Here is a 56418-nt window from a genome sequence, read left to right on the forward strand (position 1 = left end):
GCCGTCGAGCACAACACGGCGTCGACCTTCCCGGGGTTGGCCCTGATCCAGTCACCGGCCAGGGCGGCCTCCCTGATGCCCCGCGGAGCGAGTGGACGCTCGTGGTCGGCGACCCCGTCGGGGTAGTCGGACTTCGCGTGCCGGAGCAGCACCAGAGTGCGTACGGGTGTCGTCATCGACATCACGTTACCCACATGCCGACCGAGGTCCGCTCAGTTGTCGGAGGGCGGACCTACACTCGCCATGCCCGTCAAAACGACGGCCCACGAGTAGAGAGCTGAGGAGTCCGGATGCGCTTCCTGCACACCGCCGACTGGCAGCTCGGGATGACCCGCCACTTCCTGAACGGCGAGGCGCAGCCACGATATTCGGCCGCGCGCCGTGACGCCGTCGCCAGCCTCGGTGAGGTGGCGAAGGAGACGGGCGCGGAGTTCGTCGTCGTGGCCGGTGACGTCTTCGAGCACAACCAGCTGGCGCCGCGTGACGTCAGCCAGTCGTTGGAGGCCATGCGCGCCATCGGCGTCCCGGTGTATCTGCTTCCCGGCAACCATGATCCGCTCGACGCGTCGTCGGTCTACACCAGTGCGCTGTTCGCCGCGGAGCGGCCGGACAACGTCGTGGTGCTGGATCACGCCGGAACGTTCGAGGTGCGTCCCGGTCTCGAGATCGTCGCGGCGCCATGGCGTTCCAAGAAGCCGACGACCGACCTTCTCGGTGAGGTTCTCGAGGGGCTCACCCCCGACGGGGTGACCCGCATCGTCGTCGGGCACGGCGGCATGGATCTGTTCGAGCCGGACCGCGACAAGCCGGCCTTGATCCGGCTGGCCACCGTCGAGTCGGCACTGGAACGGGGAGCCGTGCACTACGTCGCCCTCGGCGACAAGCATTCCCGTACTCAGGTCGGGTCGACGGGCCGGATCTGGTACTCGGGTTCCCAAGAGGTCACCAACTACGACCACATCGAACCCGATCCCGGACACGTCCTGGTGGTCGACGTCGACGAGCAGGACCCGGCCCACCCGGTGAAGGTCGACAGCCGCCGGGTCGGCCGGTGGAAGTTCGTCACCTTGCGCCATTCCGTCGACACCGCAAGGGAAGTCGTCGACGTGGACATCAATCTCGACCAGCTGCCCGACAAGGAACGCACGGTCGTGCAGATCGCGTTGACGGGCACGTTGACGGTGACCGACAAGGCGGCGCTCGACGCCTGCCTGGACAAGTACGCCCGGTTGTTCGCCGCACTCGCGACCTGGGACAAGGAAACCGACCTCGCCGTCATGCCCGCCGACGGAGAGTTCGACGACCTTGGCATCGGTGGCTTCGCCGCAGCTGCGGTCGACGAGTTGGTGGCGACCGCACGCACCGACGGTGCGCAGGCCGACCACGCCAGGGCGGCGCTTGCGCTGCTGCTGCGCCTCACCGATCGGGGGAACGCGGCATGAAGTTGCACCGCCTCGTCCTGCGCAACTATCGCGGTGTCGCCCAACGCGACATCGAATTCCCCGACCGCGGTGTCGTCGTCGTGTCCGGCGCCAACGAGATCGGCAAGTCCTCGATGATCGAGGCGCTCGACCTGCTGCTGGAGGCCAAGGACCGCTCGACCAAGAAGGAAGTCAAGCAGGTCAAGCCCACGCACGCCGACGAGGGCGCCGAGATCACGGCCGTCATCTCCACGGGCCCCTACCGCTTCGAGTACTTCAAGCGGTTCCATAAGAAGCCGGAGACCCGGCTGACCGTGTCGGCCCCACAGCGTGAGCAGCTCACCGGCGACGAGGCGCACGAGCGCGTGCTCGCGATCCTCGCCGAGACCGTCGACACCGAGCTGTGGCAGGCGCAGCGCGTTCTGCAATCGGGATCGACTGCATCGGTTGACCTTTCGGGGTGCGACGCGTTGGCTCGCGCCCTCGACGCCGCGGCCGGCCAAGCGGTCACGCTGTCGGGGTCCGAGCCGTTGCTCGTCGACCGGATCGACGCGGAGTTCCGGCAGTACTTCACCACCACGGGCCGGGCGACGGGTCCGCTGGCGGCTGCGGTCACCCGACTGCGCGACGCCCGCCAGGCCGTCGAGCAGTGTCACGCCGCGGTCGGCGAGGTGGACGAGGCCGTAGTCAGGCACGCCAAGCTGTCCGAGGAACGGGATCGGGTCGCTCGCGATCGCGTGCAGTCCGATGCGCGGCTACAGGTCGCCAGGGCCGCGGGGGCTGCGGTCAAGCAACTCGAGGAGCGGCTGACCCACGCACGTGCACTTGCCGAACCCGCCGAGATGGCGCGGGCGGCATCGGACGCCGCACTCGGCGAGAGGCGCCGCCTCCGTGCCGAGTTGACGGAGCGGACCGCCACCATCACCGCTCTCGAGGCGGCGGTGACGACCGCCGCCGAGGACGAGGTGGCCGCCAATGACACCGCCGTCGCAGCCGCCGCAGCTGCCGAGGCCGCGCGCGTCCACGCCGCGGAACGCTTGGCCCGCGTGGAGGCCGTGCGTCGCACCGCCGAGCGGGTCGCTCGCCGCAGCGAGGCGGCGAGGCTCGATGGCAAGCTCGGCAAGATTGACGCCGTCGCCAGGGAGTTGGCTGGCGTCGAGGCGGAGCTGGCTCAGATCACCCTGACCGACGACGTGATGCGGGACGTCGAGATGGCCGCATTGGCCACCGAACGCGCCGCCTTCCAGGCCGAATTGGCTTCGGCGCGTGTCGAACTCGACGCGGCGGTCGACATCCAGGTCATGGTCGACGGTCAACCGGTAGAGCTGTCGCCGGGCGTCGCCTGGACCCAGAACGTGACGACGTCGGCCGCGGTCGAACTGCCGGGCGTGGTGACGGTCCGGCTGATTCCCGGTGCGCCCGCGGCAGATTCGCAGGGCCGGCTGGACAAGGCACGGGAAATGCTGGCCGCACTGCTGGACGAGGCCGGCGTTGCCGACGTCGCGGCGGCGCGGGTGCTCGACGCCAGGAGGCGCGAGCTGCTGGGACGGGTGGACCGGTTGTCGGCCACCGGCGACGCGCTGGTCGGTGAGGACTCGGTTGCCGACCTGCGTGCGCGACTGGTTGCGCTGACCGAGGCGCTGGGGGAACATCCCGATGCCGACCCGAGCGCCGACGACGTGCGCGCCGAGCTCGAGACGGCGACCGAGGCGTACCGGTCGGCGCGCGCCGGCGAGGAAGCGCTCCGGGAGATCGCGACGACGGCAGCCTCGCAGGCGATGCGCGTCGCGGGGGCGGCGACGGTGCTTCGATCGAAGTTGGACACCGCCCGCGACGAGGTGGCCGCCGCGACGGAACGCCTTGCCCGGCAGCGCGACTCGCAGTCCGACGACCAGCTGGTGATCCAGGCCGAGGCTGACGCCGAGCGGGCGCGGGGGGTGGCGGCTGGAGTGCTGGCGATCGAGGCCGAACTCGCCGAAGTGGGCCCGGCCGCGGTGGCGGCAGAACTCGCCGACGCGGAGCGGAGCGCGAGCGCACTCGAGGAGCGGCATGCCGAAGTGACCGGCGACCTTCGCGAGGTGGCGGCACAGCTGCGGGTGTACGGGTCCGAAGGCCGCAAGGGTCGACTGGACGAGGCGGAAACCGAGTGCGAGCACGCGGCGGCCGAGCACGACCGAATCCAGCGCCGGGCGGGCGCAGCTCAACTGCTGCAGTCGGTGATGTCGCGTCACCGCGACGAGTCGCGGCAGCGCTACGTCGACCCGTTCCGGACTGAGGTCGAGCGGCTGGGCCGCATCGTGTTCGGCTCGGACTTCGAAGTCGAGATCGACGCCGAACTGCGCATCCTCAGCCGCACCCTCGGCGGTTGCACGGTGCCGTTCGACTCACTGTCCGGCGGAGCCAAGGAGCAGCTGGGTATCGTCGCCCGCTTGGCCAGCGCCGCGCTGGTCGCCAAGGAAGACGGCGTCCCGGTGGTCATCGACGACGCGCTTGGCTTCAGCGACCCGAACCGACTGGCAAGGATGGCCGAGGTGTTCGACTCCGTCGGCGGCGACGGCCAGGTCATCGTCCTGACGTGCAGCCCCGAGCGGTACGCCGGGATCGTCGACGCCCGCCACCTCGAGCTGAGCGCCTAGCTCGCCACCGAGACGTTCCGCCGGCGCGGTGACTCGAACGTCGCCGCGGGAAGCCCGAGGTGGTCGCGCAGGGTGTCTCCGGTGTACTGCTCGCGAAACAGCTTGCGTCGCTGCAGTTCCGGCACCACTGAGTCGACGAAGTCGTTGAAGGTTCCTGGCGACTGGGCCGCCGAGACCATGAAGCCGTCGGCTTCGCCCGCGGTGAACGACTCCTCGATCTGGTCGGCGACCTGATTGGCCGTGCCGACGAACTGAGGTAGCAGCACGCCTTGGGCGTACCACTTGCCGATGTCGCGCAGCGTGAGGTTGTCCCGGTTGGCGACCCGACGAGCGGTGTCGAAGAGGCCCTGGGTGCCGCTGACGGCGATGTCCTCCACGGGCGCGTCGAGGTCGTACCGCGAGAAGTCGTGGTCGGTGTGCACCGACAGGGTGATCAGCCCTGAAATCGGGTCGGCGAGTTCGTTGTGGAAGGCCTGCTTCTCCCGGGCGATGGACTCCGTCTCCCCGATGAACGGGATGAACGCCGGGAAGATCAACACGCCGTCGGGGTCGCGGCCGTAGTCGGAGGCGCGACTCTTGATGTCGTCGTAGTAGGCCTTTCGACCCTCGGGGGTGGGGTCGATCTCGAAGATCGCCTCGGCCCACCGCGCGGCGAAGTCGCGTCCGGTGGGCGACGATCCCGCCTGGATCAGTACCGGCCGGCCCTGCGGTGAGCGGGGCACGTTCAGCGGGCCGCGGGTGCGGAAGTACTCACCGTCGTGATCCACGCGCCGGACCTTGTCCGGGTCGGCGAACACCCCGGCCTCCTTGTCGAGCACCAGCGCGTCGGCGTCCCAGCTCGACCACAGTTCGAGCGCGGTGCGGACGAATTCCTCGGCGCGTTCGTAACGGTAGTCGTGGCCGAGGTGCTCGTCGTAGCCGAAGTTCTGGGCCTCGCTCTGCGTCAGCGACGTGACGATGTTCCACGCCACCCTGCCGCTGCTGACGTGGTCGAGGCTTGCGAAGATACGCGCCAGCTCGTACGGGTGAAAGTAGGTGGCGGACTTGGTGATTGCGATGCCCAGCTTCGAGGTCACGGCCGCGATGCTGGCGGCCACGATCGACGGGTCCAGCGTCGCGGTGGCCTGCGTTCCCCGCCGCAGCGGCTCGGTGACGTCGTCACCGAAGCGGGCCGGCGCGGCGAGCAGGTCGGCGAAGAAGACGAAGTCGAACTTGCCGCGTTCCAGGATTCGCCCGATGCGGTGGTAGTACTCGGGCGTGGTGAACGCGGTGTCGCTGCCGGGGTGCCGCCACGCGGCGTGGGAGTGCGTGACCTGAGAGGCGATCTGGAATCCGCCCAGGTGGAGTTGACGTGTCATGGTTCTCGTTTCCCGCGTCTTCGGCGTGCTCAGTCGCGATGGCCGCGACCGATCACGCCGAAATCGCGTATTAGAAGTAGGCGTTGGCGGGCAGCGGGGTGTCGTGCAGCAGGTTCGCTCCGATCGCGACGGCCTTGTAGGCCACCGGGTTGTGCAGCGTGATGGTGCGGATGTTGCGCCAGTGCCGGTCCAGCCCCTTCTGCCGGCTCGCCGCACTGGCCCCGCCGAGCTCCAACAGCCGTGTCGCGGCCTCCGGGGCGATGGCGTCGAGGTGGACCTTCACCTGCGCGACCTTGATCTGGGCGTCCTGGGCCAACTGGGCGTCGGGGTTGCCGTCGGGGGTCGTCGCGGCGGAGGTGGTCGCCACGGCGATGGCCTCGGCGGCGTCGAGAACCGCGGCCTTCGCGACGTACGCCGTGCTGGCCAGCTCGCCCAGCAGCCGTTGCAGCAGCGGGTCGTCGGTGGGCCGGTCGGTGGGGGCGTGGCTGAAGCTGCGGTCGCGTGAACGCAGCAGCGTGACCCCGTCGTCCACGACGCCGGCGAGGATGCCTGCCACCACCGCGTGGATGAAGAGCTGCAGCGAGGCGTACTGAACCGACGGCACCGCGTCGGCGTCGTACGGCGAATCGGCGAGGATCTCGTCGGTGGTGACCGCCACGTTCTTGAAGACGGTGGTCCCGGTGCCGGTCCGCCGCTGGCCGAAGCCGTCCCAGTCGTCGATCAACTTGACGCCGGTGCGGTCGGCGGGCACCACGACGGTGGCCACGGAGTCGTGGTCGGTGGTGGCGGTGACGGTCAAGTAGTCCGAGAACAGGGTGCCGGTGCTGTAGAACTTCTCGCCTTCGAGGCGGTAGCCACCCGCCGGATCGGGCAGCAGCCGCGTGTTGAAGACCAGGCTGCCGACGGCGTTGGACCCCTTCTCGCTGAACGCGTTGCCGAAGAGCTGGCCGTCGGCCACCTTGCGCAGCCATTGCAGCGACGCGGGATCGCCTGGGCCGAATCCCCGGTCGCTGCGCTCCTGCCCTCCGAGCGTGCGCAGCCGTTCCTCCGTAAACCAGAAGTGTGTGCGGAAGATGTGTGCCACAACGGGATCGGCGCGCGCGACGTCGATCACCGCGGAGAACAATTGGGGCACAGTGAGTCCCGCGCCGCCCAGCTCGTGCGGCAGTCGCAGGGTGCCGAAGCCGGCCCGCTTGAGTGCGGCAACTTGGTCAAAGGGGTTCTCGTCGTTCAGGTCTCGGTCCTTGGCCCCTGCCGCGATGCGGCCGAGAAGCTCGTCCCATTGGGGTGAGCCGGGGAGGATGCGGGGATTGTTCTCGACGGTGGTCATGACAACGTTTCTACGGAACCCGGCACCGCGCGACACTGCTTTGGCTCACCCCGAACCTAAGAGTCGCCCGCCAGGGGCACAATGGTGATCGATGACCATGAATGCCGGGCGCCGGCGAGTCCACGACAGGCTGGCCGCTCTGCCGGGGGTGACCTCGGTGCGCAGGCCCGTCCTCGACGGCGGGCCTGACGAGTTCGACCTGTTCTACGTGCGGGTGGGGGAGCGGTCGGATCACCCGCTGCTGTTCATTCCCGGCGGACCGGGTGCGGCGTCGATCGCGCTGTACCGCAGCCTGCGCAAACACGCGGTCGCCGACGGCCTCGACGTGATCATGGTCGAGCATCGCGGCGTCGGGATGTCTCGGCACGACGACTCGGGCGCGGACCTACCGCTCGAGGCGTTGACGATCGAGGCGGTCGTAGGCGACCTCGCCGCCGTCCTCGACCATGCCGAGGTCGGCAAGGCCGTGGTCTACGGAACCTCGTATGGCACGTACCTGGCGGCTGGGCTCGGTGTCCGGCACCCCGACCGAATCCACGCGATGATCCTCGACTCCCCGTTGTTGGCGGCCGACGACGTCGACGAAGTCCGCACGGCCGTCCGTCAGGTCCTGTGGGACGGCGTGAACGAGGAGACCGCCGAGCTCGCCGACAAGGTGCACCAGCTGGTCGCCGACGACGTGTTGACACCGGCCGCCACGCAGCTCGCCGCCGACATGTACGGGCTCGGTGGCCCCGAGCTGCTTGGTCGCCAGCTCGACCTGCTGCTGAAGGGTCACGACTGGGTATGGGGTGCCGTCGGGCTCGGTACGCGCCTGATCGTCGAACGCAAGACGCCGTTCCACAACGAGCCGGACCTGGTCGGCAGAATCGGTTACCGCGAGCTCAACTACGGGGCAGTGCCCGACGGCAAACCCCTCGACCCGGCCGTGGCCCTGCGCGAAATAGCCACCGGCGAAGTCGATTTCGTCGAGGAGCCCTACGATCTGATCTCCGCGATGCCGGGCTTCACCTGGCCGACGGTGGTCATCTCGGGCGGTCGGGACTTGACAACGCCGCGGGTGGTGGCGTGCCGGATAGCCGACTTGATTCCCGACTCCGTGCTGGTCGAGATGCCCACCACGGGCCACAGCATCATCGACACCAAGGAGCGCTCTGCGCTCGACATCGTGGCGGCCGTCTACGCCGGGGAGATCGCCGAACTACCAAGCCGGTCAGCTGAACTGGACGACGTACCGAGCCTGCTCAGCGTTCGGCTGCTCAAGCGGCTGATCACCGCGGCCTCGGTCGCGGAGTCGGTGGTGCCGTCCGCGGTACCGCGTGCGGTCCGCAACGTCACGACTTCATGAAGCCGATCGCGGTGTAGTCGACGTCGGCCAGCCCGGCCGCGCCGAAGTTGGCCAGATTGCTGCGCACCGCAACGTTTCCGGCGGATTGGAACAGCGGGAGGCTGGCGCCCTCGGCCCAGACCAGTTCGTCGACCTCGTTGGCCAACGCGCGTGCCTTGTCGGGGTCGAGTTCCGACAGCGTCTGTTCGATCTTGGCGTCGATCTCCGGGCTGCCGATCTTGCCGAAGTTGCTGTCGCCCTTCGACGCATAGATCTGTGGGAGACCGGACAGCGGGAACGCGTCGGCCACCCAGCTGAATTGGGCGATGTCGAAGTTGCCGACCGTGACGTAGTTGGTGAAGAAGCCGCTGCCACCCTTGGCCTGCAGGTCGAGCTTCACCCCGATCTGAGCCAGGCTGTTCTGGGCGATCTGCGCCACCTGGCGCGTGCTCTGCGCGTCGTAGAACATGTCGCGGATGACGAGCTGCTTGCCGTCCTTCTCGCGGAACTGGCCGTTCATCCGCCACCCGAGGTCGTCGAGCTCCTTCTTCGCCGCCTCTTGGTCGAAGGCCACGACGCCGCTGTTGTCCTGGTAGCCCTTCTGGCCCGCCACGTAGACGTGGTTGTTGAGCGGTGCCGGGTTGTCGGCCAGTCCGCGTTGGGCCACGTTCGCAATGGTCTGACGGTCGATGCCCTTGGAAATGGCATTCCGCAGCGCCTTGTCGGCCAGGATGGACCCCGGAGCGCCGTTGAAGGTGAAGTGATACCAGCTTGTACTCGGTGCCCGCCGGATCGCGACGCCGGTGGTGCGCTTGGCGATCGTCACGTCGTCGAGTGAGGCGAGCCCCGTGGCGTCGATGGCGTTGTTTTGCAGCGCGGGCAAACGGGCCGCATCGTCGAGGACGAGGAACGTGATCGTGTCGAGGCGTGGTGGCGTTCCCCACCACTTCGGGTTGCGACTCAGGGTGATTCGCTGCGCCGTGCGGTCGAGCGCGGTCACGATGAACGGTCCCGCCGACGGTCCGGGGCCATTCAGCTGAGCGGTGTTGAAGGCCTCCGGGGTCGCGGTCACGCTCTTGGGTGAGAGGACGGTGTTGCCGGCGAGCATGCCCTTCCACTCGGCATACGGCTTGGCGAACGTCATGATCGCCTGCCGGTCGTCGACGCCCCGTGTCACCGACGCGACCCGGTCGCTGCCGTTGGGTGCCGAAATCGCGAAGTCCTTGTTCTTGCCGCTGGTCGCATCGACCTGGGACTTGATGTCTTCCCAGGTAATTGGCGCGCCGTCGCTCCATACGGCCTTGGGGTTGATCGTGTACGTCACGACCTGTGGGTTGGTGCCGGTCAGCTCGACATTGGTGAAGTAGTCGGTGTTCACCGACGCGGTGCCGTCGGCGGCGATGCGGAACGCCCGGGGCATGGTCGCCCGAGAGATCGCGGCCGCGTCGGCGGTGGGCCCGTTGATGTGCATCGTGTTGAAGTTGTCCGGGAAGTTCGTCAACGGGATGCGCAGGTTGCCACCCTCCTGCAACGAGGCGGGGTCTTGCGGATTCATGTCGTTGGTCGAGCCGATCTCGGCCTTGCCGCCCGCGGACGGCGCCTCTTGGCTGCCGCCGGAGCACCCGGTGAGCAAAAGTCCGGCGGCGAGAAGTGCGCTGGCGAGGCGTCGGATCTGCATGGGACAGACTCTAACCGCTTACGGCTGCGGGACGGCGGCCAGCAACTTCTCCGTGTATTCGTGCTGCGGGTTCGCGAAGATCTCGGCGGCGTCGCCGGACTCGACGATCGAGCCGTTGAACATCACCACCAGCCGGTCGGCGAGGTGCTTGACCACCGACAGGTCGTGTGACACGAAGAGATACGACAATCCGAACCGCTCCTGCAGATCGAGCAGCAGGTTGACGATGCCCGCCTGGATCGAAACGTCCAGTGCCGACACCGGTTCGTCGAGCGCCAGGATCTTCGGTTGCAGCGCCAACGCGCGGGCGATGCCGATGCGCTGCTTCTGGCCGCCGGAGAATTCGGCGGGGTACCTGCCGGCGTCCTCGCGGCGTAGTCCGACGGTGCTCAACAGCTCGGCGACGCGTTCGTCGACGTGCTTCTTGTCGAAGCCGTTGGCGGTCAACGGTTCTGCCAGCGCATCGAAGACGGGCAGCCGTGGATCGAGGGAGGCGACGGGATCCTGGAACACCACCTGCAGATCGCTCCGCAGGGCCCGCCGGGAGTGGCGGTCCAGCGTGGCGACGTCCTGGCCGAGGACTTCGATGGAACCACCCTGTGGCGCAGTGAGTTCCAGAACCTGGTGCAGCGTGGTCGACTTCCCGGACCCGGATTCACCGACGATGCCAAGGGTTTGGCCCTCGCGCAGTTCGAAGCTGATGCCGTCGACGGCCCGCACCTCGCCGATCCGGCGGCGGAACACCGAGCCCTTGGTGAGGGTGAACGTCTTGACGAGGTTCTCGACGCGGAGCACGACGGGCGCGTCGGGGTCGGCCGCCGCGTCGACCGGAGCCGTCGAGACGCCGTAGACGTCGGCGGCCGAGCGGCCCGCGACGTCCTCGGTGCGGATGCATGCCGCGGTGTGGTCGGGGGCGACGGAGACGAGCTCGGGTTCGGCGGAGAGGCAGTCGTCGACGACCATCGGACACCGCGGCGCGAACGGGCAGCCCGGGGGGAGCGCCGCCATCGACGGTGGCGCACCGGGAATCGGCACCAGCCGCGACCCTTGGGCGGCGTCGAGGCGGGGCACCGAACCGAGCAGTCCGACGGTGTACGGCATGACCCGGCTGCGGGCCAGGTCGGCCACCGGCGCGGTCTCGACGGCCCTGCCCGCGTACATCACCAGTGCGCGGTCGGCGAATTCCGACACCACGCCGAGGTCGTGGGTGATGATCAGCACGCCTGCGCCCGTGACGTCGCGGGCGGTGCGCAGCACGTCGAGGATCTGCGCCTGCACCGTCACGTCGAGTGCGGTGGTCGGCTCGTCGCAAATGATGAGGTCCGGGTCGTTGGCGATCGCAATCGCGATCACCACGCGTTGCCGCTCACCGCCGGACAACTCGTGGGGGAAGGACTTGGCGCGGCGTTCGGGCTGCGATATCCCGACTAGCTCGAGCAGCTCGACGGCCCGGGTCGCGGCGGCCGCGCGGCCAATGCCGCGCTGGTGCACGCGAAGTGCTTCGGCGATCTGCTGTCCGACGGGGTAGACGGGGGTCAGCGCCGACATCGGATCCTGGAAGACGGTGCCGACGACCCGGCCCCGAATTCGAGACATCCGTTGGTCGTCGAGTCCGATGAGTTCGTCACCCTGCAGACGCACCGATCCGGACACCTGCGCGTATTCCGGGAGCAGTCCGACGACCGCCATCGCCGTCGCCGACTTGCCAGCGCCTGACTCGCCGACGAGCGCGACGACCTCGCGGGGTTTGACGTCGAACGACATGCCGCGCACTGCCGCGACGTCTTCGGCGTCGGTGGTGAAGCCGACGCGCAGGTCCTTCACCTGGAGTAATTCGGTCACTTGCGCCGCCGCCGACGGGGTTTCGCACTCGGGTCGATCGCGTCGCGCAGCCCGTCGCCGATGACGTTGGCGCACAACACGATCAGCACCAGGATTCCTGCCGGAAACAGGAACACCCACGGAAACGTCGTCACCGAGGGGGTGCCGTCGGCGATCAGCGTGCCCAGCGAGACGTCGGGCGGTTGGATGCCGAAACCGAGGAACGAGAGGCCGGTCTCGGCGAGGATCGCGACGCCGACGTTGAGCGTGGTGTCGATGATGAGGATGGATGCGACGTTCGGCAGCACGTGGCGCACGATGATCCGCCAGTTCGACACGCCCATGTACCTTGCCGCGGTGACGAATTCGCGTTCACGCAGGCTCATCGTCATCCCGCGCACGATGCGCGCGCTGATCATCCAGCTGAACGCAGCCAGCAGCAGGATCAGCGAGATGATCCGGCCCGACTGTCCGAGGCGTGGGGTGACGATGGCGATGAGGATGAAGCTCGGGACCACCAGCAGGAGGTCGACGACCCACATCGCCGTGCGGTCTCGCCATCCGCCGAAGTAGCCGGCGACTGCGCCGACGGTGGCCGCGATGATCGTCGAGAGGAACGCGACGCAGACACCGATCAGCAGTGACTTCTGCATGCCGCGCAGCGTCTGCGCCAGCAGGTCCTGGCCGAGGCCGTTGGTGCCGAACCAGTGGCTGGGACTCGGCGGTTGTTGTAGTGCGAGGAAGTCCAGATCGGTGTAGCTCCACGGCAGAAACGGCGGAAGTGCGTAACACCCGACGAACATCACCGTCAGCACGGCCAGGGCCGCCACTGCGAGGCGATTGCGGAGGAAGCGGTGCGTGGTCAGTGTGCGTCGTGAGGCGAATGTGCCTGCGTCCATCCCCGATTGGGCGGTCGACGACGCTTCGGTCGTGGCTGGTTCGGTCATCTCAGGCCACCCTCACCCTCGGGTCCAGCGCCGCGTAGATGACGTCGGACAGCAGGCCGGCCAGCAGAATGGTGGCTCCGGTGAAGACCGTGATCGCGGCGACGATGTTGGTGTCCTGAGTGGCGATGCCCTGAACCACCCACTCGCCCATGCCATGCCAGCCGAAGATCTTCTCGACGAACACGGCGCCGGTCACCAATCCGCCGACGCCGTAGGCGAACAGAGTGGCCATTGGTATCAGGGCGGTGCGCAGGCCGTGTTTGAACAACGCTTGCCGGCGAGTCAGCCCCTTGGCGCGGGCAGTCCGGATGAAGTCCTGGCCCAACACGTCGAGCATGGCGTTGCGTTGATAGCGGCTGAAGCCGGCAATCGAGAACAACGCGAGCGTGGCCGTCGGGAGGACGAGGTGCTGGAGGCGGTCGACGAACTGACCCCACGCGCCGCCGGCGGTCGTGCCGGAGGTCTCGCCGGTGTACTCGAACAGGTTGAAGCCCAACGCGGTGTTGGTGCGCAGCGCCCCCAGGATCAACAGGTTCGCGACGACGAACGTCGGCATGCTGATCAACAACAGGGACAGCACCGTGATCACGCGGTCGGACACGCGATATTGCCGAACGGCGCCCCACGCCCCGACCACCACCCCGATCAGGGTGCCGAGCACCGAGCCGAGGAACACGAGCCGCAGGCTGACGCCGATGCGCCGCCCCAATTCGTCCGACACCGGTTGTCCCGCGACGGTGGTGCCAAAGTCGCCCTGCACCGCCTCGGACACCCAGTGGACGTAACGCAGGGGGATCGGCTTGTCGAGGGAGAGTTCGGCGGCCTTGGCGTCGATGACGGACTGGGGCGGTCGGGGGTTGCGGCCTTCGAGGCTGTCGAGCGGCTTGAACGACCAGGACGCCAGCGCGAAGGTCAGGAATGACGCCAGGGTGAGGAGCACGACGTAGTTCAGTGCCCGGCGGGCGAGGAAGCGCGTCATGACGCGCCCGTCGGAAACTGCATGGCCACAGGGTAGGAGATGAACGCCGGATTGCCCGCGGGCGGCCCACGGAAGTCTTGACTGGGAATGCGCTTCGTGTTTGATGCGCGTCTGCTGCGGTTATCCGACGTACAGCGGGGGCCGGCCGGGCCCTCGGGTAAGCCCGAACAGCCCCGAATGGGAGGGACCACCATGAACGTCAAGGCAATGAAGGTGATGGCCGCAAGCGTCGGTGCTGGCGCGCTGATTGCGGGTGGCGCGTTGACCGTGGCCACGTCGAGTTCGGCGGAGCCGGCGACCCCGGGCCCCGTGCCCACCGAGGAAGCCACGACAGGCGAGACCACGACGGAGACGACGGCTCCCGAGACGCCGACGACGTCGTCCGCGGTTCCCGAGATCGAAGGACCCGCTGAGCTGCCGCCTGAGCAGGAGGATGCGCTCTAAGCGCTCAGTTACCTGGCGAAAGGGGAGGCCCCATGGTGGAAACCGTGGCGGTCTCCCCTTTTCGCGTGGCCGTGATGACGACGGGGTCGCCGACGGCGAACGGCGGTGCGCTGGCACCCTCGACTTCGTGGATGGCGTAGGTCTGCGTGAAGCCGTCGGTGCTGCGGGCCGTCACCGACGTCGGTGAGATCGCGGTGATCTTGCCGGTTTGGGTGAGCCGGGTTTCGTAGCCGGCGCCGTCGGCGACGACGTATTCGCCGTGCAGCGAGGCGGGTTCTGGGTTGCCGCCATGTCGCGCTCCTGGCGGTGAGCCCGGAGGTCCCTCGAACCCGCCAAAGCCGGCGAAGTCCCCGAAACTGCCGTGGGCAGCGGTGTCGGTGGCCGCAGCGATGGCCGCTCCTCCGACGCCTGCCACGGCGGCCGCCACCGCGACGGCGCCGATCGTCTTGCGCATGCCCCAGGTGTTCACGGGAGCCACTCTGCCGGTTTGAGCTATGCGCCAGCTGTGAAGCCGGATTTCACAGCTCGCGCATAGGGTTGGCACAGGACGTGCCCATCGCACCGGCCCACAATGAGGACGATGACCACCATGAACGGCGCCGACCGCGAACATGCCGATCCCGCGCGGCTCGTCATGCGCCGGTCCGACGGCAAGCCGATCAACGTACTGGTGGTCGACGACGAGCCGGTGCTTGCCGAACTCGTGTCGATGGCCCTGCGCTACGAGGGCTGGGACATCTCGACGGCGGGCGACGGAGAGACAGCGATCGCCCTGGCCCGCGAGAACCCGCCCGACGTCGTCGTGCTGGACGTGATGCTGCCCGACATGAGCGGGCTCGACGTGCTGCACGAGCTGCGCGCTCAGATTCCCGGCCTTCCGCTGCTGCTGTTGACGGCGAAGGACTCCGTCGAGGACCGCATCGCCGGTTTGACGGCCGGCGGAGACGACTACGTCACCAAACCCTTCAGCCTCGAAGAGGTCGTGCTGCGGCTGCGCGCTCTGCTGCGGCGCACCGGGGTGGCCGACGAGACGGGCGGCGCCCAGATCGTGGTCGGCGACCTGGTGCTCGACGAGGACAGCCACGAGGTCACCCGCGCTGGGGAGCCGATTACGTTGACGGCCACCGAATTCGAGCTGTTGCGGTTCATGATGCGCAACGCCAAGCGGGTCCTGAGCAAGGCCCAGATCCTCGACAGGGTGTGGAGCTACGACTTCGGCGGCCGCTCCAACATCGTCGAGTTGTACGTGTCCTACCTTCGCAAGAAGATCGACAGCGGCCGTGAGCCGATGATCCACACGTTGCGCGGCGCCGGGTACGTACTCAAGCCACCGCGATGAGTCGGGACGCTGGCGACGCGGCGTCGCACAGTCGGATCCTGTCGCCGCGCACCTGGTCGCTCCGCATGCGACTGCTGCTCACCCAGGTGGTGCTGCTCGCGGCGGTGTGCGCGAGCATCGGCCTCGCGACCGAGTTTGCGCTGCAACGCTTTCTGGTGCGCCAGCTCGACGACCAAGTGGTCGAGGCTGGGAAGCGCTCGGCGGCCATCTTCGAGCTCCCCCCGCCGATGTTTCGCCCGCCACCCGACTCGCCGGAGGATTCGGGCCGCGAGCGTGACGCCTTTCCGTCCCGTTACCGCTTCTTCGACCCCGAGGTGGGCCCCGGCCCCGGCTTCCTGAACGCGCCGGGGCAGGCGACGCGGACCGTGGGAGCCGTCGTGTCCCCGTCGGGGGCGGTCGACGCCGGTGTCATCAACACCGACGGCGGCCGGGCGCAGATCAGCGCCGCCGCGGCCGCGGCGCTGGCGAAGGTGCCGCCGACCCGTACGCCGGTGACGATCGAACTCGACGGCTTGGGTCGGTATCGGGTGATCGCGTTGCACGCCCGCCACGGTGACGAAACGATCGTGACGGGGTTGCCGACCGCCGTCGTCGACGACACCCTGCTGTGGGTCGTCGGGATGTTCTGCGTCCTCGCGGTGATCGCACTGATCGGCGCGGCCACCGCCGGTCTGCTCGTCATCCGGAGGCAACTGGCGCCGCTGTCGAGGGTCACCTCCGCCGCCCGTGACGTCGCGACCCTCGAACTCGACAAGGGTGAGGTCAACCTGCCCAGTCGCATCGTCGAGGTCGACCCGAAGGGCGTCAACACGGAGGTGGGTCAGCTCGGGACGGCGCTGAACACGATGCTCGACCGCGTCGCAGGGGCGTTGTCCGCGCGCCACGCCAGCGAGACGCGCGTGCGTCAGTTCGTCGCCGACGCGAGCCACGAGCTGCGTACTCCGCTCGCCGCGATCCGCGGGTATACCGAACTGGCGCAACGAAAGAGCCATGAGCTGCCCGCCGACGTCGCCCATGCGATGAACCGGGTGGAGTCCGAGACCGGGCGTATGACGCACCTCGTCGAGGACCTGCTGCTGCTCGCCCGACTCGACTCGGGACGGGCACTGGTGCGGGAACCCGTCGACGTGTCGATGCTCGTCGTCGACGCGGTGAGTGACGCCCACATTGCGGGTCTCGACCATGACTGGGCGCTCGATCTTCCCGAGGAGCCGGTCGTCGTGGTAGGCGACGAGGCGCGACTGCAGCAGGTGCTGGTGAACCTGTTGGCAAACGCCAGGATTCACACGCCCGCGGGAACCGCGGTCACCACGTCACTGTCCAAGGAGGGTGACACGGCGGTGCTGACCGTGGCCGACGACGGCCCCGGCATCGCCGCGGACCTGCTGCCGGAGATCTTCGAGAGGTTCGCGAGGGGCGACTCGTCCCGATCGCGGCGCACGGGTGCCCCCGCGGCGAGCGGCAGCACCGGTCTGGGCCTTGCCATCGTCGCCGCGGTGGTCAAGGCGCACGACGGGACGATCGAGGTCCGAAGCGAGCCCGGCCGGACGGAATTCGTCGTCCGCCTTCCCGCCCCCACCGAAAGTTCACAGTCGACGCACAGGCCGAGCCAATCGCCCGCATAGCCGACTCACCGAAGATCGTTTGCGTGACCGCCGTTCTCACGCGCCCTGCGCACGCAGACGACGGCGCCACCGAACCCGACGACCTGCGCCGTCAGCGCCTCACGGTCGGTGAGCGGGTGGCGCTCGGAGTCCTGTTGGTGACCACGGCGGTGCTGTACCTGTGGAACCTGTCAGTCAACGAGTGGGCCAACGGCTTCTACTCCGCAGCCGTGCAGGCGGGCGCGGAGAACTGGACGGCGATGCTGTTCGGCTCCAGTGACGCGGGAAACGCGATCACCGTCGACAAGACGCCCGCCGCGCTGTGGGTGATGGACGTCTCGGTCCGGCTCTTCGGGCTCAACTCGTGGAGCGTGTTGGTGCCGCAGGCGCTGGAGGGGGTGGCTGCGGTCGCGCTGCTCTACGCTGCGGTCCGCCGCGCGGCCGGTCCGTCGGCCGCGTTGCTCGCCGGTGCGGTGTTCGCGCTGACACCCGTCGCGGCGCTGATGTTCCGGTTCAACAACCCCGATTCCCTGCTGGTGCTCGCCCTGGTGGCCGCCGCGTACTGCGTGCAACGGGCCTGCGAGCGGGATGCCAACCGCTGGTGGATGATTGGTGCTGGAGCCGCGGTCGGAGTCGGATTCCTGGCCAAGATGATGCAGGCCTTCCTGGTGCTACCCGCGTTCGGTGTGGCGTATGTGATCGCGGCGGCCGTGCCGCTGCGCACGCGGCTGCTCCGGTCGGCCGGCGCCGTGGCGGCAATGGTGGTCAGCGGCGGCTGGTACCTGCTGCTCGTCGAGCTGTGGCCGGCGTCCTCACGCCCGTACATCGGTGGCTCGCAGGACGACAGCATCGTCGAACTGGCCCTGGGCTACAACGGAATAGGCAGGCTCACCGGCGAGGAGACCGGCGGCCTCGGCAACATGAACTTCGACGTCGGCTGGGGCAGGTTGTTCGGCACCTCGATGGGCACCTACAGCGCCTGGCTGATCCCCGCCGCGGTCATCTGTCTCGCCGCCGGGGTGATCATCACGCGCCGTGCTCCCCGGACCGATCCGGCACGGGTGGGTCTGATCATCTGGGGCGGCTGGCTGGTGGTCACCGCCGTGGTCTTCAGCTACGCCAACGGCATCCTGCACCAGTACTACACGGTCGCCCTCGCGCCCGCGATCGGCGGGACCATCGGAATCGGTGCAGTTCTGTTGTGGCGCAAGAGAACCGACGTGCGGACCGCTGTCGCGATGTCGGGCGCCGTGCTGGTGACGGTCGTCCTCGCCGCGGTTCTGCTTGCCCGTCGCCACGACTGGTTGCCCTGGCTCGGCACGGCCGTCGCCGTCGCAGGCGTCGCCGCCGCGGTACTGCTTCTGGTCATAGGTCGGCTCCCGCGTCGGGTCGCCAGCGGCGTCGCCGCAATCGCCGTGCTGGCCTGCCTGGCCGCACCGACCGCCTACGCGCTTGCCACGGCCGCCACCCCGCACTCCGGGGCGATCCCGTCGGTCGGGCCGGCGCGAGCCCACGGTTCGTTCGGCGGTCCAGGGGGTCCCGGCGCTGGCTTCCTCGACATTCCCAAGCCAGGACCGGGGCTGACGGCTCTGCTGTCCGACGGCGCCGACGGTTTCCGGTGGACGGCCGCCGTCGTGGGGTCGAGCAACGCAGCGGGCTACCAGCTGACCGCCGATGCTCCGGTCATGGCCGTCGGAGGGTTCAACGGCACCGATCCCGCCCCGACGCTCGGCGAGTTCCAGGACGATGTCGCCGACGGTCGAATTCATTACTTCATCAAGGCGCACTCGATGTTCGGCATGCCGGTGGGACGCGGCACGACCGGCAGCCGCGAGGCCGCCGACATTGGCGAATGGGTCGAGGCGCACTACTCACCGATGACTGTCGACGGCGTCGTCCTCTACGACCTGACCGAGGTGCCCAATCACTCATAGCCGACGCATAGCTTGCGCAAACAGTCACCACGAGCAGCCGAACGACGATGGAGACATGACGGACATTCAGGAAGCCGACCTCACGGAGGTCGCGATGGTTCCCAGGGCCACGGCGTTCGGATCGCGGCCGAATGCCGCGCAGGAGGCGCGCAGGCTCGGCGTTCCGGTGCTCGACGTGGTGATCCCGGTCTACAACGAGGAAGTCGCGCTCGCCGACTCGGTGCGCAGGCTGCACCGCTACCTGAGCGAGAGCTTTCCGTACCAGGTGCGGATCACCATCGCCGACAACGCCAGCGTCGACCAGACCCCCCGCATCGCCGCGGAGTTGGCCGAGGAGCTCGACGGCGTCCGCGCGGTGCGGTTGGAGGAGAAGGGCCGTGGCCGCGCACTGCACCAGGTGTGGTCGGAATCCGACGCCATGGTGCTGGCCTACATGGACGTCGACCTGTCGACGGACCTGGCCGCGGTCAGCCCGCTCGTCGCGCCGCTCATCTCCGGGCACTCGGATCTGTCCATCGGCACCCGGCTCGGCCGCGGGTCACGCGTCGTGCGCGGCCCCAAGCGCGAGTTCATCTCCCGCTGCTACAACCTGATCCTGAGGTCGACGCTGCACGCCCGGTTCTCCGACGCCCAGTGCGGCTTCAAGGCGATTCGCGCCGACGTCGCGCACCGGTTGCTGCCCCACGTCGCCGACACCGGCTGGTTCTTCGACACCGAGCTGCTGGTGCTGGCCGAACGCAGCGGCTTGCGGATCCACGAGGTTCCGGTCGACTGGGTCGACGATCCCGACAGCCGGGTGGACATCGTCGCGACGGCCACCGCCGACCTCAAGGGCGTCGGCCGGCTGCTGCGCGGCTTCGCCAGTGGCTCGATCCCGGTGAATGCCATTGCGGCGCAACTGGCTCCGTCGCAGTCGTCGGCAGCCGCACCGAACTCGCTGTTCCGCCAGGTGGTGCGGTTCGGTGCCGTCGGCGTGCTGTCGACCGTGGCCTACCTTCTGTTGTTCATGGTGCTGCATCCGTTGATCGGCGCCCAGGTGGCGAACTTCGTGGCACTGCTGGTGACGGCAATCGCCAACACCGCGGCCAACCGCAAGTTCACGTTCGGCGTGACAAGCAGCGCGACGAAGGCGGCCAGACACCACGTCGAGGGGCTCATCGTCTTCGGCATCGCCCTGGCGATCACCAGCGGTGCGTTGGCAGGCCTGCACGCCTTCGTCGACCAACCGCACCGCATGCTCGAACTCTCCGTGCTGGTGCTGGCCAATTTGTTGGCCACCGCCGTCCGCTTCGTCCTGTTGCGCGGCTGGGTGTTTCACCCCCGCCGATCGCACTGACCCCTACCGACAACGAGGATTTCACCGTGACACTCACTGCCGAAGACGTCCAACCGGACGCCGTCGTCGACGAACCGGCCCCCGCCGATCCGCGCTGGACGCGTCCCGCGTTCTGGGCGCTGCTGGTGGGCACCGGCGTGCTCTACCTCTGGGGCCTTGGCTCGTCGGGCTGGGCCAACAGTTACTACGCCGCCGCCGCCCAAGCCGGCACCCAGGACTGGAAGGCGTTGCTGTTCGGCTCGATGGACGCCGGCAATTCGATAACCGTGGACAAGCCACCCGCCGCGATGTGGGTAATGGGCTTGTCCGGCAGGCTGTTCGGCTTCAACGAGTTCACCATGCTGCTGCCAGAGGCGTTGATGGGCGTCGGCGCCGTGGCGATGCTGTACCTCACCGTGAAGCGCACCAGCGGGCCGTCCGCAGGCCTGATCGCCGGTCTGGTGCTGGCGCTGACACCGGTGGCGACGCTGATGTTCCGCTACAACAATCCCGACGCGCTGCTGGTGCTGCTGCTGATCGTCGCGGCGTACTGCACGGTGCGCGCCGTCGAGGCGGACACCGCACGCCGGATGACGATGTGGATGGCGTGGACGGGGTGCGCGGTCGGCTTCGCGTTCCTGACGAAGATGCTGCAGGCCTTCCTCGTCGTGCCGGGCCTGGCGGTGGCCGTGCTGGTCGCGGCGCCGTTCGGGGTGTGGAAGCGGCTGGGCGCGTTGCTCGTCGGCGGTGCAACGATGATCGTGTCGGCCGGCTGGTACATCGCGATGGTCAGCGTGTGGCCCGCCGAATCGCGGCCGTACATTGCCGGGTCGACCGACAACAGCCTGCTGCAGTTGGCCTTTGGCTACAACGGCATCGAACGCATCGCAGGCAACGAGGGTGGCGGTCCCGGCGGGGGAGGCCCCGGACCGGGTCACGACTTCGGTGGCGGCGGCATGAACTTGTTCTTCGGCGGCGACCCCGGCATCGGCCGACTGTTCGGCGCTTCGATGGGTGTGGAGGCGTCGTGGCTGTTGCCCGCTGCGCTCATCGGATTGGTCGCGGGACTCTGGCTCACCCTGCGGACGCCGCGGACTGACCGGGCCCGGGCCGGCCTGTTGCTCTGGGGCGGTTGGCTTCTGGTGACCGGTGTCGTGTTCAGCTTCATGGCGGGCACCGTGCATCCGTACTACAACGTCGCGCTCGCACCCGCGGTCGCCGCGTTGGTGGGCATCGCCGTCGCGCAGTTGGTGGCCCGTCGTGAATCGTGGCTTCCCCGCGGCGTTCTCGCGGTGATGCTGCTGGCTACCGGCGTGTGGTCCTTCGTGCTGCTGAACCGGAGTCCCGAATGGTGGCCGGCAATCCGCTGGGCCGTGCTCGTCGGTTCGGTGGTGTTGGCGCTGCTGCTCGTCGTCCGGGCACACCGTCTCGGCAAGGCCACCGTGGCGGTCGTCGCGGCGACGGTCGTCGTCGGCCTCGGTGGTCCTGCGGCGTTCTCGATCTACAACGCGGCCAGCGCGCACAACGGTCCCGGCACGATGTCGGGCCCGCAGAAGGCCGGTGGCTTCGGCTTCGGCGGCCCCGGCAAGGGCGGCCCCGGCATGCCGGGACGCGCCGACGGCCCGCAGTTGGAGGCGCTGCTCAAGAGTGCGGACAATCGTTGGGCGGCAGCGGGTATCGGTTCAATGTCGGTGAGCGATCTGGAGCTCAAGACCGGCACGTCGCTGATGTCCATCGGCGGGTTCGCCGGCGGCGACCCGTCACCCACGCTGGCGCAGTTCCAGCAGTACGTCGCCGACGGCCAGGTGCGGTACTTCCTGGCCGACTCGGGCCGTGGCGGACCCTTCGGGCATCGCGCCGGCGCGGCTGCGGACATCACCGCGTGGGTCGAGAAGACGTTCACCAAGACCGAAGTCGACGGTGCGACGGTGTACGACCTGCAATCACCGGCATAAGGCCGCTTGGTTCTCGCCGACTGTGTGGCCTTCCGTCGACTAATTGCCGAATTCTCGACGGAAGGGCCCACAGTCGACGCTAGATCGGGCACCCCGCGGCGCGCAGACATGCCACCACCCGCGCGAGCACCACGTCGGGGCGGTCGAGCATCTCTGCGCTGATCCTGATGACTCTCCAGCCCATCGCCTCCAGGATCGCGATGCGGTCGATGTCCCACGACCGCTGGCGGCGATCCGTCCAATGTTGGACGCCGTCGTACTCGACCGCCACCAGCCACTGACGCCACCCCATGTCCAATCGAATGAACGGCGCGCCGTATTGGTCGCGAACTTCGATCTGGGTCTCGGGTGCAGGTAGGCCAACCCGGCGCAGCAGCAGACGCACCCGAGATTCCTGTGGTGACTCGGCTCCGCCGTCGGCAAGGTCCATGACGGCGCACAACTTCCGCACGCCGCGATGGCCTGGCCTGGCCTCGGCCACGGCAAGGACGTCCGCGGGCTTCAGTCGAGTGGCGTTCATCAGGGCGTCGATTATCGGAATGGCGTGGTCGACGTCGAGCGTCCGGCCGATGTCGAAAGCGGTGCGGGCCGGGGTCGTGCACCGCATGCCGCGGACCACGCAGGTCTCGGCAGGGGACAGGCTCCATGTGTGCAGCTTCAAGTTCGCAGGCCCGTGCCGGTCCTCTCGGATCAACTCGGCGGGCTCCTGCCCGTCGAGCCACTTGGTACCGAGCACGGCTGCAGCCGACATTCTGGCGAGGACCGCGTCGCCGCCGGACCACAACCAGGCGGCGCGAGCGCGCGACTGCGCCGTCAGGACCGTCTCCTTCGGCACGTAGACGTTCCAGTGGACGGCACGGTATGCGGTGCGGAGTTGGTAGTCGGTGACCAGACCGCGTCGTACCGCATCGCCACCGAGAAAGGGTGCCTCCATGCCCCGCACTCTTGCGGACCTACGGAATGCCCGCCGAAACCATCCACAGGCCGCCCGGCGTCAGGACAGGAAGCGCTCGGCGTACGGCGCGAACCGCTCGCGAACGTTCGACTCGTCGAGCCCGAACATCTCACACGACGTCGCCACCCGGCCCAGCCGATTGCGTTGGTGCCCAGCCAGATACTCCGTCATCGCGGCCCGCGCGACGTCGGTCACCGGCTCACCGGCCAGGTCGTAGATCCGTTCGGTGACGCCGAGTTCGTCGGCCATGAAGTCGTCGAAGCGCACGTCGACCGAGCGGTCGGGTCCGATGGTGTCGCGGTCGCGCAGGAACACCGACAGCATCGACTCGAGCCGGTCGACCCATGACGCCGCAATGCGTTCGACGGGCACCCGGCTGCGGTGCATGCGTGCCGAGTAGGTCACCATCGCGATCATCGACAGCACCACCGGCAGGGGATCGCGGTGCGTGCACACCACGACGGCGCCGGGAAACACCCTGTCCAACACCGTCAGTTGCTCGAGGTGCTGCGGCGACTTGAGTAGCCACCGCCGCCCGCCGCGCAGGAACTGCAGCGCCTTGAGTTGGGTGGCCAGGTATTCGTAGTGCGGTGTCTGGTCGTGCGACAGGTAGTGGTCGCGCCAGCGCGGCGCGTCGCAGAGAGTCTCCATCAGCATCGTGGAGACGTCGTTGGCGAGCAGCTGGATCTCTTCGTGCACGTGGTCGGTGGTCATCTCGTGCATGAGGGGGAAGTGCGGCATGACGAGGTTCATCACCTCGACGGCCATGTCCATTCGGCTCCGCCGCGGGTCAGGCTCGATGCCGGCCTCGGACGCCAACGGAAAGGGTTCCACGCCTTCCCAATACGGCAACGTCCGGAAGGTCGGGCCGGCTCCCAGCAGGTTGTGCAGATGCGTCGTCCCCGTGCGGGGGAGTCCCACGATGACGACGGGTGGTTCCAACTCGACGTCGTGGATCTCGGGGTGCCTGGTCAGCAGATCGGTCAGCAGCAACCGGTTCTTCAGCACCTGCAGCAACTGACCGTGGAAGTTGACCACGCCCACGTCGGTGAGGCCGTCGACGTCGCGGACGTCGGCAAGGTAGAGCGCGAGCCGCTCCCGGTAGTCGTCGGCGCCGAAGTCGTCGAGTCCGGTGTCGGCGATCGCTCTGGAGTGCAACGCATCCGAGTCGAGGGGGCAGTCGGGCGACAGGGACGCGATCATGGCGCGCAGCTGATCGGCCTCGGGGGTGAATCGCGGCTCGGCGAGGTCGTCGAAATGGACTGTGGCGTCGGTCACACCGACTTATGTTACTGTGAGTTCCGTAATGACGACGGACTTTGGCCGACCTCGCGACCCGCGCATCGTCGGGGCCGTGCTCGAGGCCACGGTGGCGCTGCTCGGGGAGACGGGCTACGCCGAGCTGTCGGTGGACGCGATCGCCAAACGGGCGGGCACCAGCAAGCCGGCCATCTATCGGCGCTGGCCCAGCAAGGCGCACCTGGTCCACGAGGCGGTCTTCCCGATCGGCGAGGCCACCGAACTACCGGACACCGGATCCCTGGCTGGCGACGTCCGCGCCATGGTCCGGCGCAGCGCCGACGTGCTGACCACCCCCGCGGCCGGGGCCGCGCTCACCGGACTGGTCGGCGAGCTCGCTGCCGATCCGACTCTGCATACCGCTCTGCTGCAACGCTTCTCGGGAATCCTGTCCCAGGGCCTCGCTGACCGGCTCGCCGACGCCGTCGCGCGAGGTGAAGTCCGGCCGGACGCCTCGGCGGACGAACTCGTCGAAGCCGTCGCCGGCATCACCTTCTTCGCGCTGCTCACCCATGGGCCTGCGCTCGACGACGCATGGGTGGACAGAACCGCCACCCTCATCACGAGAGGCATCAGCACATGACCGCACACGAGTCGACCACCGCCTGGCGCGAACTCTTGGACACGCTGGGCGGTCTCGACGCCTCGTTCATCACCGGCGACCGCGCCGTCACCGACGACCGGCACGTCGCCGACGGGTACCGCATGCTGGCGACGACGCTCGGCGTCGCGTTCGACACCTATCTGTTCGCCGACCCAAGTCGACCCAAGTGGGTGGAGCTCAACACGCCGGTGCGGTCCGACCGTCGATGGGGCGGTGACAACACCGACGCCTACTACCTCATGTGCCCGGTCGACCCGACCCGGCGCTACCGAATCAGCGGCAATCGTGGTGACAGCGTGTACTTCTCGGTGACCGCCTACAACGAGCCGTCGCCCGGCGCCTGGTCGGACCGGATCGTCGCGCTGGTCCGTGACGACGAGCTCGACTTGGACGCCGACGGAAACTTCTCCTTCGAGATCGGGCCGACGCCAGACGCGGCGGTGTTGATGACGCGTGACTATCAGGCCGACCCGCGGACCGGCCGACCCGTCGAGTGGCGCATCGAGGCACTCGACGAACCCGACCGGTTCCGTCACGGCGACGCCGAAACCGCGGCGGCGCTGCGGGCCAGTGCCGCCTGGATGCGGACGATGTTCGCGATCGTTCCGCTGGCCGTTGGCATGCGGAACGACGACGCCCGCAGTCTCGGACACGAAACGGCCCATTCGGCCAACGAATTCGCTGAGCCTTATCAGGTGCTCGACGCCAACTTCGGGTGGTCTGCCCGCGATTCCTGCTACTCGTACGGCAGCTTCGTGCTTGCCGACGACGAGGCGCTGGTGATCACCCATCGGCCACCTGCCTGCCGGTTCTGGAATCTGGTGGTGTGGAACCGATTCATGGCCACCCCCGGGGTGGCCGACGCGCGCAGTTCTATCAACGGCCACACCGCGGTGCCCAACGCGGACGGTTCGGTCACGATAGTGCTGTCCAAGGGTGTGACGGCTCATCCGAACTCGCTGACCACCCTCGACTACCCGCTCGGCAACCTGGCGTTCCGGTGGTTCCTGGTGGACGGGGTGCCGGCGCGGCCGGAGGCGCGCCTGGTCAAGGCGTCGGACGCGCCGACGACGGTCGACTAATCGTTGACATGCCCCGCGACCGCCGGTTACATTCCTGGGCATGATTGTAATTCTGGTTAACTTCACCAACTTAATGGTGAAGGCGTGACCGCGGCGCAGGAGCTCGACCGGACGGCGGGCAAGTACGAGCTGAGCCACTTGCGGTCGCTGGAGGCCGAGGCAATTCACATCATTCGCGAGGTCGCCGCCGAACTCGAGAAGCCGGTTCTCCTGTTCTCCGGCGGCAAGGACTCGATCGTCATGCTTCACCTGGCGCTCAAGGCATTCCGGCCCGGCCGGCTGCCGTTTCCCGTCATGCACGTCGACACCGGCCACAACTTCGACGAGGTGCTGGCCGTGCGGGACGAACTGGTCGAGAAGTCCGGCGTCCGCCTCGTCGTCGCCAAGGTTCAGGACGACATCGACGCCGGACGGGTCGTCGAGACCATCCCGTCACGCAACCCGATGCAGACCTTCACGCTGCTGAGGGCCATCCGGGAGAACAAGTTCGACGCCGCCTTCGGTGGGGCCCGGCGCGACGAGGAGAAGGCCCGCGCCAAGGAGCGCGTGTTCAGCTTCCGCGACGAGTTCGGCCAGTGGGACCCCAAGGCGCAGCGACCCGAGCTGTGGAACCTGTACAACGGGCGCCACCACAAGGGCGAGCACATTCGGGCCTTCCCGATCTCCAACTGGACCGAGTTCGACATCTGGTCCTACATCGGAGCCGAGAAGATCACGCTGCCGTCGATCTACTACGCGCACGAACGTGAAGTCTTCGAGCGCGACGGAATGCTGTTGGCGGTCCACAAATACCTGCAGCCCCGCAAGGACGAGAAGGTGATCGAGAAGGTCGTGCGCTTCCGCACGGTCGGCGACGTCACCTGCACCGGCTGCGTGGAGTCCACCGCGCGCACGGTCTCCGAGGTGATCGCCGAGACCGCGGTCTCGCGGCTGACCGAACGCGGCGCGACGCGCGCCGACGACCGCATCTCCGAGGCCGGGATGGAAGACCGCAAGCGCGAGGGATATTTCTGATGGCGACTTTATTGAGGCTTGCTACGGCTGGCTCGGTCGACGACGGCAAGTCCACGCTGATCGGCAGGCTGCTGTTCGACAGCAAGGCCGTCATGGAGGACCAACTCGCCGCGGTGCAGCGCACCTCCAAGGAGCGCGGTCACGACTACACCGACCTCGCCCTGGTGACCGACGGCCTCCGCGCCGAGCGCGAACAGGGCATCACCATCGACGTCGCGTACCGCTACTTCGCCACGGCCAAGCGGAAATTCATCATCGCCGACACCCCGGGCCACGTGCAGTACACCCGCAACATGGTGACGGGAGCCTCGACCGCGCAGCTGGTCATCGTGTTGGTCGACGCGCGGCACGGGCTGCTGGAGCAGTCGCGGCGGCACGCGTTCCTGGCGTCCCTGCTTGGCATTCAGCACATCGTGTTGGCGGTCAACAAGATGGACCTGGTCGACTGGAGCCAGGAGCGGTTCGAGAAGATCCGCGACGACTTCCACGAGTTCGCCGCACGACTCGACGTGCAGGACGTCACGACCATCCCGCTGTCGGCGCTCAACGGCGACAACGTGGTAGCCAAGTCCGACGCCTCGCCCTGGTACGAGGGTCCAGCCCTGCTGTCGCACCTCGAAGAGGTATACATCGCCGGTGACCGCAACCTGGTCGACGTCCGCTTTCCCGTCCAGTACGTCATCCGGCCGCAGACCCGCGAGCACGCCGACCATCGCAGCTACGCGGGCACCATCGCCAGCGGCGTGATGCGCACGGGCGACGAGGTCGTGGTGCTGCCTGCCGGTAAGACCAGTCGGATCACCGAAATCGAAGGCCCGGCAGGGCCTCTCACCGAGGCGTTCGCCTCGATGGCGGTGTCGATCAGCCTGGCCGACGACATCGACATCTCGCGCGGCGACATGATTGCCCGGCCCAACAACCAGCCGCACGTCACCCAGGACTTCGACGCCACCGTGTGTTGGATGTCCGATGACGCGGCGCTGGAGCCCGGTCGCGACTACGTCATCAAGCACACGACGCGGACGACGCGCGCCAGGGTGACGGCGCTGGACTACCGGCTAGACGTCAACACGCTGCACCGCGACAAGAGCGCAACGGCGTTGAAGATCAACGAACTCGGCCGCGTGACGTTGCGGACGCAGGTGCCGCTGCTGCTCGACGAGTACTCGCGCAACGCCGCCATCGGATCGTTCATCCTGATCGACCCGGACACCAACGGCACGGTGGCCGCGGGCATGGTCCGCGACACCACCCCGGCGGCGACCCGCACGGCAACCCCGAACGCCGTCCGGCACCAGAATCTCGTCACCGCGGACGACCGGTTGTCGCGGGGCAGCACGGTGTGGTTCACGGGGCTCTCCGGCTCCGGAAAGTCGTCGGTCGCCATGCTCGTCGAACAGAAGCTGCTCGAAAGTGGGCGCCCGGCATACGTTCTCGACGGTGACAACCTGCGCCACGGGCTCAACGCCGACCTCGGCTTCACGATGGCCGACCGTGCCGAGAACCTGCGACGGCTGGCACACATCGCGACGCTGCTGGCCGACTCCGGACAGATCGTGCTGGTGCCCGCCATCAGCCCGCTCGAGGAGCATCGGGCGCTCGCCCGCAAGGTTCACGAAGATCAGGGCTACGACTTCTTCGAAGTCTTCTGCGACACCCCGCTGCAGGATTGCGAACGTCGAGATCCCAAGGGTCTCTACGCCAAGGCGCGACGCGGCGAGATTACGCACTTCACCGGGATCGACAGCCCGTATCAGCGGCCGAAGAACCCGGATCTGCGCCTCACTCCGGACTGTGAAGTCACCGAACTGGCGCAATACGTCATCGACATGATCGACGCGAAGAAGTGAGCCCCACCGATCACGAGTTGGCGGCTCGCCTGGCGACCGAGGCGGGCGAGCTGCTCCTCGGTGTGCGGACAGAGCTTGCCGACGCCACCGCCGCCGAACGAAAGGATGCCGGGGACAAGCGTGCCCACGCCTTTCTGATGACGGCGTTGGCGGCCGAGCGGCCCGACGACGCGGTGCTGTCGGAGGAGGCCAGCGAGGAGGAGAAGGCCAACTCGAAACGCTTGGTCGCCGAGCGGGTCTGGATCGTCGACCCCCTCGACGGCACGCGGGAGTTCGGTGAGCTGGGTCGCGAGGACTGGGCGGTGCACGTGGCGCTGTGGCAGTCCGGCGAACTGGTCGCCGGCGCGGTCGCGCTGCCCGCGCAAGGCGTCACCTTGGCGACACCCAACGTGCCGCCGCCGCCTGCTTCGCCAGATGCGCCACGGATCATCGTGTCTAGGACCCGGCCGCCTGCGATCGCGCTTGCGGTGCGGGAAGCCCTGAACGGCACGTTGGTCGAAATGGGCTCGGCGGGAGCCAAAGTGGCCGCGGTCGTGCAGGGCGTCGCGGACGCCTACGTGCACGCCGGCGGTCAGTACGAGTGGGACTCGGCCGCCCCGGTCGCCGTGGCCCGCGCGGCGGGTCTGTTCACCTCGCGCTTGGACGGGTCACCGCTTCGGTACAACCAGGCCGACGTGCTGCTGCCGGACCTGATCGTCTGCCGTCCGGAGTTGGCCGATGCGGTATTGGCGGTCACCACCGCCCATTGAGCGTCGAGCGTGGGCCTTGAGGACGAAATATCGACGATCGGCGTACACAACCCCCACGGTCGGTAGGTTGATGCGATGAGCAATCCCACGCTGCGCACGCTGTCCGAACTCCCGTCGACGCCGGCACCCTTGGCCGAGTCGACCCTCGTGCTGATCGACTGCCAGAACACCTATACCCAAGGCGTCATGGAGCTCGAGGGCGTACAGGCAGCGCTGGACGAAGCGGCGGCACTGCTCGATCGCGCGCGGTCGGCCGGGATCCCCATCATCCACGTCCAGCACTCCGACGGCCCCGGGTCGCTCTACGACATCGAGGGGGAGAGCGGGGCCATCGTCACGCGCGTCGCCCCGCGTGACGGTGAAGCCGTCGTGACGAAGCAGTATCCAAACTCGTTCGTGGAGACCGACTTCGACGACAAGTTGAAGGCCGTGAACGCTAGCAATTTGGTGATCGCCGGTTTCATGACGCACATGTGCGTGAACTCGACCGCCCGCGGCGCGTTCAACGCCGGCTACGCACCGACGGTGGTCGCTGCCGCGACCGCCACGCGATCGCTGCCAGGAGTCGGCGGGGAACCGGTGACGGCGTCCACCCTCCAGTCGGCCAGCCTGGCCGCGCTCTCCGATCTGTTCGCCGTGGTGGTCCGCGACGGTTCGGGCATTCCCGACTGATACCGCAGGGCGCAGCAAATCTTCTGGTACCTTGCGAGCTGTCGTAAATGACGGTCGCGAAATTTGCTGAAATTGGGCCTCGCGGCGTCGCGCCGCACCATTTGGGGGTCCAATGAGCAATCGCCACCGCACCATGCTTCGAACGATGGCGACGAAGACCGTCGTCGCTGTCCTACCGGTTGCGCTGACGTGCGCTTACGCCAGCAATCTGTTCGTGCCCCAGCCGCCGCGCCTGGCCGCCTACGACGTCCAGCCCGTCGCCGAGATCACCGTGTCCGGTTCGACTGTCGGCCTGGCTGATTCGAACCTCTACTTCCTGAGGGACCCGTCCGACACGATCGACCCCGTTCGAGTCGCCCAGCATCTGGACCAAATGCAGGCACTCGGCGTCGACAACATCCGGGTGTACGTGCCGTGGAAGTACGTGGAAACGACCAAGGGCGAGTACGACTGGCGGGCGATGGACGTCATCATGTCCCTCGCCGCGGAGCGGGACATGGGCGTCTTGGCCGAGATGAACACCACGCCCGCCTGGGTGGACCCCGACGACCAATACAAGCCGGGGGCGGCTCATCCCGATCCCGAGGACTTCAAGGCCTTCGCGTCGGCCGTCGCCACCAGGTACGGCTCCACGGTGTCGGCCTACGAAATCTGGAACGAGCCCAACTACGTCGGCTTCTACGACCCGATCGATCCGGCCGCGTACGCCGAGCTGCTCAAGGCGGCCTACCCCGCTCTGAAGGACATCGACCCCACGGCGACGGTCGTCGCGGCGGGGCTCGGCCACACTCCGACCTATGACGACGGCAGTGCGCTGAGTCCGGTCGAGTTCCTCGACGGCATGTACGCCGCAGGTGCGAAGGGCTACTTCGACGCGCTGGCCTACCACCCGTACCAGGAGAGCACTCCCTTCTCCCAGGGAACCCCCGACGGTTATGCGCTCAATCAGGCGCTGGCGATGGTTGCGCTGATGGCCAGCAACGGTGACTACGTCACCGGACCCGGCGGGCAGCCACTGCTGGACGCCAACGGAGCTCCCATCACCAAGAAGATCTGGGCCACCGAATACGGTCTGGCCACCTCGAGGGTCTCCTACGAGCACCAAGCGGCTTACATCCAGGACTTCCTCGCGACGTGGAGCACGCAGTCGTGGGCGGGGCCGGCATACGTCTACACGACAGTCGACTCCAATCCCGGCAGTGACGATCCGGAGGAGAACTACGGCGTCTACACGCTCGACGCCAACGGCAATTGGGTGCGAAAGCCGGCAGCCCAGGTGCTGGCCGAGTGGATCCTGGCCCACCCGAATCAAACCTTCGACCCGGTGGGCCCAACGAAACCCGCCAACCCGTTGACCTCCTTCGTGGTGTTCCTGCAGAAGTTGGTTCAGCAGTTCAACCAGACGACGCGCTTGTTCGTCGACGCCGTCGTCACGGCCATCACGAACTTCCTCGGCTCGTTCACCCGCCCGGCAGTCGCCGACGCGGCCCCGTCGTCGCAGCGGGTGGCGCTCAGTTCCAGCGCCGACGAGTCGGCGGCGCAGGTCGGTGAGACCGCGAAGGGTGCCGTGAAGATTCAGCTCGACGCGACGGGTGCGGCGGGATCCGAGACGGTTCACACCACCGCGATCACGGAATCGGCAGTGACGCAGACGACCGCTGACGCGAAGCCCATCGCCGCCGAGCCGGTCGTCATCGAGCCGTTGGTGTCGGAAACGACTGTCCCAGAATCCGTTTCGACTACCCCCGAAGACGTGCCGGCGGCAGGCGGCCTCGACGTTCCCGAATCCACTCCGGCAACGGAGAGCGGAAAGAGCTCGACGACGTCGGGCGCCGCGGCCGACGCACCTACCAAGAACACGACCGCCGACGAGAAGGACGGCCCCGAGCGTCCCGAGCAACCCGATCGCGACAAGGCCCCATCTGCCGTGGCGGCCCCGGCTTCTCCGTCCGGGTCGACCACGGCCCAGTCCCACGCCGGCAAAGACCGCGGCGCCAAGCAGGACGGTGCAGAGTCGGCAAAGCCCGCGAGCAGCGGTTCCGACGACTAACTGCCGGTGGCCGCACGGTTCATGCGTCATTTGGGGCAGGCGCAGTCGATGATGATCACATGACCCAGCCCTCGACCCGAATCACTCGGATCAACGAATATCAGGACGAGTCGCGCAGCGCGCTCGAAGCCCTCCTGGACAGCACGCCGCTGGCCACCGTCGCCCTGGTGCGCGACGGCCACCCGGTGATCTTTCCGACCGGATACGCGCGGGTCGGCACCGATCTGGTGATCCACGGTTCGACGGGGTCGCCGTGGCTCAGGGCGTTGTCGACAGGGCTGCCCGCGGCGGTGTCGGTCACCATGTTGGACGGCGTCGTCGTGGCGCGCAGCGCGTTCGAGTCGTCGTTTCGGTATCGCAGCGCCGCGCTGTTCGGCGTCTTCGAGCAGGTGTCCGGCGACGACAAGGCCAGCCTCTTGGAGACCCTCACCGACGGGTTCATTCCGGGTCGCGTCGCCGAGTTGCGGCCCAGTACCCGCAAGGAAATCGCCGCGACGCTGGTGCTGAAAATGCCGATCGGCGAGGACAATTGGTCCTTGAAGGTCAGCGCAGGCTGGCCAGATGACCCCGACGAGGACGTCGCGGGGGACGCCTGGGCCGGCGTCGTGCCGATGGCCGTGACCTACGGGGAACCGTTGGCCGCTCCCGACCTCACCGAGGGCATCCCGGTGCCGGCGTCGGTCCTGGCGTTGGCCCAGCGCTCACTCCAGTAGCCCCACGCGACGGTAGAGGTCGGTGCGCCGGTCGCCGTGGACGTCGTTGTTGTCGTTGAATTGCTTGATCCGCGATTCGGCGAGGTCGACGTCGGCGGTGATCAGGCCCGGTGTGCCGAAGTCGGCGATCGCCATCGGGTAGCCGTCCGCGTCGACGATCACGCTGCCGCCGATCCAGTCCTGACCGCGTTCGGTACCGGCGCGGTCGCACACGGCGGTCGCCATCCGGTTCATGCCCGCGCCCGCGAGTGCGCGCACCAACTCGGTGGGCCGCTCGCCGACGGGGCGGGGCAGCAGCGGCCAATTGACCGGCGCGCAGAGCAGATCCGCGCCCTGCAGGGCCACCGCGCGCACCCACTCGGGGAACTCGACGTCGTAGCAGACCATCACGCCGAGGCGGCCGTGGTCGGTGTCCAGCAGCAGCGGTAGGTCGTCGGCCCGGTCGAACACGCGGTTCTCGGTGTCCCACAGGTGCGCCTTGCGGTAGACGCCGCGCAATCCGCTCGGGTCGACGACGGCAGCGCTGTTGTAGACCTTGTCGCCCGCAGCCTCCGGGAAGCCGGCGACGATGGTCAGATCGAACGCCTCGGCCAGATTGGCCCACGCGGTGATCGCCGGCCCGTCGCGGGTCTCGGCGAGCGACTCGAGCTCGGCGCGGTCGGCGAACACGTACCCCGACGAGGCGAGTTCCGGCAGCACCACGATCTGCGCTCCGTCGCGGGCCGCCTCCTCGATTGCGGTCGTGGCGGTGGTCAGGTTGCCGGTGGTGTCGCCGATGTGCAACGGGATCTGGCAGCAGGCGACGCGGGTAGTCATGTGTCGATGGTGGACCATCCTCACGTATATCGCAGCCAGGTCGATGGCATGATTCGCTGCATGCGGATGTCGGCCAAGGCGGAATACGCCGTTCGGGCGATGGTGCAACTGGCCACGGTCGCCGACGGCGTCCTCGTCAAGACCGACGATCTGGCCAAGGCGCAGGGCATTCCGCCACAGTTCCTCGTCGACATCCTGTCCGATCTGCGCACCGACCGGCTGGTCCGCAGTCACCGCGGTCGCGACGGTGGCTACGCGTTGGCCAAGCCGGCGGCCGAGATCAGCATCGCCGACGTGTTGCGCTGCATCGACGGTCCCTTGGCCAGCGTCCGCGACATCGGTCTTGGCGATCTGCCGTATTCGGGGCCGACCGCGGCCCTGACCGACGTGTGGCGCGCGCTACGCGCCAGCATGCGGTCGGTGTTGGAGGAGACCAGCCTGGCCGACGTCGCGACGGGCGATCTGCCAGGGCACGTCGCGGCCCTCGCCGGTGAGTACGTGGGCCAGGAAGAGGAACGCGGCCACGGCTGAGTGAATCCCGTGAACCGCCTTGGGTGCACTGCGGCGACGTTGCAGGATGTAGGCATGAGTTTCGACGTCCGTTCCCTCGACAAGCCGGTCATCGTCGCTCCCATGGCGGGCGGCCCGACGACACCCGAGCTCGCCGCGGCGGGTTCCAACGCCGGTGGGCTCGGATTCCTGGCCGCCGGCTACCTCACCGCCGAGGTGCTGGCCGAGCGCATCGCCGCGGCGCGCCAGCTGACGACGGGGCCGCTGGGGGTGAACCTGTTCGTCGTGCAGTCGAGCGCGGCCCGGCCCACGGCGATCCAGGAGTACGCCAAGGCGTTGGGCGGCGAGTCGAAGCGGTACGGAGCCCGTCTCGGGGAGGCGCGTTTCGACGACGACCACTGGTCGGCGAAACTCGCCGTCGTAATGGACCTCAAACCCGAGGTGGTGTCGTTCACCTTCGGGCTGCCGTCGGCGCAGGAGTGTGCGCGTCTGCGCGACGCGGGCATCACCACCGTCGCCACCGTCACCACCCTCGCGGAGGCCGAGCGTGCCGTCGCCTGCGGGGTCGACGCCGTGGCGGCGCAGGGTCCCGCGGCGGGCGGGCATCGCGGCACGCTCGATCCCGCGGCATCCCCGGCGACTCAGCCGCTCGACCAGTTGGTGCGGTCGACGAGCATCGCGCTCGACGTTCCCGTGATCGCGGCGGGAGGTCTGATGACCGCGGCCGACCTCGCCGACGTCTTCGTGTCGGGAGCCGTTGCGGCGCAACTGGGCACGGCGTTCCTGCTGGCCGACGAGTCGGGCAGCAGCCCGGTGCACCGCGCGGCCCTGCGTGATCCTCAGTTCACCGAAACGGTTGTCACCAGGTGCTTCTCGGGGCGCTACGCACGTGGGCTTCGCAACCGCTTCGTCGACGACCACGACGCGCAGGCACCGCTCGGCTACCCCGAGATTCACCACCTGACCAGCCCGGTGCGGGCGGCGTCGGTTCGCGCCGGTGATCCGCACGGTGCAAACATCTGGGCGGGCACCGGTTTTCGGAAAGCTGCCACCGGATCGGTCGCCGACATCATCGCATCGCTGGTGTGAGTTCACGGGGGCTAACCCCCGTTCAGGTCTCCGGAAAACGCCATGGGAACGACGTGGTCGAACTCATAGCGTTATGGCATCGGGGAGCGTCGGGCTCCCGGTCAAACAAGGAGACCGGCCGTGAAGCATTACCTCACAACAGCTTTCGCCACCACTGCCGTGGCCGTCGCGATCGGTTCCGCCGCAGTCGTCAATGCCGCGCCCAGTGGCCCGTCGCGGGTCGAGGACACGGTACGGACGCTGGAGGCCAGCGGTTACCACGTCATCGTCAATCGCGTTGGCACCGGACAGCTCTCGTCGTGCACCGTCGCATCGGTTCACCCGGGTCAGACGTACTCGACGATGGACTCGCGGGGTGGCTCGTCGCCGGCGCTCACGGTCATCTCCAAGACGGTTCACGTCGACCTGGTGTGCTGATTGGACATTCGAAAACGGCCACTTGCAGCGTGCTGCAAGTGGCCGTTTCGCGTGTGCGGGCTATCGGCGGCGGGTGTCGATCGCGATGCTGCCGTTGTCGGACCGCACCGTCACCTCCGAGACGGCCCGCGCGGGATCCGTCGTCTCGGGGACCTCGACCGAGGTGGCGTATTCGGAGCGGGTCTCGACGAGGTAGGGCCCCGTCGCGGGCAGCGTGAGCGCGACGTCGCCGTCGCGTGTAGTGGCGGTGATCTTGCGTGGGGCGGGTTCGGCGAAAGCCACGGCGACGTCACCGTCTGCGGAATCGACGACGAAGGACTCGCTGACGGAAAGTGGCTTCCTGGAAGCGATGTCACCGTCGCGCGCCGAGACGTCGACGACGTGTACCGCCCCGTTCAACACGACGTCGCCGTCGGAGCTGCGGGCGACCAACCTGTTCAGGTCGGCGTCGACGGTCAACGTGCCGTCGTTCTGCTGGGTGGTGACGAACAGGCCAGCCGCCAGCGCCGGGGGCAGGGTTACCGTCAGATCACTCGACCCGAAGCCGACGACGCGGCCGGAGTCTCGCGCGACGCGGATCCGCGTCTGACCGGCGTCGGTGGTCACGTTCAGGCGCTGCTGAGCCTGCCTGGAGGAGCCCACCGTGTGCAGTTCGGCGCGGGGCGCGGTGACGTTCGGATCGGACTTCACGTGGACCGACACGTCGGACCCGTCGATCGCGAGCGACCGCATGTTGCCCGGGAGGTCCTGTGCGTCGTTGGTCGCACGCAGGGAGCTGAGTCCCCAGGCCGCCACGCCGAGACCCGCGACACTGCCGACGACCAGGATCGCCGCGGCCATGACCAGCATGACGCGCACCGCGGTGCGGTTGCCGGGGGTGAGCGGTGGCGGAGCCGCCGGGGGAGCGAAGGTTGTCATGGTCAAAGGCCTTTCAGTGGTTCAGGATTCGAGGTAGCGGAGGACGGCGAGGACGCGGCGGTTCTCGCTCTCGTCGGGGGTCAGGTTCAACTTCGTGAAGATCGAGGCGATGTGCTTCTCGGCCGAGCCCACCGAGACGTGAAGCGAGCCCGCAATGGCGGAGTTGGCCCGGCCCTCCGCCATCAGTTGGAGCACTTCGAGTTCGCGGGGGGTCAGCGCGTCGAGGGTGGAACGCTGCCGCGAGCGGACGAGGATCTGGGAGACCACCTCGGGGTCGAGCACGGTGCCTCCACCGCCGACGACCTCGACGGTGTCGAGGAACGACGGCACGTCGGCGACGCGGTCCTTGAGCAGGTATCCGAATCCCCTGGTGTCCGAGGCGATCAGGTCGGAGGCGTAGCGCTCCTCGACGTAGTGCGAGAGGACGAGCACCGGCGATTCGGGGTTCTGGCTGCGCAGCAACGCCGCGGCGCGGATGCCTTCGTCGGTGAAGGTCGGCGGCATGCGGACGTCGAGGATCGCGAGGTCGGGTCGCAACTCGTTGACGATGCGCAACAGGTCGGTGGCGTCGGACACGCCGGCGACCACCTCGTGGCCCGCGTCGGTCAGGATGCGTTCGATGCCCGCCCGTAGCAGCGCGGAGTCTTCGGCGATCACGATCCGCATGGCAGCACCGCCGTCACGATGGTGGAACCGGTGACCGGGCTGGACACCTCGAAGGTTCCGCGCGCGGCCGTGACGCGCTCGCCGAGACCGCGCAGCCCCGTCGCGTCGTCGTCGGCGGTGACGGTCGCACCGCCCACGCCGTCGTCGTAGACCGAGACGAACAGCGCGTTGGTCGCCTCGTCGAATCGGACGGTGACGACTGCCTGGGTGGCGCGTGCGTGTTTGGCCACGTTGGTCAGCGCCTCGGCGACGACGAAGTACGCGCACGACTCCACCTCGTCGGGAAGTCGACGCGGTAGGTCGACGTTCAACGACGTTGGCACGCCTGAGGTTTCGATGCGTTGCACCACCGAGGACAGGGCGGCGTCCAGGCCACGGTCGGGGAGGATGGTCGGCGCGATGCCGCGCACCACGTTGCGCAATTCGACCAGTGCGCTCTTCGCGTCGTCGTGTGCCTCGCCGATGAGTAGCTTGGCCTGCGGCAGGTCGGTGTCGAGCTTGGTTTGGGCCAGGCCGATGGTCATCGCCAGTGACACCAGCCGGGGCTGCACGCTGTCGTGGAGATCGCGTTCGATGCGGTGCCGTTCGGTTTGGGCCGAGGAGACCGCGCCGCGACGTGCGTCGGTGAGCGCGCTGACTTCGTTCTGCAGTGCGGCAGTCGGCGACGGCGGCAGCAGCCACCGGTCGACGGCGGCGTCGACGACGGGGGCGAAGACGACGATGGCCACGGCGGCAACCAATGCGACGACGGCCAGAACCCAGGCCAGCGGCGGTGAGAGGAACCAGAAGTCGGCGTCGACGTCGCTGCGGTTGACCGCCGACGCCAACGCGGGGCCGGTGATGGCGAACGTCAACAGCGCCAACGCAAGTAGAGACGCGAGGATGTCGTAGGTAATCCGCAGGTAGTGGTGTGCGACCACCTTCCAGAATTGGGCGCTGCTGACGTCGAGCCACAGTTGGTGCGCCCACCGCTGGAAGCCGTCGTACGGCGAGGTGCGGCGCGGCGGAACCGGGATGCCGAAGCCGAACACTGCCTCGCTGCGGATGCGCTCCACTCGGTCGACTCCCCGCATCAGGTAGACGAATACGACGCCAGCGGCGAAGAATCCGACGACCGACGGAATCGAGGAGATCGCGACGATCAGGATCGTCAGGGGAATCCAGAACCAGACGAGGCCCAGTGCACCACCGGTCAGCATCGAGGCCGACGGGACGACGCCGATCCGACGAACGGGGACGGGGGCGTCGTCCTGGAGGGGACGTGGGATGTCGAGGGTCGTTGAAACCATGCCTTCAACCTAGGGAGTCGCAGGGCCCAGCGGGTATGGCGTTTTCCCGAGACCTCCATGGGGGTTAACCCCCGCCTGCCGCGCGATGAGTTTCGTTCCCGACGGGTGTCTGCCCCGGTACCGACCGATCCCGAACGATGGAGCCCACCGTGAACATCACCGCCGACACCACCACCACGTCCAGCCTCGGCGCCAAGATCGGCATTGCCATCAGCGTCCTGGTCGGGGCCTTCCTGGCCGTCGATGCGGCGGGCAAACTGGCCGGCCTCCAGCAGGTCAAGGACGGTACCGAAGCGCTGGGTTTCCCCGCTGGTCAGGCGCTCGTCATGGGCGTCGTGCTGACGGTGTGCGTCGTGGTCTACGCAGTTCCCCGCACCGCGGTGCTCGGGGCGCTCGGCATCACGGCGTATCTCGGCGGGGCGGTCACCGCGAACATGCGGGTCGAGTCTCCGCTGTTCAGCGCCACCCTGTTCGCCGTCTACCTCGGCGTGCTGATGTGGGTCGGCATGGTGCTTCGCCGCCCGGAACTGCTGAGGGTCGTGGGACTGGCTCGTTGAAGTCCGCCTCGGCGCGCAGTGTCCGCGTGCCACAATCCGGTCGTGCAAATCGGAATGACGCTGCCGGTGATGGAACCCGACCTCGACGCCGCCGTGCTGAAGGAGTGGGCCCGCGCCGTCGACGACGGCCCGTTCAGCTCACTGTGTTGGGGTGAGCGCATCGCCTTCGACAATCCCGACTCGCTGACGCTGCTCGGAGCCCTCGCCGCGTGGACCGACCGAGTCCGCCTGGTGACGACGGTCGTCGTCCCTCAGTTGCACGACCCCGTGATGCTCGCCAAGGGCCTCGCCACCGGCGACATGCTGAGCGGGGGACGCCTGACCGTTGGCATCGGCGTCGGCGGCCGTCAGGAGGACTACGACGCGGTCGGCGCCGACATGGCGACCCAGACGATGCGCGGCATGGCGGAGCGCGTCGCCATCATGAAGCGGGTGTGGGCGGGGGAGAAGGTCACCGAATCCGTACTGCCGGTTGGCCCTTCGCCCGTGCAGCCGGGCGGCCCTCCGTTGGTGGTGGGAACCATCGGACCCAAGACCGTGCGAAGCGCGGCGACGTGGGCCGACGGGATGGCGGGGACGACCCTCGACCTCGACGTCACCAAGCAGAACGAATTGTTCGACGTCGCGCGCACTGCGTGGAGTGAGGCAGGCCGACCGAAACCCCATCTGGCGACGTCGTTTTGGTTCGCGATGGGCGACGGTGACGGTCCGCGTGCTCAGGTGCACCGGCATCTGCGGCGCTACATGAACTGGATCCCCGCCGAATTCGTCGACGCGATGGCACCGACGACGGGCTGGGCGGGTGTCGAGGACGAATTGCACGACGTGCTGCGCACGTTCGAAGCGATTGGAACCGACGAGGTTCATCTCATCCCGACGAGCTCGGACGTCGACCAGCTGCGCCGTGTCGCCGACGTCGCCAAGGACTTTGCCTGACGCCGAGCCTCAGGCGGCGCGGGACCGCCGGGTGCGGCCGACGCACAGCGCGTCCCACTGCCGTGGCGAAAGACGTTCCCGCAGTTGCTCGATGGCGCGTCGCGGCAGCATCAGCCGGGAGTACGCGTAGTACGGCGACCTGCTGGAGTACGCGAACGTCACCGAATACCGCTCGGTTTCGGTCGGGGGAAACACTCGGTGGAACACCTGCCCCGTGTCGACGAGAACCGACGTCATGCGGGGTCCGGTGACCTGGGCCCACTGGTGACGCGGCACCACGTCGTGCATCTTGTCGTCCGGTACGCCCCGGAAGTCGAGGCCCCGCGAACCGCGAATCGCGGCGCTGTGGGCCTGGTGGATGAAGCCGAAGGGGCCGGCGCCGGCGTCGACGTCACTGAGATAGACGATGACCTTCAAGATCCGGCGGTCTTCGTGGTCGAGGTGCCAGCGACGAACCACCTCGTGGTTACGGCCGGCCGCCGACTGCACCAGTTCGCGCTTGACCTCCATGCCGAGATAGCGCACAGGCAGACCGATGTGGCATTCGGCGAGATCCAGAAGGTGGTCGGACAGGCCCCAGGTGAAGAGGGTGGGGTCGACGGCCAACTCGCGTGGCGTCGCCTTGACGCACGGATCGTCGACGTTCTTGCGGCGCAGTAGCTCGACGAGCCCGTCCGCAGAGTCGACCACCTCCGCTGGCAGGTCGGCCGGGCGGACGGCCACCCCGGCGTCGTTCAGGGCGACGAGCACGTCGAGATGCTCGGCCGTGGGAAGGGGCAAGCGGTTCGCATGCTCGGCAAGGCGCCTCTGGTACCGACGGTCGCTCATCTGGCTGACCAGCGGCATCCGGGTGGTGGCCCGGCGGAGGAACGCACTGCGGCGCGCGAGGGCGCTGATGATTCGGGGAACCAGCCCGCGGGTGGCATGGGCCGCGCCTGCTGGCGCGAGGTCGGCGGCCACGACGGGTGCCAGCGGAAGCAGTGTCACGGCGATCCTTCCGCTGGAGAAACATACTTTCGCCCCGTATTGCGCGACGATTGCTAGAACATACCATTGGTACGCACTGTTCGGCAGCGTCACCTTCGCTGCAAAGAAATGTGGCCAGACTCCTGGCTGCCCGTCCCGGATGGCAGCCCACTCCAGGGCGTAAATTGCCTGGTCGGATCGCCGGCGCTCGTTGTCGTGGTGTTCGGATGGCAAACGGATGCCCACACCGAAATGGCGTGGTCGACAATTTGCCCAATCTGCACCCGCGGGTGCGAATGGCTACGCGGCGGAGATCCGCTGGCGGACCTCGAAGTCCATCCCGACGGCCTCGGCGACGTAGATGTCCTGTGACATCTGGTTGCCGCGCATGCTGACTTCGCCCCGCGGGCTGACGTAGGTCAGGTTCTCGGCGGCGGCGGTGAGCTCGGGAACGCCGAGCGATCCAGCCCGGGTCGCCAGCGTGATCAGCAAGGTCAGCGCCTCAAAGCAGGATTCGCCGATGCTGTTGAGCGCGGGTGCGGCCGGTCCGAAGCGTGTGTAGTAGCGCTCGGCGAAGTCCATGCTCGCCGTCGTGTTGAGGGCTTCGAAGTAGCCCGCGGATGCGAACAGGCCCTCGTTGCTTTCGGAGCCGCTGGCCATCAGCATGTTCTCTTCGACGTGCGGGCTCAGTCTGGGCACCGCGGCGGCCAGGCCGGAGGCCGCAAACTGCCGGTTGAACTCGACGCCGTCACCGCCGACCAACAACAGCAGCACTCCCGATGCGCCGGTGGTCTCAACCTGCCGGATGGCGGCGCTGAAGTCGGACGTGCCCAGCGGCAGGTAGAGCTCGCCGACCAGCGGACGCCCCCGGGCCTGCGCGTGCAGGCGTGCGGCCGTGCCCGTCTCCCTGGGCCAGACGTAGTCGTTGCCGATGACGACCCACCGGTCGACCCCGAACTCGGTGTTCATCCAGTCCATTGCCGGCAAGAGCTGGCGCGACGGGGTCTCGCCGGTGAGGAACAGCCCTGGCGTGCGTTCGCCACCCTCGTACAGCGGTCCGTACACGTAGGGCACCCGGTTCGCGGTGACCTTGGCGACGGCCTGCCGCACCGGCGAGATGTGCCATCCCGTGACCGCGTCGATTGCGCCGAGCTCGAGCAGCGCGGCAATCTCGGCCGCCACGGCCCCCGGCGCCCGGCTGCCGTCCACAGGCACCAGTCGAATCCGGCGCCCCAGCAGTCCCGCGCGGGCGTTCACGTCGGCGATCGCGAGTTCGGCGCAGGCCTCGCACGACGGCCCGTAGATCCCGGCGGACCCGCTCTGGGGCACCACGAGCGCGACGTCGAGGGTTTCTCGGGCCGGGCCGACGGAAGGATTGCCGAGCACGTCCCACCTCCGTCCACTCTTGCGTGGGTACCGATCGTGAATGCCCTTGGTTACCGGGGCATTTCGTGGGTGTTAGCGGCCGGGAACCGGTAGTTCCGCCACCCGAGCCAGCGTGCGCAGAAGCTGGGTCGCCGTGTCCTCGCCGAACTCGTCGGCCAGGGCGGCCTTCAGCGACGCCTCCTGGCGAGCCAGTTTGCGTACCTTCGTCTTTCCCTTCGACGACAGGTACACGAGCACTCGGCGGCGGTCCATCGCGTCGACGCGACGGACGACGAACCCACCGTCGACCAGCTTGTCCACGATGCGCGTCAACGTCGGCGGGGCCACCGACATCGCCGCGGCGATGTCGCTCATGGTGAACCCGTCACCGCCCCGCAGAACCCCGAGCACCCGCCAGCCCTCGACGCTCGCGACGTCCGCGTCGAGCAAGCTGGTCGAGAACGCCTCGGTCCACCAGCGTCCGGCCCGGAACAGAACCTCGGAGACGCTGTCCACGCTCGTCGTGATCGGCACGGCCCCTCCTCTCGATGTGGTCGTCATGTCCGAATCATGTTTTCGGCCAGCATATCCGGCGGTGGGGTAAGCGGCGTTCACGCCGGTTGGCCGGATTGCACGACGCGGGCGCCGCCCACCCTGGCGACGACGGACGCGCCCCACTCCGACGCGATCCCGAATGTGGCACCCACCAGTGCGGTGACGGCGGCGATCAGGGCGGGGTTGGACACCCCCGCCGTCAGGATCCCGTTTCCGGTGGCGGCGATCGTGCCGACCGTCATCGCGAAGCCGAACACGATGGCGGGGGTGGCCGACAACCACGGAAGTCGGGACACCTGAACCATTGTCAGACTTCCGATTCCGACCGCGACGGCCAGCAGGACGGCGCTGGTCGTGGCACTCACCGCCAGCAGCGTGCACGTGGCGATGAGGATGCCGGCCCAGTTGCAGGCGACGCTCTTCACCAGGCCGGACGGGCCGGATCCGACGAAGAAGAACGACGCCCACGCCAGGAACAGCACCCAGACCGGAAGCGGCCATACGGTCGCGGTCAGCCAGGTGGACAGCGCGCCGAAGATTCCGACGCTGATGGACAGCGCGGTTGCCTTGCTCATCTCGGTGCTCCTAGTGGTGATGCGGGTGGTCGTGATCGTGATCGTGGTCGTCGTGCGCAAGCAGCGCCGCCTCGGTCACGGTCCGCTCGTCGAGCGCCGTCGCGTCGAAGAACTGCTTGGTGGCCGCGAGCCGGCAGAACGCCTCGCCGAACTGGCGGTAGTACACCGCCGGATCGCAGACGTCGGTCAGCCCCGACTCGTCGATCACCGCGATCAGATGTTCCTTGAACTCGTCCCACTCGAAGGCGCCTGCCGAGCAGAGGTGAACGACGAGGCCGAACAGTCGGCCCTGCCATGGCGCGTCGAAGACGAGTTCGCCGTTGGAGCGTGGGAGGGCAGAGGCGCCGTCCCAGTCGTCGAAGCCGGTGAGGTCGATCGTGGCGGTGGTCATCTAGGCCCCCGCCCCGACGAGTGCGGTGCCGACCATGGAGTCGCGGCTGATCAGCGACATCAGGTCGTCGGCCGTCATGTCGTCGGTGCCCGCGGGGCGTTGGGGGATCACCAGGTAACGGATCTCGGCGCTGCTGTCCCACACGTCGATCTTGACGTCGGCGGGTAGTTCGACGCCGAATTCGGCCAGGACGCTGCGCGGTTCCTTGACCACCCTGGCGCGGTACTGCGGGTACTTGAACCAGGCAGGCGGAATGCCGAGCAGCGTCCAGGGGTAGCAGGAACACAGCGTGCAGACCACGACGTTGTGCCGCTCGGCGGTGTTCTCCACGGCCACCATGTGCTCGGTCTGCAGGCCGGTGAAGCCCATGTCGGCGATGGCGGCGGTGGCGTCGCGCAGCAGCCACTCCTTGTACTCGGGTTCGGTCCACGCCCTGACGACGACCTTGGCGCCGTTGACGGGCCCCATGTCGTTCTCGAAGGACGCCACCACGGCGTCGACGGCTTCGTGCTCGGCCAAGCCCTTCTCGACCATCAGTGATTCCAATGCGTTCACCCGCGCCTCGACGTCGGGTAGTGAAAGCCAGTCCATCGTCAGATCTCCTCGTGTGTTAAGTGTTTGGGGTGGGAACTAGTTGACGGGTTCGAGGTAGTCCTCGAACAGGTCGGCGTACAGATCGAATTCCTCGACGGCGGCGTCGCCCCAGATTTCAGTCGAGGTGAACCGGACCATGTAGAGCTGGTGGGGGACGTCGGTCTGCTGATGCGCGCTGGCCGCCGGATCGTGGAAGGCGCCGTACTGCTTGGCGATCACTCCGCTGGCTCGGTTGAGGTACCCGGGCAGGCGGTTGTGCTTGGTGTCGTGGATGTTTCGCACCCGGACGGTGGCACCGACGTCGTAGACCGGAGGAGCCTCGGCGGGCAGGTCGTGCGGAGTGCCCTTCCACAGCACGTCGACCATCTTCTCGGCGAAGGGGGAGAGGGTTGCCGGCTTCTCGGGGTGTGGGGTCATGCTCGGAGCTCCGAGTTCGGCCATCCGGGAGTCGATCTCGTCGTGGCTGATGTACCCCTTGTCGTTGAGCAGCTTCTCCACCGAGAACAGCCAGTGGGCGTAGTAGGTGGAATCGGTGTAGTCGCTCCACTTCATCAGCTCGATGCCGTGGCGCTGCTCGTCGAGGTTGAACGCGCCCTTCGCGATGGCCATCGCGGTGACCGCGTGCATCCGGCCTTCGAAGGGGTAGCGCCAGTCCGGGATTCCGGGTTCGAGGAAGTCGGTGGCGATGGGGCCGAGACCGTCGCGGCCTCCGACGTCGTGCGGACCGTGCATGTCGGTTCGTCTCCGATCTTTAGTTCAAGGTAAAAATACTTCCACTGAGCAACTAAACCCATCCTCGGGGCGGAGCGCAAACCCTGCGACCAGTCGTAACGCAGGGTTTACACGAACGGATGCTCCTTGTTAATAACAGATTTCGCATGTCATGTCGGTGCTGTTTTCGGGTTGACGGCGGCCCGGTGCTGACCCACACTCGCTGCAGCGCGCAATAGTTGCGCTGCGGAACTAATTACTCAGGAGGTCCCTCGAGATGACTGCTTCCCACGAATCGGTGGCACGCTGGAGCGGCGCCGTCGACACCCCGGACAGCACGGTGGTCGGAACGGCGCTGTGGCTCACGGGGACGACCGTGCTCGCGCTGATCGCCTACTACTTCCTCGGCTACGACCAGGGCGCGGTGTCGGTGTTCGGCGCCGACACCCACGTCCACGAGTTCGTCCACGACGCCCGGCATCTGCTGGGCTTCCCTTGTCACTGAACGGGATTCGACATGGAGAAGAAGTACATCGGAATAGGCGTGGCGTCGGGTCTGGTCGCCGGACTCGCGTCGTTCGCCTACGCCCGCCTCGAAATCTCACCACTGATCGACCAGGCCATCGGCTACGAGGAGGGCCGCTCTCGTGCCGAAGCCGCCCTGACTGGTGAACACGGCCACGAACACGAGGTCTTCACCAGGGCGCTGCAGGAGAACGTCGGCGCGGGCGTTGGCACCCTGGTGTTCGGCCTGGTGATGGGCGCGTTGTTCGCGGTGGCCTTCAGCGTCCTGATGGCGGTGCTGCGTCGGCGCGGGATCCGGGTCGACGCCCGGGCCGCTGCGGCATTGCTCGCCGTCGTCGCGTTCGTGTCGACCACGGTGATCCCGGCGTTGGCCTACCCGCCGAACCCACCAGGAGTCGGCGTCGGGGACACCATTGGCGACCGGACCACCGCGTACCTGGTGATCGTCGTCGTCTCGGTGGCGCTGGCGGCGACCGCTGCGGCCGTCGCGCTGCGATTGGCTCCCCGGCTCGGTGGCTGGCTGTCCGGAATCGCCGCGACGGCAGGTTACTTGGCGGCGACGGCGACGGTGACGGCACTGATGCCGTCGTTCCACGAGGTGCCCGGTCCGATGACGGGACCCGACGGCGAGATCGTATTCCCCGGGTTTCCGGCAGAGGTGTTGAGCGACTTCAGGATCGACTCCCTGCTGACGCAGGCGATTCTGTGGTCCGTCGTCGCCGCGGGCTTCGCGGTGGCGTTGCCGCGCACGGCCCGTTTCGATTCCGCCGCACCGTTCGTAGGAGCTGCGCATGGCAACCGTTGAATTCACGCCGACCCCGGAGCAGTACGTCTGGACGTTCGGTGGGGCGGAGCCCGTGATGGAGGTGGCGCCGGGGACGGTCCTGAAGCTGTGGACCGAGGATGCCTTCGCCGGTCGCGTCACCTCGAGTGCCGACAAGCCCAGCGAGGTGCTCAACCCGAAGGAGCTCAACCCCCAGACCGGCCCGTTCTACGTCACCGGTGCCGAGCCGGGGGACACCCTCGCCCTCCACGTGGTGTCGTTGGAACCGGCGCGGGACTGGGCGGCGTCCACCACCATCCCGCTGTTCGGTGCACTGACCGGGACCGACCGGACCGCCGGACTGCAGCCGCCACTGCCGGAACTCACCTGGATCTACCAGATCGACAGGGCCGCAGGGGTAGCCACGTTCGTCGCCCATGAGACCGACTTCACCATGACGATGCCGCTGGCGCCCATGCTGGGGACCGTCGGCGTCGCACCGGCGCTGCGTGAGGTCCGCACCACGCTGGTGCCGGACTACTTCGGCGGCAACATGGACACCCCCGAGCTGCGGGCCGGGACCACGGTCTACCTCGGCGTCAACGTCGACGGAGCGTTGTTCTCCGTCGGCGACGGTCACTACCGGCAGGGGGAGGGCGAGACGTGTGGCACCGCTCTCGAGGGCGCGATGAACGTGACGATCGTCGTCGACCTGATCAAGGGCGGCGCACCCGCGTGGCCCCGCCTGGAGCACGACGACGCCCTGCTGACCGTCGGCTCCGCGCGCCCGCTCGAAGATGCTTGGCGCTGTTCGCAAGTCGAGATGGTGCGCTGGTTGAGCGAGCTGTACGGCCTCGGTCCCATGGACGCCTACCAGGTGTGCAGCCAGCTTTGTCAGTCGCCGTTGGCCAACGTCGTCGACGTCAACTACAGCGCGGTGACCAAGATCGCGAAGTCACTGCTGCCGCAGTCGGATCCGTACGCGGGCACCCACGCCAGGTTGCGGGCGGTGCCGGTGGGCTAGGTGGACGCGGACTCCTGCCCGTAGCCCGCGAGCCGGCGGCCGACCTCCGCGATCTCCTCCTCGGAGAGCACCCGCACGGGTGCGCCGCTGGCCATCGCACGCAGCTGGACGTCGCAGATGTACTCCAGATACGCCACCATGCTCAGCACCTTGGGCAGGGCGGCTCCGACCAGGACGGCCCCGTGGTTGCCCATCAGGGCGGCCGTGCGGTCGCGCAGCGCCGCGGTGACGTTGTCGGCCAGCTGGGCGGTGCCGAACGTCGCGTACGGCGCCACCCGGACCGCGCCACCGAAGAGGGCCGAATAGTAGTGCGACGCAGGCACTTCGTCGACGACGGTGGACAGCGCGGTCGACGCCGGCCCGTGGGTGTGGACGACGGCGGTGTGGCCCAACTCCCGGTACACCGCCAGGTGCAGGGCCAGCTCGCTAGACGGCTGCAGCACCGCGTCGACCGGCCGCCCGTCGAGGTCGTGGATGCCCACGTCGCGCGGTGACATCGCCTCGTAGTCAACGCCACTGGGCGAGATGACGACCAGGTCGTCGACCCGGATCGAGACGTTGCCCGCCGTGCCGACCACCAGGCCGGAGCGGCTCAGGGACAGGCAGGCATCGACGACCTGCCGGCGTTCGGATTCCAGACGAAGGCTCATGGCTCGAGGATGTACTTCGAACCGCGACCGGCAGCCATGTCCTCAAGGCTCGGCACCAACTGGTCCAGCGGGCGGCGTTCGGTGACGAGCATCGACCCGTCGACCTTGCGGCTCGCCAGCAATTCGACGGCGGTGCGCACGTAGTTCGGCGTGTGGTGGAAGACGCCCTTGAGCGTGTACTCCTCGTAGTGCATCGCACTCGAGTCGACGGAGAACGGTGCGCCCTTGGGCGTCCCGCCGAACAGGACGGCGGTGGCTCCCGGGCGCAGCGTGCGCACGGTCTGCTCCCACACCTGGGGTAGTCCAACCGCTTCGATGCCGACGTCGGCGCCGCGGCCATGCGGCGTCCGAGACTTGATCAGCGCGACGCGGTCCTCGAAGTCCGGCACGTCGGACAGGTCGATCACGTCGACGGCTCCGGCCAGCTTGGCCTGCTCGAGGCGCCAGGGGGACTGGTCGACGGAGATGACGTTGGCACCGCGCAGCGTGGAGAGCCGCACGAACATCAGTCCGATGGGGCCCGCACCGTGCACCACCACGGTGTCGCCCAATTCGATTCCAGTCTCGGCCATTCCGTGCACGACGGTAGCCAGTGGCTCCAGCGGGGCGGCGTCGGCGAAGTCGAGGTCGTCGGGCAGCTTGTAGGTGTTGCGGGCCACGATCGCGGCGGGAATGAGCACCTCCTCGGCGAACGCACCGTTGAGGAATTCGAGGTTCTCGCAGAGGCTCTCGCGGTTGCGGACGCACGCCCAGCAGTACCCGCACGGCACGGTGTTGGCGGCTGTCACGCGGTCGCCGACGGCGAACTGGTCGACGCCGTCCCCGACGGCGGTGATGACGCCGGCGAACTCGTGGCCGAAACGCGCTGGCAGGGTGGGGAACAGCTTCGGGTGTCCGCGCCGGTAGGACTTCAGGTCGGTGCCGCACGTGGCGGCCGCGCGGACCTCCACCAACACCTCACCCGGTGCGGGTTCGGTGGACGCGACGTCCTCGAACCGAAGGTCCCCTGGCCCGTAGAACATGGCCGCTCTCATCGGTTTTCTCCTAGTGATAGGTCGTGCAGGTCGTGAAGCAGGTCTCGGGTGGTGGAGTAGAGGCGCTCGTAGATCGACCGCAGGTCGGCATACGCCGCGGCGGCCCAGGGGCGCGGTTCGACGACGGCGTCGGTGGTGGCCAGCGCGGCCGCCGCCTCGGGTAACGAGGCGTATTCGCCGATGGCGGTCAGTGCGATGGCTGCCGCGCCGAGCGCGCTGACCTCACCGGCGGCGCGGACTTCCAGCGGTCGGTCGAAGACGTCGGCGAGGATCTGCGTCCACAGCGCGCTGCGGGCTCCGCCGCCCATGGCGCGCAGCACCTCGACGCGTTCGCCGCGCGCGGCCTCCAAACCGTCGAGCTGCATGCGTAATTCGAAGGCGATGCCTTCCAGCAGTGATCGGTAGAAGTGCGCGCGGCTGTGGCAGCCCTGCCAGCCGAGCGTCACCCCGGAGGCCTGGCTGTCCCAATGCGGGGTCTGTGCGGCGTTCCAGTAGGGCAGGGTCAGCAGTTTCTCACTGCCGACGGGGAGCGCGGCGGCGTCGCGTTCGAGCGCGGGATCCGGTGCACCGGCCAGGTCCGGATCGCCGAACTGCTGGCGGAACCACGTCGACAGATAGGTGCCCGACGAGCTGAACGTCTCGACGGTGGTGTGCCCGGGCGTCGCCGAGATCATCGACCGGTAGGCCCGCGCCGGCAGGTACGCCGTGGTCTCGCTGCCGATCACCACGGCCGTACCGAGGACGAGGTAGGCGCTGCCGGGATCGGTGACGCCAAGGCCGATTCCGGCGGTCTGACCGTCCCCGGTGCCGGCGATCACCGGCACGCTCCTGGCAAGGCCCCACGCGTCGGCGACCTCGGGGCGCAGCGGTCCAAGCGATGTCCCGGTGGGGACGAGGTCGGGGAGCTGGTCGCGGCGCACGCCGGCGAGCTCGAGCAGTTCGTCGGCGTAGTCGCCGGTCGCCTGGTCCAGCAGCGCGAGCGGGTCGACCGAGGCGGTGCTCGAGGTCCAGCGGCCGGTCATGGCGTGCACCAGATAGGTGTGCACGTCGGCGATGTGGGCACTGCGAGAAAGGGTCTCGGGCTCGTGGTCGCGCAGCCAGAGCAGCTTGTAGAGGCCCGGCGTGATGTCCGCGGGCTTGCCGCAGATCGATTCGACGCGCTCGGTGCCGTAGCGCCGCGCCTCGGCGTGCGCGCGGCCGTCCATCCAGAGAATCGCCGGCCGCAAGGCCTCGCCGTCGGCGTCGAGGCAGACGAAGCTCTCCCGCTGATGGGTCACGCAGATGGCGGCGACGGACCCGAGGTCGTCGACGTGGGTGAGTGCTTGGCGCACAGCGTGATCGGTGGCCGTCCACCAGTCGGCGGCGTTCTGCTCGAACCAGTGCGGTGCCGGGCTGGCGGTGGCGAGGGGGTGGGCGCCCTCGCCGACGACGCGTCCGGTGCGGTCGACGACGATGGCCTTGGCTGCAGTCGTCGAGCAGTCCACGGCGAGGACAAGTGGCGAGTTCATGGCAGTACCTCGTCGAACGTCGGTGCGGGTCCTGACCGGAGCGCCACGATCACGTTGGCGCCGGCGTCCTCGAGCCGTTGCACGTCGTCGGGCTCGAGACCGTCGTCGACGACGACGGCGTCGAACTCCTCCAGATCGCAGATGCGGTGCACGGCCCGCCGGGTGAACTTGGTGTGGTCGACGAGAAGCACGCTCAGCTCGGCGCTTTCGATGAAGGCGCGCTTGAGGTCGGCGGCGGCGCTCGACGGGTGGAAGCACATGCCGCGGGACACGGCGGGCACCGACATGAAGAGGACGTCGTAGTGCATGTCGCGCAGCGTGCGGACCGATTGCGGGCCGACGAAGGACGAGAAGTCGGCCACGTAGTCGCCGCCGACGGCGTTGAGCCGGACGTCGGGGTCGGTGGCCAGTTCGTTGATGGCTGGCAGGAAGTTGGTGACCACGGTCAGCGGCAGGTGGGCGCGGAGGGCGGGCAGCACGTGCAGGGCGGTGGTGCTGTCGTCGACGGCGACGGCTTGCATGTCGACTCGCTGGGCGGCCCACTGGTAGCCGGCCTGGGCGATCGCGTCCTTCTCGGTGACGTTGAGCCCCCGGCGCATCTCGACGCTGCGCTCGAATGCTTCGCTGGGGGGTGCCTCGGCGCCGGAGCGGACCTTGCGGAGCATGCCCTGGGAGTCGAGCTGGTCGAGGTCGCGGTGAATGGTCATGGTGCTGACGCCGAATCGATCGGCCAGCTCGTCGATCCGGGCGCCGCCGCGGGACTTCACGAACGCCACGATCTCGGAGCGCCGGTGGACGTGGCCGCTGATCTTCGTTGACTGCGCCATCACTCACACCCCTTTCGTTCCCATGCGTATATGCGAACGTATCACCGAACATCACATTGCAACACCAAATATGTGAGATTCGGGCCGGGAATGGCGCGGTGAGTCAGCGGTGGTCGGCCTTGGCGGCTTCCTCGTCGAGTCGGCGGTGGGCCTCCTGCCACGTCGGGCGACTGTCGGTCCCGGGCGTCCAGAACGCGAAAAGCGAGTGCGCGGTGCGCGGGGCGAAGCGCTTCATCGTCTCGACGTGGGGGTGGCCGACGACGGCCGCCTGTATGTGCTCACGACTCTCCCACGCGGAGAGCGTGAAGAAGGTGCCCTTGAGAGGCTTGGCGATCAGCGAAACACCCAAGGCGTCAGGTGCATTCAACATCTGGCGGCGAATTCGCAAGGCGGCGACGAAGAAGGCGGGCACGTCGCGGCGGTCTCGCAACTGGAACTTGGAGGCCATCACGGTCGGGTTGGCTGCGAGGGCTGGGCGCTGCTTGGGTGTGGCCCACGGAAGTGTCGGCATGGAGTTCTTCCCGGGTGGTCGGTGCGCTCGAGACTCACATGTCGGTAGTGACATGTCAATAGTGGAATGATGCTCTGCATGCGCAGGCTGCGCAAGCATCACGACGTGCGCGCGGCCTGTTTCGGCGGGAGTTCACGGCGATCGGCGTTTGCGTGCACGGTCGCGTAGCTGATCAGTGGGGAATGCCATCGAACTGCGAAATGCGCACACCGGTATGCCGAATCGCCCTGTGCCCCGGAAGGATTCGATTTCGCCGATGTTCATGTAGGAAGTGCTCGGCCCAATCGGGAGTTTCGGTGCAGTACATGCTTTTCAGTGTCGCGAGCGAGCTACCTCGCGCTAGTCGTCATCGTTGTGCGGAACGGTTCAGATGGTTCGTCATCGGGACGCCGTAGCAGCAGGGCTGGTCAGCTATGAGGCTGCGGGGACCGTGGTGTGAGAGTGCACGCCAATTCGATTGCCGTTGCGCGATATATTGCAGGACGGCAGTTTAACGAGACTGGGCCTACTAATCGAATCCCCCTCGCGTGGTGAGGGCCCGTGACAGCATGGCGTGATGATTCCGCTGCTGCGTGAATGGTGGCGGAGTGAGCAGGACCTTCGCTGGCTACTGGATTTCCTTGAAAGCCGTGGCTTGCTGACCAAGCTGAAGGTCATGGTCGCGGGCTGCGGTGTCGCAACGGCTGCACTGGCGGTCTTGATGCAATTCAGCACGACTGCGCTCCACACCGTCGCAGGACGCGTTGCATGGGGTGTTCTCTCACTGGCCGGCTTGGCATGGGCTGTTCGGTGGCTGATGTGGAGATGGCCTTCGCCCCGTCAATCGGTCTGCTTGGTCGCAGGCGCGGACGCGGGCATCGCGGCATCTTCCTTCCTGCATACTGATCCACTCACCGCGATGTCTGGCACACCACTTTTCACTGTAGTGAGCGCTTTCGTGACGTTCTTCCACGGGCCCCGGCTGCAGGCCGGCCATGTTGCCTGGACTGCTGCGGTGATCATGGCGATCGCGGGGTGGCTCGTCGTGTACTCGGGGCCGCCCGGCGGTGGTGCAGCCCTGGCGACCTCCGTAGCCACCGCCGCGCTATTTGTCCCCGTCGCCGTGATGCCCGGTCTACAGCTTGGGTTTTGGCTGGTGCAGCGCAGTTCCGTCGACTCGCTGGTCGATCCACTTACGAAGCTCGCCAATCGCCGCGGACTCGGCGTAGCTCTTGGTCGCCTCGGCGAAACCACGACGGGCCAAAATCAGACACACGCTACGGAGCTATGCGCCATCCTGATCGATCTCGACAGATTCAAGACGGTCAACGACGATTACGGCCACGACATGGGCGATTCTGTCCTGGTCCGCACGGCTCAGCGAATTAGTGCGACAGTCCGAGTCGGAGCGGTGGTCGCGCGCCTGGGCGGCGAAGAATTCCTCGTGCTCGACCTGTTGCTTCCGGGTGATGCACCCGTAGTCGCGGAACGAATCCGCAGCGCCATCGCCGCACCGGCCGAGCCCCGGATCACCGCCAGCGTGGGTGTGTCCACGTCGGGGACCGGGCACGCAGTCAACTACACGGTCGAGGATCTGATCGCCGCCGCTGATACCGCGATGTATCAGGCCAAAGGCCGCGGTGGCGACGAGGTCGTGGTCGCGTCCGAACAACACCGGTGATCGCGCCAATCTTGCCTGCTCGGGACCGCCGGCGCGACGACGCGACGACCGACTGAACGTGCTCACTGGCCCGACAGCCGGATCAAGCCACTCGCGGTTCGGTGCGTCGGCATACGTGCCCCGCATCGACGTCCACCAAGGTGGTCGGCGTCCAGTGGACCCAATCGGAGGCTTCCGGCGGAGGGCTTGTACTTGGACTTCGACGCCACATGCTGCCGAGACAAGTCTTTTCTGCTGCCTCTAGACGCCACGTGAAAGGCGCAGTCCAGAAATGGCAGGCGACAGGGGTGCCCCCGGCAGGATTCGAACCTGCGGCCTTCCGCTCCGGAGGCGGACGCTCTATCCCCTGAGCTACGGGGGCGCATGCTGAACCAGCAGCGCCGATTGGGCTTGCACAGCCTAACGCATGGCCGACGGCTTGATCGCCGCCCGGGTGACCCGCGCACCTGCCGTGACATTCCCCGGTCGCTGCGCTCCAGCCCAACGGTAAAGGATTCGGGGAGAAACCACCCCAGACCATAGGATGGTCCCTCGTGACCCCAGCCGATCTGGCCGAGCTGCTCAAGACCACCGCCGCGGCGGTATTGGCCGAGCATGGGCTCGACGCCGCCGCCCTGCCGGAGACGGTCGTCGTCGAGCGCCCGCGCAACCCCGAGCATGGCGACTACGCCACCAACCTCTCGCTGCAGGTGGCCAAGAAGGTCGGTGTCAACCCGCGGGAGTTGGCCGGCTGGCTGGCCGAGGCGCTCGCGGGCACCGACGGCATCGCCGGCGCCGACGTCGCGGGACCCGGCTTCCTCAACCTGCGCATCGAGGCCGCCGCCCAGGGCGTGGTGGTCGAGAACGTCATCGCCGCCGGCGCGGCCTACGGTGGCTCGGCCGACCTCGCGGGCGAGAACGTCAACCTCGAGTTCGTCTCCGCCAACCCCACCGGCCCGATCCACATCGGCGGCACCCGCTGGGCCGCGGTCGGCGACGCGCTGGGCCGGCTGCTCACCACCCAGGGCGCCAAGGTCATCCGGGAGTACTACTTCAACGACCACGGCACCCAGATCGACCGGTTCGCCAAGTCGCTCATCGCCTCGGCCAAGGGCGAGCCCACCCCCGAGGACGGCTACGCCGGCGGCTACATCGCCGAGATCGCCCAGCAGGTCGTGGCCGCCGAGCCCGACGTGCTGAGCCGGCCCGAAGACCAGATCCTGGAGACCTTCCGGGCCCTCGGCGTCGACATGATGTTCACCCACATCAAGAAGTCGCTGCACGACTTCGGCACCGACTTCGACATCTACACCCACGAAGACTCGATGCACACCTCGGGCCGGGTCGACCAAGCCATCGCCAAGCTCCGCGAGACCGGCAACATCTACGAGAAGGACGGCGCAACCTGGTTGCGCACCACCGACTTCGGTGACGACAAGGACCGCGTCGTCATCAAGAGCGACGGCAACCCGGCCTACGTCGCCGGTGACCTCGCCTACTACCTGGACAAGCGCCAACGCGGCTTCGACCTCTGCATCTACATGCTCGGCGCCGACCACCACGGCTACATCTCCCGGCTCAAGGCCGCCGCGGCCGCCCTCGGCGACGACCCCGCCACCGTCGAGGTGCTCATCGGGCAGATGGTCAACCTGGTCCGCGACGGCCAGCCCATGCGGATGAGCAAGCGCGCCGGCACCGTCATCACCCTCGACGACCTCGTCGAGGCCATCGGCGTCGACGCCGCCCGGTACGTTCTGATCCGCAGTTCGGTCGACAGCCCCATCGACATCGACCTGGCCCTGTGGTCGAGCGCGTCGAGCGAAAACCCGGTCTACTACGTGCAATACGCGCACGCCCGGCTCTCCGCCCTGGCCCGCAGTGCCGCCGACCTCGGCCTCGCCGCGAGCACCGCGCACCTCGAGCTGCTCACCCACGACCGCGAGGGCACGCTGATGCGCAGCATCGGCGACTTCCCACGCGTGCTGAAGGCTGCTGCCTCGCTGCGGGAACCGCACCGGGTGTGCCGCTACCTCGAAGACCTCGCGGGCGACTACCACCGGTTCTACGATTCGTGCCGGGTGCTCCCGCAGGGCGACGAGGACCCGACCGATCTGCACGCGGCCCGGCTCGCGCTGTGCCAGGCCACCCGCCAGGTGATCGCCAACGGTCTGCAGATTCTCGGCGTCAGTGCACCGGAGCGCATGTGATGGCCCATCCCGCTGGTCCCCGCCACGCCGAGGACACCCGCCACGGCAGCGCGCCTGCATGCCCGACGTCCGCCGCAGAGATGCTGGCGTTGGCTCCGAACGTGTGGCCGCGCAACGCCGTTCGCAACCCCGACGGCGAAGTCTCCATTGCCGGGGTGCCCGTCACCCAGCTGGCCGCCGAATATGGCACGCCGCTGTTCGTCATCGACGAGGACGACTTCCGCTCCCGCTGCCGTGACATCGCGTCGGCGTTCGGCGACGGCGAGCACGTCCGCTACGCCGCAAAGGCGTTCCTCTGC

The 56418-nt window shown here is 67.9% G+C and carries 54 protein-coding genes and 1 tRNA gene (2 of these 55 running past the window's edge); 28 read left to right on the forward strand and 27 right to left on the reverse strand.

The window, feature by feature from the left end:
• Positions 1 to 176, reverse strand: the beginning of a protein-coding gene (locus tag ASD37_RS28400; RefSeq protein WP_056560042.1) for a histidine phosphatase family protein. The gene continues 328 nt to the left of window position 1, outside the view; only the first 176 of its 504 coding nucleotides appear in the window; its start codon is at positions 174 to 176; the stop codon falls past the left edge of the window.
• A gap of 114 nt (positions 177 to 290) precedes the next feature.
• Here ASD37_RS28400 and ASD37_RS28405 point away from each other — a divergent pair, with 114 nt between their 5' ends.
• Together ASD37_RS28405 and ASD37_RS28410 are read left to right on the forward strand one after the other, a co-directional pair.
• Positions 291 to 1442 carry an exonuclease SbcCD subunit D gene (locus ASD37_RS28405; RefSeq protein WP_056559754.1) on the forward strand — a complete coding sequence of 384 codons (1152 nt, stop codon included), beginning with the start codon at positions 291 to 293 and terminating at the stop codon, positions 1440 to 1442.
• Positions 1439 to 4057: an AAA family ATPase gene (locus ASD37_RS28410; protein WP_056559756.1), complete on the forward strand. Its 2619-nt coding sequence runs from the start codon at positions 1439 to 1441 to the stop codon at positions 4055 to 4057. Before ASD37_RS28405 ends, ASD37_RS28410 begins: the two co-directional genes overlap by 4 nt.
• Here the strand turns inward: ASD37_RS28410 and ASD37_RS28415 are convergent.
• Together ASD37_RS28415 and ASD37_RS28420 are read right to left on the reverse strand one after the other, a co-directional pair.
• Positions 4054 to 5415 (reverse strand): LLM class flavin-dependent oxidoreductase, encoded by a 1362-nt coding sequence (locus ASD37_RS28415; protein WP_056559758.1) that lies wholly within the window; start codon positions 5413 to 5415, stop codon positions 4054 to 4056. The two genes, ASD37_RS28410 and ASD37_RS28415, sit on opposite strands and share 4 nt — an antisense overlap.
• Positions 5416 to 5485: 70 nt before the next feature.
• The gene (locus ASD37_RS28420; protein WP_056559759.1) at positions 5486 to 6745 is read right to left on the reverse strand and encodes an acyl-CoA dehydrogenase family protein; all 1260 of its coding nucleotides are present in this window, start codon (positions 6743 to 6745) and stop codon (positions 5486 to 5488) included.
• 91 nt (positions 6746 to 6836) lie between these two features.
• On the opposite strand from ASD37_RS28420, the gene ASD37_RS28425 reads away from it, so the two are divergent.
• Positions 6837 to 8093, forward strand: coding sequence for an alpha/beta hydrolase (locus ASD37_RS28425; protein WP_056559761.1), 1257 nt, complete (start codon positions 6837 to 6839; stop codon positions 8091 to 8093).
• On the opposite strand, the gene ASD37_RS28430 is transcribed toward ASD37_RS28425, so the two are convergent.
• Genes ASD37_RS28430 through ASD37_RS28445 form a run of 4 tightly spaced genes read right to left on the reverse strand, consistent with a single transcriptional unit; the run spans position 8080 to position 13497 of the window.
• Positions 8080 to 9750, reverse strand: coding sequence for an ABC transporter family substrate-binding protein (locus ASD37_RS28430; protein WP_056559763.1), 1671 nt, complete (start codon positions 9748 to 9750; stop codon positions 8080 to 8082). The genes ASD37_RS28425 and ASD37_RS28430 overlap by 14 nt on opposite strands.
• A gap of 18 nt (positions 9751 to 9768) precedes the next feature.
• Positions 9769 to 11592 carry an ABC transporter ATP-binding protein gene (locus tag ASD37_RS28435; RefSeq protein ID WP_056559765.1) on the reverse strand — a complete coding sequence of 608 codons (1824 nt, stop codon included), beginning with the start codon at positions 11590 to 11592 and terminating at the stop codon, positions 9769 to 9771.
• Positions 11589 to 12470 (reverse strand): ABC transporter permease, encoded by an 882-nt coding sequence (locus ASD37_RS28440; protein WP_200960023.1) that lies wholly within the window; start codon positions 12468 to 12470, stop codon positions 11589 to 11591. Before ASD37_RS28440 ends, ASD37_RS28435 begins: the two co-directional genes overlap by 4 nt.
• 49 nt (positions 12471 to 12519) lie before the next feature.
• Positions 12520 to 13497, reverse strand: a complete 978-nt coding sequence (locus ASD37_RS28445) for an ABC transporter permease (RefSeq protein ID WP_056559769.1) — start codon at positions 13495 to 13497, stop codon at positions 12520 to 12522.
• A gap of 192 nt (positions 13498 to 13689) precedes the next feature.
• Here ASD37_RS28445 and ASD37_RS28450 point away from each other — a divergent pair, with 192 nt between their 5' ends.
• Positions 13690 to 13941 (forward strand): hypothetical protein, encoded by a 252-nt coding sequence (locus ASD37_RS28450; protein WP_156721148.1) that lies wholly within the window; start codon positions 13690 to 13692, stop codon positions 13939 to 13941.
• Positions 13942 to 13945: 4 nt separating this feature from the next.
• Here the strand turns inward: ASD37_RS28450 and ASD37_RS28455 are convergent, their stop codons facing one another.
• On the reverse strand, positions 13946 to 14410 hold the full coding sequence (locus ASD37_RS28455) for a hypothetical protein (RefSeq protein ID WP_056559773.1): 465 nt from the start codon (positions 14408 to 14410) through the stop codon (positions 13946 to 13948).
• Positions 14411 to 14575: 165 nt separating this feature from the next.
• Here ASD37_RS28455 and ASD37_RS28460 point away from each other — a divergent pair, with 165 nt between their 5' ends.
• From ASD37_RS28460 to ASD37_RS28480, 5 genes are read left to right on the forward strand one after another with little or no spacing between them, the layout of a single operon-like run.
• Positions 14576 to 15280 (forward strand): response regulator transcription factor, encoded by a 705-nt coding sequence (locus tag ASD37_RS28460; RefSeq protein WP_056560043.1) that lies wholly within the window; start codon positions 14576 to 14578, stop codon positions 15278 to 15280.
• The gene (locus ASD37_RS28465; RefSeq protein ID WP_056559775.1) at positions 15277 to 16905 is read left to right on the forward strand and encodes a cell wall metabolism sensor histidine kinase WalK; all 1629 of its coding nucleotides are present in this window, start codon (positions 15277 to 15279) and stop codon (positions 16903 to 16905) included. Before ASD37_RS28460 ends, ASD37_RS28465 begins: the two co-directional genes overlap by 4 nt.
• Positions 16906 to 16928: 23 nt before the next feature.
• Positions 16929 to 18818 carry a glycosyltransferase family 39 protein gene (locus ASD37_RS28470; protein ID WP_056559778.1) on the forward strand — a complete coding sequence of 630 codons (1890 nt, stop codon included), beginning with the start codon at positions 16929 to 16931 and terminating at the stop codon, positions 18816 to 18818.
• 55 nt (positions 18819 to 18873) lie between these two features.
• Positions 18874 to 20154, forward strand: coding sequence for a bifunctional glycosyltransferase family 2/GtrA family protein (locus ASD37_RS28475; RefSeq protein WP_056559780.1), 1281 nt, complete (start codon positions 18874 to 18876; stop codon positions 20152 to 20154).
• A 26-nt stretch (positions 20155 to 20180) separates the two neighbouring features.
• Entirely contained in the window at positions 20181 to 22088 is a 1908-nt protein-coding gene (locus ASD37_RS28480; protein ID WP_056559782.1) for a glycosyltransferase family 39 protein, read from the forward strand.
• Positions 22089 to 22167: 79 nt separating this feature from the next.
• Here ASD37_RS28480 and ASD37_RS28485 read toward each other — a convergent pair whose 3' ends face one another.
• Positions 22168 to 23022, reverse strand: a complete 855-nt coding sequence (locus ASD37_RS28485) for an endonuclease domain-containing protein (RefSeq protein WP_056559784.1) — start codon at positions 23020 to 23022, stop codon at positions 22168 to 22170.
• 60 nt (positions 23023 to 23082) lie between these two features.
• The gene (locus ASD37_RS28490; RefSeq protein ID WP_056559786.1) at positions 23083 to 24321 is read right to left on the reverse strand and encodes a sulfotransferase; all 1239 of its coding nucleotides are present in this window, start codon (positions 24319 to 24321) and stop codon (positions 23083 to 23085) included.
• 28 nt (positions 24322 to 24349) lie between these two features.
• Between ASD37_RS28490 and ASD37_RS28495 the strand changes: the two genes are divergently transcribed.
• From ASD37_RS28495 to ASD37_RS28530, 8 genes are all read left to right on the forward strand, one after another.
• Complete coding sequence (locus ASD37_RS28495; protein ID WP_056559789.1) at positions 24350 to 24925, forward strand: TetR/AcrR family transcriptional regulator; 576 nt, start codon at positions 24350 to 24352, stop codon at positions 24923 to 24925.
• The gene (locus ASD37_RS28500; RefSeq protein ID WP_056559791.1) at positions 24922 to 26028 is read left to right on the forward strand and encodes a DUF1214 domain-containing protein; all 1107 of its coding nucleotides are present in this window, start codon (positions 24922 to 24924) and stop codon (positions 26026 to 26028) included. Before ASD37_RS28495 ends, ASD37_RS28500 begins: the two co-directional genes overlap by 4 nt.
• Positions 26029 to 26112: 84 nt before the next feature.
• A complete protein-coding gene (cysD, locus tag ASD37_RS28505) occupies positions 26113 to 27042 on the forward strand; it encodes a sulfate adenylyltransferase subunit CysD (protein WP_056559793.1) in 930 nt (309 codons plus the stop codon).
• Positions 27042 to 28892: a sulfate adenylyltransferase subunit CysN gene (gene cysN, locus ASD37_RS28510; protein ID WP_056559795.1), complete on the forward strand. Its 1851-nt coding sequence runs from the start codon at positions 27042 to 27044 to the stop codon at positions 28890 to 28892. Before cysD ends, cysN begins: the two co-directional genes overlap by 1 nt.
• Positions 28889 to 29641, forward strand: a complete 753-nt coding sequence (locus ASD37_RS28515) for a 3'(2'),5'-bisphosphate nucleotidase CysQ (RefSeq protein WP_056559797.1) — start codon at positions 28889 to 28891, stop codon at positions 29639 to 29641. The genes cysN and ASD37_RS28515 overlap by 4 nt, the downstream gene beginning before the upstream one ends.
• A 75-nt stretch (positions 29642 to 29716) precedes the next feature.
• Positions 29717 to 30313 (forward strand): isochorismatase family protein, encoded by a 597-nt coding sequence (locus ASD37_RS28520; protein WP_056559800.1) that lies wholly within the window; start codon positions 29717 to 29719, stop codon positions 30311 to 30313.
• Between the two features lie 145 nt (positions 30314 to 30458).
• On the forward strand, positions 30459 to 32363 hold the full coding sequence (locus tag ASD37_RS28525) for a cellulase family glycosylhydrolase (protein ID WP_056559802.1): 1905 nt from the start codon (positions 30459 to 30461) through the stop codon (positions 32361 to 32363).
• Between the two features lie 59 nt (positions 32364 to 32422).
• Entirely contained in the window at positions 32423 to 33076 is a 654-nt protein-coding gene (locus ASD37_RS28530) for a pyridoxamine 5'-phosphate oxidase family protein (protein WP_056559805.1), read from the forward strand.
• Here ASD37_RS28530 and ASD37_RS28535 read toward each other — a convergent pair.
• Positions 33065 to 33892, reverse strand: a complete 828-nt coding sequence (locus ASD37_RS28535) for a nitrilase-related carbon-nitrogen hydrolase (RefSeq protein ID WP_056559807.1) — start codon at positions 33890 to 33892, stop codon at positions 33065 to 33067. The two genes, ASD37_RS28530 and ASD37_RS28535, sit on opposite strands and share 12 nt — an antisense overlap.
• Before the next feature lie 60 nt (positions 33893 to 33952).
• Here ASD37_RS28535 and ASD37_RS28540 point away from each other — a divergent pair, with 60 nt between their 5' ends.
• From ASD37_RS28540 to ASD37_RS28550, 3 genes are all read left to right on the forward strand, one after another.
• On the forward strand, positions 33953 to 34423 hold the full coding sequence (locus ASD37_RS28540) for an RrF2 family transcriptional regulator (protein ID WP_056560044.1): 471 nt from the start codon (positions 33953 to 33955) through the stop codon (positions 34421 to 34423).
• Between the two features lie 54 nt (positions 34424 to 34477).
• The gene (locus tag ASD37_RS28545; RefSeq protein ID WP_056559808.1) at positions 34478 to 35491 is read left to right on the forward strand and encodes a nitronate monooxygenase; all 1014 of its coding nucleotides are present in this window, start codon (positions 34478 to 34480) and stop codon (positions 35489 to 35491) included.
• Between the two features lie 120 nt (positions 35492 to 35611).
• Positions 35612 to 35908: a hypothetical protein gene (locus tag ASD37_RS28550; protein WP_156721149.1), complete on the forward strand. Its 297-nt coding sequence runs from the start codon at positions 35612 to 35614 to the stop codon at positions 35906 to 35908.
• 60 nt (positions 35909 to 35968) lie between these two features.
• On the opposite strand, the gene ASD37_RS28555 is transcribed toward ASD37_RS28550, so the two are convergent.
• From ASD37_RS28555 to ASD37_RS28565, 3 genes are read right to left on the reverse strand one after another with little or no spacing between them, the layout of a single operon-like run.
• Positions 35969 to 36826: a DUF4097 family beta strand repeat-containing protein gene (locus tag ASD37_RS28555; RefSeq protein WP_056559813.1), complete on the reverse strand. Its 858-nt coding sequence runs from the start codon at positions 36824 to 36826 to the stop codon at positions 35969 to 35971.
• A gap of 21 nt (positions 36827 to 36847) precedes the next feature.
• Positions 36848 to 37492 carry a response regulator transcription factor gene (locus ASD37_RS28560; RefSeq protein WP_056559815.1) on the reverse strand — a complete coding sequence of 215 codons (645 nt, stop codon included), beginning with the start codon at positions 37490 to 37492 and terminating at the stop codon, positions 36848 to 36850.
• Positions 37480 to 38781: a sensor histidine kinase gene (locus ASD37_RS28565; RefSeq protein ID WP_056559817.1), complete on the reverse strand. Its 1302-nt coding sequence runs from the start codon at positions 38779 to 38781 to the stop codon at positions 37480 to 37482. Before ASD37_RS28565 ends, ASD37_RS28560 begins: the two co-directional genes overlap by 13 nt.
• 137 nt (positions 38782 to 38918) lie before the next feature.
• On the opposite strand from ASD37_RS28565, the gene ASD37_RS28570 reads away from it, so the two are divergent.
• A complete protein-coding gene (locus tag ASD37_RS28570) occupies positions 38919 to 39338 on the forward strand; it encodes a DoxX family protein (protein WP_056559819.1) in 420 nt (139 codons plus the stop codon).
• Between the two features lie 54 nt (positions 39339 to 39392).
• Positions 39393 to 40274 carry an LLM class flavin-dependent oxidoreductase gene (locus ASD37_RS28575; RefSeq protein ID WP_056560045.1) on the forward strand — a complete coding sequence of 294 codons (882 nt, stop codon included), beginning with the start codon at positions 39393 to 39395 and terminating at the stop codon, positions 40272 to 40274.
• 9 nt (positions 40275 to 40283) lie between these two features.
• On the opposite strand, the gene ASD37_RS28580 is transcribed toward ASD37_RS28575, so the two are convergent.
• The 7 genes from ASD37_RS28580 to nthB form a co-directional block, all read right to left on the reverse strand.
• On the reverse strand, positions 40284 to 41261 hold the full coding sequence (locus ASD37_RS28580) for a hypothetical protein (protein WP_056559821.1): 978 nt from the start codon (positions 41259 to 41261) through the stop codon (positions 40284 to 40286).
• Positions 41262 to 41540: 279 nt separating this feature from the next.
• The gene (locus tag ASD37_RS28585) at positions 41541 to 42626 is read right to left on the reverse strand and encodes a substrate-binding domain-containing protein (protein ID WP_056559824.1); all 1086 of its coding nucleotides are present in this window, start codon (positions 42624 to 42626) and stop codon (positions 41541 to 41543) included.
• A 72-nt stretch (positions 42627 to 42698) separates the two neighbouring features.
• Entirely contained in the window at positions 42699 to 43139 is a 441-nt protein-coding gene (locus ASD37_RS28590; protein WP_235568584.1) for a MarR family winged helix-turn-helix transcriptional regulator, read from the reverse strand.
• A gap of 77 nt (positions 43140 to 43216) precedes the next feature.
• Positions 43217 to 43735, reverse strand: coding sequence for a DUF1097 domain-containing protein (locus ASD37_RS28595; RefSeq protein ID WP_056559829.1), 519 nt, complete (start codon positions 43733 to 43735; stop codon positions 43217 to 43219).
• A gap of 10 nt (positions 43736 to 43745) precedes the next feature.
• Positions 43746 to 44126, reverse strand: a complete 381-nt coding sequence (locus ASD37_RS28600; RefSeq protein WP_056559831.1) for a nitrile hydratase accessory protein — start codon at positions 44124 to 44126, stop codon at positions 43746 to 43748.
• The gene (nthA, locus tag ASD37_RS28605) at positions 44127 to 44717 is read right to left on the reverse strand and encodes a nitrile hydratase subunit alpha (protein WP_056559834.1); all 591 of its coding nucleotides are present in this window, start codon (positions 44715 to 44717) and stop codon (positions 44127 to 44129) included.
• Positions 44718 to 44756: 39 nt separating this feature from the next.
• Positions 44757 to 45452 carry a nitrile hydratase subunit beta gene (gene nthB / locus ASD37_RS28610; protein WP_056559836.1) on the reverse strand — a complete coding sequence of 232 codons (696 nt, stop codon included), beginning with the start codon at positions 45450 to 45452 and terminating at the stop codon, positions 44757 to 44759.
• A 256-nt stretch (positions 45453 to 45708) separates the two neighbouring features.
• Here nthB and ASD37_RS28615 point away from each other — a divergent pair, with 256 nt between their 5' ends.
• Genes ASD37_RS28615 through ASD37_RS28625 form a run of 3 tightly spaced genes read left to right on the forward strand, consistent with a single transcriptional unit; the run spans position 45709 to position 47743 of the window.
• Positions 45709 to 45936 (forward strand): CbtB-domain containing protein, encoded by a 228-nt coding sequence (locus ASD37_RS28615; RefSeq protein WP_056559839.1) that lies wholly within the window; start codon positions 45709 to 45711, stop codon positions 45934 to 45936.
• Between the two features lie 12 nt (positions 45937 to 45948).
• Complete coding sequence (locus tag ASD37_RS28620) at positions 45949 to 46761, forward strand: CbtA family protein (RefSeq protein ID WP_056559842.1); 813 nt, start codon at positions 45949 to 45951, stop codon at positions 46759 to 46761.
• Positions 46748 to 47743, forward strand: coding sequence for an acetamidase/formamidase family protein (locus ASD37_RS28625; RefSeq protein WP_056559844.1), 996 nt, complete (start codon positions 46748 to 46750; stop codon positions 47741 to 47743). Before ASD37_RS28620 ends, ASD37_RS28625 begins: the two co-directional genes overlap by 14 nt.
• Here ASD37_RS28625 and ASD37_RS28630 read toward each other — a convergent pair.
• The 5 genes from ASD37_RS28630 to ASD37_RS28650 form a co-directional block, all read right to left on the reverse strand.
• Positions 47740 to 48393: a class II aldolase/adducin family protein gene (locus tag ASD37_RS28630; RefSeq protein ID WP_056559846.1), complete on the reverse strand. Its 654-nt coding sequence runs from the start codon at positions 48391 to 48393 to the stop codon at positions 47740 to 47742. The genes ASD37_RS28625 and ASD37_RS28630 overlap by 4 nt on opposite strands.
• Positions 48390 to 49427, reverse strand: coding sequence for a zinc-binding dehydrogenase (locus tag ASD37_RS28635; RefSeq protein WP_056559848.1), 1038 nt, complete (start codon positions 49425 to 49427; stop codon positions 48390 to 48392). Before ASD37_RS28635 ends, ASD37_RS28630 begins: the two co-directional genes overlap by 4 nt.
• The gene (locus tag ASD37_RS28640; RefSeq protein WP_056559850.1) at positions 49424 to 50935 is read right to left on the reverse strand and encodes an FGGY-family carbohydrate kinase; all 1512 of its coding nucleotides are present in this window, start codon (positions 50933 to 50935) and stop codon (positions 49424 to 49426) included. Before ASD37_RS28640 ends, ASD37_RS28635 begins: the two co-directional genes overlap by 4 nt.
• Positions 50932 to 51762: a DeoR/GlpR family DNA-binding transcription regulator gene (locus tag ASD37_RS28645; protein WP_056559852.1), complete on the reverse strand. Its 831-nt coding sequence runs from the start codon at positions 51760 to 51762 to the stop codon at positions 50932 to 50934. Before ASD37_RS28645 ends, ASD37_RS28640 begins: the two co-directional genes overlap by 4 nt.
• A 103-nt stretch (positions 51763 to 51865) precedes the next feature.
• Positions 51866 to 52273 (reverse strand): DUF3291 domain-containing protein, encoded by a 408-nt coding sequence (locus ASD37_RS28650; protein WP_056559854.1) that lies wholly within the window; start codon positions 52271 to 52273, stop codon positions 51866 to 51868.
• 556 nt (positions 52274 to 52829) lie between these two features.
• Here ASD37_RS28650 and ASD37_RS31250 point away from each other — a divergent pair.
• Positions 52830 to 53933, forward strand: coding sequence for a diguanylate cyclase (locus tag ASD37_RS31250; protein ID WP_082570468.1), 1104 nt, complete (start codon positions 52830 to 52832; stop codon positions 53931 to 53933).
• A gap of 288 nt (positions 53934 to 54221) precedes the next feature.
• Here ASD37_RS31250 and ASD37_RS28660 read toward each other — a convergent pair.
• Positions 54222 to 54294 (reverse strand) — tRNA-Arg (locus ASD37_RS28660).
• 172 nt (positions 54295 to 54466) lie between these two features.
• On the opposite strand from ASD37_RS28660, the gene argS reads away from it, so the two are divergent.
• A complete protein-coding gene (gene argS, locus ASD37_RS28665) occupies positions 54467 to 56119 on the forward strand; it encodes an arginine--tRNA ligase (protein ID WP_056559858.1) in 1653 nt (550 codons plus the stop codon).
• A gap of 80 nt (positions 56120 to 56199) precedes the next feature.
• On the forward strand, positions 56200 to 56418 hold the start of the coding sequence (gene lysA / locus ASD37_RS28670) for a diaminopimelate decarboxylase (protein ID WP_235568590.1). 1119 nt of this gene lie beyond the right edge of the window; 219 of the gene's 1338 nt are visible here — the first part of the coding sequence; the start codon lies at positions 56200 to 56202; its stop codon lies off the right edge, out of view.

This window comes from Mycobacterium sp. Root135 (assembly GCF_001426545.1).
In the GTDB taxonomy this organism is placed as follows: Bacteria; Actinomycetota; Actinomycetes; order Mycobacteriales; family Mycobacteriaceae; genus Mycobacterium.

Excerpts from the sequence above, each read along its gene's own strand:
- ASD37_RS28475 (WP_056559780.1), top strand. The coding sequence starts at position 18,874 with ATGACGGACATTCAGGAAGCCGACCTCACGGAGGTCGCGATGGTTCCC.
- ASD37_RS28425 (WP_056559761.1), top strand. The coding sequence starts at position 6,837 with ATGACCATGAATGCCGGGCGCCGGCGAGTCCACGACAGGCTGGCCGCT.
- ASD37_RS28570 (WP_056559819.1), top strand. The coding sequence starts at position 38,919 with ATGGAGCCCACCGTGAACATCACCGCCGACACCACCACCACGTCCAGC.
- ASD37_RS28650 (WP_056559854.1), bottom strand. The coding sequence starts at position 52,273 with ATGCCGACACTTCCGTGGGCCACACCCAAGCAGCGCCCAGCCCTCGCA.
- ASD37_RS28555 (WP_056559813.1), bottom strand. The coding sequence starts at position 36,826 with ATGACAACCTTCGCTCCCCCGGCGGCTCCGCCACCGCTCACCCCCGGC.
- ASD37_RS28535 (WP_056559807.1), bottom strand. The coding sequence starts at position 33,892 with ATGACTACCCGCGTCGCCTGCTGCCAGATCCCGTTGCACATCGGCGAC.
- ASD37_RS31250 (WP_082570468.1), top strand. The coding sequence starts at position 52,830 with ATGATTCCGCTGCTGCGTGAATGGTGGCGGAGTGAGCAGGACCTTCGC.
- ASD37_RS28540 (WP_056560044.1), top strand. The coding sequence starts at position 33,953 with ATGCGGATGTCGGCCAAGGCGGAATACGCCGTTCGGGCGATGGTGCAA.
- ASD37_RS28415 (WP_056559758.1), bottom strand. The coding sequence starts at position 5,415 with ATGACACGTCAACTCCACCTGGGCGGATTCCAGATCGCCTCTCAGGTC.
- ASD37_RS28450 (WP_156721148.1), top strand. The coding sequence starts at position 13,690 with ATGAACGTCAAGGCAATGAAGGTGATGGCCGCAAGCGTCGGTGCTGGC.
- ASD37_RS28460 (WP_056560043.1), top strand. The coding sequence starts at position 14,576 with ATGCGCCGGTCCGACGGCAAGCCGATCAACGTACTGGTGGTCGACGAC.
- ASD37_RS28620 (WP_056559842.1), top strand. The coding sequence starts at position 45,949 with ATGGAGAAGAAGTACATCGGAATAGGCGTGGCGTCGGGTCTGGTCGCC.
- ASD37_RS28465 (WP_056559775.1), top strand. The coding sequence starts at position 15,277 with ATGAGTCGGGACGCTGGCGACGCGGCGTCGCACAGTCGGATCCTGTCG.
- ASD37_RS28635 (WP_056559848.1), bottom strand. The coding sequence starts at position 49,427 with ATGAGAGCGGCCATGTTCTACGGGCCAGGGGACCTTCGGTTCGAGGAC.
- ASD37_RS28520 (WP_056559800.1), top strand. The coding sequence starts at position 29,717 with ATGAGCAATCCCACGCTGCGCACGCTGTCCGAACTCCCGTCGACGCCG.
- ASD37_RS28405 (WP_056559754.1), top strand. The coding sequence starts at position 291 with ATGCGCTTCCTGCACACCGCCGACTGGCAGCTCGGGATGACCCGCCAC.
- ASD37_RS28560 (WP_056559815.1), bottom strand. The coding sequence starts at position 37,492 with ATGCGGATCGTGATCGCCGAAGACTCCGCGCTGCTACGGGCGGGCATC.
- ASD37_RS28545 (WP_056559808.1), top strand. The coding sequence starts at position 34,478 with ATGAGTTTCGACGTCCGTTCCCTCGACAAGCCGGTCATCGTCGCTCCC.
- ASD37_RS28485 (WP_056559784.1), bottom strand. The coding sequence starts at position 23,022 with ATGGAGGCACCCTTTCTCGGTGGCGATGCGGTACGACGCGGTCTGGTC.
- ASD37_RS28615 (WP_056559839.1), top strand. The coding sequence starts at position 45,709 with ATGACTGCTTCCCACGAATCGGTGGCACGCTGGAGCGGCGCCGTCGAC.
- ASD37_RS28500 (WP_056559791.1), top strand. The coding sequence starts at position 24,922 with ATGACCGCACACGAGTCGACCACCGCCTGGCGCGAACTCTTGGACACG.
- nthA (WP_056559834.1), bottom strand. The coding sequence starts at position 44,717 with ATGGACTGGCTTTCACTACCCGACGTCGAGGCGCGGGTGAACGCATTG.
- ASD37_RS28420 (WP_056559759.1), bottom strand. The coding sequence starts at position 6,745 with ATGACCACCGTCGAGAACAATCCCCGCATCCTCCCCGGCTCACCCCAA.
- ASD37_RS28630 (WP_056559846.1), bottom strand. The coding sequence starts at position 48,393 with ATGAGCCTTCGTCTGGAATCCGAACGCCGGCAGGTCGTCGATGCCTGC.
- ASD37_RS28640 (WP_056559850.1), bottom strand. The coding sequence starts at position 50,935 with ATGAACTCGCCACTTGTCCTCGCCGTGGACTGCTCGACGACTGCAGCC.
- ASD37_RS28495 (WP_056559789.1), top strand. The coding sequence starts at position 24,350 with ATGACGACGGACTTTGGCCGACCTCGCGACCCGCGCATCGTCGGGGCC.
- ASD37_RS28625 (WP_056559844.1), top strand. The coding sequence starts at position 46,748 with ATGGCAACCGTTGAATTCACGCCGACCCCGGAGCAGTACGTCTGGACG.
- ASD37_RS28410 (WP_056559756.1), top strand. The coding sequence starts at position 1,439 with ATGAAGTTGCACCGCCTCGTCCTGCGCAACTATCGCGGTGTCGCCCAA.
- ASD37_RS28595 (WP_056559829.1), bottom strand. The coding sequence starts at position 43,735 with ATGAGCAAGGCAACCGCGCTGTCCATCAGCGTCGGAATCTTCGGCGCG.
- ASD37_RS28645 (WP_056559852.1), bottom strand. The coding sequence starts at position 51,762 with ATGGCGCAGTCAACGAAGATCAGCGGCCACGTCCACCGGCGCTCCGAG.
- nthB (WP_056559836.1), bottom strand. The coding sequence starts at position 45,452 with ATGCACGGTCCGCACGACGTCGGAGGCCGCGACGGTCTCGGCCCCATC.
- ASD37_RS28525 (WP_056559802.1), top strand. The coding sequence starts at position 30,459 with ATGGCGACGAAGACCGTCGTCGCTGTCCTACCGGTTGCGCTGACGTGC.
- ASD37_RS28430 (WP_056559763.1), bottom strand. The coding sequence starts at position 9,750 with ATGCAGATCCGACGCCTCGCCAGCGCACTTCTCGCCGCCGGACTTTTG.
- ASD37_RS28445 (WP_056559769.1), bottom strand. The coding sequence starts at position 13,497 with ATGACGCGCTTCCTCGCCCGCCGGGCACTGAACTACGTCGTGCTCCTC.
- ASD37_RS28600 (WP_056559831.1), bottom strand. The coding sequence starts at position 44,126 with ATGACCACCGCCACGATCGACCTCACCGGCTTCGACGACTGGGACGGC.
- cysN (WP_056559795.1), top strand. The coding sequence starts at position 27,042 with ATGGCGACTTTATTGAGGCTTGCTACGGCTGGCTCGGTCGACGACGGC.
- ASD37_RS28565 (WP_056559817.1), bottom strand. The coding sequence starts at position 38,781 with ATGGTTTCAACGACCCTCGACATCCCACGTCCCCTCCAGGACGACGCC.
- ASD37_RS28440 (WP_200960023.1), bottom strand. The coding sequence starts at position 12,470 with ATGGACGCAGGCACATTCGCCTCACGACGCACACTGACCACGCACCGC.
- ASD37_RS28575 (WP_056560045.1), top strand. The coding sequence starts at position 39,393 with ATGACGCTGCCGGTGATGGAACCCGACCTCGACGCCGCCGTGCTGAAG.
- ASD37_RS28530 (WP_056559805.1), top strand. The coding sequence starts at position 32,423 with ATGACCCAGCCCTCGACCCGAATCACTCGGATCAACGAATATCAGGAC.